Annotated in this window: 47 protein-coding genes and 1 tRNA gene; 46 read left to right on the forward strand and 2 right to left on the reverse strand. The window is 38.4% G+C overall.

From position 1 onward, the window contains the following. Positions 1-360: 360 nt before the first annotated feature. From Q7U95_RS06945 to Q7U95_RS07135, 39 genes are all read left to right on the forward strand, one after another. A complete protein-coding gene (locus Q7U95_RS06945) occupies positions 361-1,710 on the forward strand; it encodes an amidohydrolase family protein (RefSeq protein ID WP_308753082.1) in 1,350 nt (449 codons plus the stop codon). Positions 1,711-1,740: 30 nt separating this feature from the next. Beyond that, complete coding sequence (locus Q7U95_RS06950) at positions 1,741-2,154, forward strand: SoxR reducing system RseC family protein (RefSeq protein WP_308753084.1); 414 nt, start codon at positions 1,741-1,743, stop codon at positions 2,152-2,154. Positions 2,155-2,177: 23 nt separating this feature from the next. Then, the gene (locus Q7U95_RS06955; RefSeq protein ID WP_308753086.1) at positions 2,178-2,573 is read left to right on the forward strand and encodes a hypothetical protein; all 396 of its coding nucleotides are present in this window, start codon (positions 2,178-2,180) and stop codon (positions 2,571-2,573) included. A 20-nt stretch (positions 2,574-2,593) separates the two neighbouring features. After that, positions 2,594-3,223 (forward strand): tetratricopeptide repeat protein, encoded by a 630-nt coding sequence (locus Q7U95_RS06960; RefSeq protein ID WP_308753088.1) that lies wholly within the window; start codon positions 2,594-2,596, stop codon positions 3,221-3,223. A gap of 328 nt (positions 3,224-3,551) precedes the next feature. Next, positions 3,552-4,055, forward strand: coding sequence for a 3-isopropylmalate dehydratase small subunit (gene leuD / locus Q7U95_RS06965; protein ID WP_308753090.1), 504 nt, complete (start codon positions 3,552-3,554; stop codon positions 4,053-4,055). A gap of 23 nt (positions 4,056-4,078) precedes the next feature. Beyond that, on the forward strand, positions 4,079-5,143 hold the full coding sequence (locus Q7U95_RS06970; protein ID WP_308753092.1) for a 3-isopropylmalate dehydrogenase: 1,065 nt from the start codon (positions 4,079-4,081) through the stop codon (positions 5,141-5,143). Between the two features lie 106 nt (positions 5,144-5,249). Continuing rightward, complete coding sequence (locus tag Q7U95_RS06975; RefSeq protein ID WP_308753093.1) at positions 5,250-6,164, forward strand: branched-chain amino acid transaminase; 915 nt, start codon at positions 5,250-5,252, stop codon at positions 6,162-6,164. Between the two features lie 99 nt (positions 6,165-6,263). Beyond that, positions 6,264-7,847, forward strand: coding sequence for a citramalate synthase (gene cimA / locus Q7U95_RS06980; RefSeq protein WP_308753094.1), 1,584 nt, complete (start codon positions 6,264-6,266; stop codon positions 7,845-7,847). 252 nt (positions 7,848-8,099) lie between these two features. Beyond that, positions 8,100-8,861: a fumarylacetoacetate hydrolase family protein gene (locus tag Q7U95_RS06985; RefSeq protein ID WP_308753095.1), complete on the forward strand. Its 762-nt coding sequence runs from the start codon at positions 8,100-8,102 to the stop codon at positions 8,859-8,861. Positions 8,862-9,365: 504 nt separating this feature from the next. Next, complete coding sequence (locus Q7U95_RS06990; protein ID WP_308753096.1) at positions 9,366-9,635, forward strand: TIGR04076 family protein; 270 nt, start codon at positions 9,366-9,368, stop codon at positions 9,633-9,635. Positions 9,636-9,723: 88 nt separating this feature from the next. Next, positions 9,724-10,017, forward strand: a complete 294-nt coding sequence (locus tag Q7U95_RS06995) for a YerC/YecD family TrpR-related protein (RefSeq protein WP_308753098.1) — start codon at positions 9,724-9,726, stop codon at positions 10,015-10,017. Between the two features lie 208 nt (positions 10,018-10,225). Continuing rightward, entirely contained in the window at positions 10,226-13,672 is a 3,447-nt protein-coding gene (locus Q7U95_RS07000) for a DNA polymerase III subunit alpha (protein ID WP_308753100.1), read from the forward strand. Positions 13,673-13,766: 94 nt separating this feature from the next. After that, a complete protein-coding gene (hisZ, locus tag Q7U95_RS07005; RefSeq protein WP_308753102.1) occupies positions 13,767-15,029 on the forward strand; it encodes an ATP phosphoribosyltransferase regulatory subunit in 1,263 nt (420 codons plus the stop codon). After that, entirely contained in the window at positions 15,026-15,679 is a 654-nt protein-coding gene (hisG, locus tag Q7U95_RS07010) for an ATP phosphoribosyltransferase (protein ID WP_308753104.1), read from the forward strand. The genes hisZ and hisG overlap by 4 nt, the downstream gene beginning before the upstream one ends. Then, positions 15,676-16,974 carry a histidinol dehydrogenase gene (gene hisD / locus Q7U95_RS07015; protein WP_308753106.1) on the forward strand — a complete coding sequence of 433 codons (1,299 nt, stop codon included), beginning with the start codon at positions 15,676-15,678 and terminating at the stop codon, positions 16,972-16,974. The genes hisG and hisD overlap by 4 nt, the downstream gene beginning before the upstream one ends. Next, positions 16,967-18,034, forward strand: a complete 1,068-nt coding sequence (hisC, locus tag Q7U95_RS07020) for a histidinol-phosphate transaminase (protein ID WP_308753107.1) — start codon at positions 16,967-16,969, stop codon at positions 18,032-18,034. The genes hisD and hisC overlap by 8 nt, the downstream gene beginning before the upstream one ends. Further along, entirely contained in the window at positions 18,024-19,013 is a 990-nt protein-coding gene (locus tag Q7U95_RS07025) for an HAD-IA family hydrolase (protein ID WP_308753109.1), read from the forward strand. The genes hisC and Q7U95_RS07025 overlap by 11 nt, the downstream gene beginning before the upstream one ends. Before the next feature lie 15 nt (positions 19,014-19,028). Then, positions 19,029-19,616 carry an imidazoleglycerol-phosphate dehydratase HisB gene (gene hisB / locus Q7U95_RS07030; protein ID WP_308753111.1) on the forward strand — a complete coding sequence of 196 codons (588 nt, stop codon included), beginning with the start codon at positions 19,029-19,031 and terminating at the stop codon, positions 19,614-19,616. Positions 19,617-19,700: 84 nt separating this feature from the next. After that, entirely contained in the window at positions 19,701-20,306 is a 606-nt protein-coding gene (hisH, locus tag Q7U95_RS07035; RefSeq protein ID WP_308753113.1) for an imidazole glycerol phosphate synthase subunit HisH, read from the forward strand. Next, a complete protein-coding gene (hisA, locus tag Q7U95_RS07040) occupies positions 20,303-21,037 on the forward strand; it encodes a 1-(5-phosphoribosyl)-5-[(5-phosphoribosylamino)methylideneamino]imidazole-4-carboxamide isomerase (RefSeq protein ID WP_308753115.1) in 735 nt (244 codons plus the stop codon). The genes hisH and hisA overlap by 4 nt, the downstream gene beginning before the upstream one ends. Beyond that, positions 21,027-21,842 (forward strand): imidazole glycerol phosphate synthase subunit HisF, encoded by an 816-nt coding sequence (hisF, locus tag Q7U95_RS07045; protein ID WP_308753117.1) that lies wholly within the window; start codon positions 21,027-21,029, stop codon positions 21,840-21,842. The genes hisA and hisF overlap by 11 nt, the downstream gene beginning before the upstream one ends. 15 nt (positions 21,843-21,857) lie before the next feature. Further along, positions 21,858-21,995: a hypothetical protein gene (locus Q7U95_RS07050; protein ID WP_308753119.1), complete on the forward strand. Its 138-nt coding sequence runs from the start codon at positions 21,858-21,860 to the stop codon at positions 21,993-21,995. Beyond that, positions 21,992-22,141, forward strand: coding sequence for a hypothetical protein (locus Q7U95_RS07055; protein ID WP_308753121.1), 150 nt, complete (start codon positions 21,992-21,994; stop codon positions 22,139-22,141). Before Q7U95_RS07050 ends, Q7U95_RS07055 begins: the two co-directional genes overlap by 4 nt. Beyond that, positions 22,107-22,775, forward strand: coding sequence for a bifunctional phosphoribosyl-AMP cyclohydrolase/phosphoribosyl-ATP diphosphatase HisIE (gene hisIE, locus Q7U95_RS07060; protein WP_308753123.1), 669 nt, complete (start codon positions 22,107-22,109; stop codon positions 22,773-22,775). The genes Q7U95_RS07055 and hisIE overlap by 35 nt, the downstream gene beginning before the upstream one ends. Positions 22,776-23,624: 849 nt before the next feature. After that, positions 23,625-24,005 carry a hypothetical protein gene (locus Q7U95_RS07065; RefSeq protein ID WP_308753125.1) on the forward strand — a complete coding sequence of 127 codons (381 nt, stop codon included), beginning with the start codon at positions 23,625-23,627 and terminating at the stop codon, positions 24,003-24,005. Positions 24,006-24,082: 77 nt separating this feature from the next. Further along, a complete protein-coding gene (locus Q7U95_RS07070) occupies positions 24,083-24,991 on the forward strand; it encodes an ABC transporter ATP-binding protein (protein WP_308753127.1) in 909 nt (302 codons plus the stop codon). Then, positions 24,978-25,784, forward strand: coding sequence for an ABC transporter permease subunit (locus Q7U95_RS07075; RefSeq protein WP_308753129.1), 807 nt, complete (start codon positions 24,978-24,980; stop codon positions 25,782-25,784). The genes Q7U95_RS07070 and Q7U95_RS07075 overlap by 14 nt, the downstream gene beginning before the upstream one ends. A gap of 171 nt (positions 25,785-25,955) precedes the next feature. Beyond that, positions 25,956-26,636 carry a DUF5667 domain-containing protein gene (locus Q7U95_RS07080; protein ID WP_308753131.1) on the forward strand — a complete coding sequence of 227 codons (681 nt, stop codon included), beginning with the start codon at positions 25,956-25,958 and terminating at the stop codon, positions 26,634-26,636. A 219-nt stretch (positions 26,637-26,855) separates the two neighbouring features. Next, positions 26,856-27,185, forward strand: a complete 330-nt coding sequence (locus Q7U95_RS07085) for a YtxH domain-containing protein (RefSeq protein WP_308753133.1) — start codon at positions 26,856-26,858, stop codon at positions 27,183-27,185. 368 nt (positions 27,186-27,553) lie between these two features. Beyond that, complete coding sequence (gene trpE / locus Q7U95_RS07090; protein ID WP_308753135.1) at positions 27,554-29,026, forward strand: anthranilate synthase component I; 1,473 nt, start codon at positions 27,554-27,556, stop codon at positions 29,024-29,026. A 362-nt stretch (positions 29,027-29,388) separates the two neighbouring features. Next, positions 29,389-29,958 (forward strand): aminodeoxychorismate/anthranilate synthase component II, encoded by a 570-nt coding sequence (locus tag Q7U95_RS07095; RefSeq protein ID WP_308753137.1) that lies wholly within the window; start codon positions 29,389-29,391, stop codon positions 29,956-29,958. Between the two features lie 99 nt (positions 29,959-30,057). After that, positions 30,058-31,086 (forward strand): anthranilate phosphoribosyltransferase, encoded by a 1,029-nt coding sequence (gene trpD, locus Q7U95_RS07100; RefSeq protein WP_308753139.1) that lies wholly within the window; start codon positions 30,058-30,060, stop codon positions 31,084-31,086. Between the two features lie 27 nt (positions 31,087-31,113). Next, positions 31,114-31,896: an indole-3-glycerol phosphate synthase TrpC gene (gene trpC / locus Q7U95_RS07105; protein WP_308753141.1), complete on the forward strand. Its 783-nt coding sequence runs from the start codon at positions 31,114-31,116 to the stop codon at positions 31,894-31,896. 154 nt (positions 31,897-32,050) lie between these two features. Continuing rightward, positions 32,051-32,680, forward strand: coding sequence for a phosphoribosylanthranilate isomerase (locus Q7U95_RS07110; RefSeq protein ID WP_308753143.1), 630 nt, complete (start codon positions 32,051-32,053; stop codon positions 32,678-32,680). Between the two features lie 75 nt (positions 32,681-32,755). Beyond that, a complete protein-coding gene (gene trpB / locus Q7U95_RS07115; protein WP_308753145.1) occupies positions 32,756-33,937 on the forward strand; it encodes a tryptophan synthase subunit beta in 1,182 nt (393 codons plus the stop codon). Continuing rightward, positions 33,934-34,725, forward strand: a complete 792-nt coding sequence (trpA, locus tag Q7U95_RS07120) for a tryptophan synthase subunit alpha (RefSeq protein ID WP_308753147.1) — start codon at positions 33,934-33,936, stop codon at positions 34,723-34,725. The genes trpB and trpA overlap by 4 nt, the downstream gene beginning before the upstream one ends. 29 nt (positions 34,726-34,754) lie before the next feature. Continuing rightward, positions 34,755-35,621 (forward strand): acetyl-CoA carboxylase, carboxyltransferase subunit beta, encoded by an 867-nt coding sequence (gene accD, locus Q7U95_RS07125; protein ID WP_308753149.1) that lies wholly within the window; start codon positions 34,755-34,757, stop codon positions 35,619-35,621. Further along, entirely contained in the window at positions 35,618-36,577 is a 960-nt protein-coding gene (locus Q7U95_RS07130; RefSeq protein ID WP_308753151.1) for an acetyl-CoA carboxylase carboxyltransferase subunit alpha, read from the forward strand. The genes accD and Q7U95_RS07130 overlap by 4 nt, the downstream gene beginning before the upstream one ends. An 18-nt stretch (positions 36,578-36,595) precedes the next feature. After that, positions 36,596-37,654: an ATP-dependent 6-phosphofructokinase gene (locus Q7U95_RS07135; RefSeq protein ID WP_308753153.1), complete on the forward strand. Its 1,059-nt coding sequence runs from the start codon at positions 36,596-36,598 to the stop codon at positions 37,652-37,654. A 133-nt stretch (positions 37,655-37,787) separates the two neighbouring features. Here the strand turns inward: Q7U95_RS07135 and Q7U95_RS07140 are convergent. Beyond that, positions 37,788-37,873, reverse strand: a tRNA-Leu gene (locus Q7U95_RS07140). A gap of 289 nt (positions 37,874-38,162) precedes the next feature. Between Q7U95_RS07140 and Q7U95_RS07145 the strand changes: the two genes are divergently transcribed. Further along, the gene (locus Q7U95_RS07145; protein ID WP_308753155.1) at positions 38,163-38,756 is read left to right on the forward strand and encodes a PAS domain S-box protein; all 594 of its coding nucleotides are present in this window, start codon (positions 38,163-38,165) and stop codon (positions 38,754-38,756) included. Continuing rightward, entirely contained in the window at positions 38,753-39,316 is a 564-nt protein-coding gene (locus Q7U95_RS07150; protein WP_308753157.1) for a GGDEF domain-containing protein, read from the forward strand. Before Q7U95_RS07145 ends, Q7U95_RS07150 begins: the two co-directional genes overlap by 4 nt. A 68-nt stretch (positions 39,317-39,384) precedes the next feature. Here Q7U95_RS07150 and Q7U95_RS07155 read toward each other — a convergent pair whose 3' ends face one another. Continuing rightward, positions 39,385-40,713 carry a glutamine synthetase family protein gene (locus Q7U95_RS07155; protein ID WP_308753159.1) on the reverse strand — a complete coding sequence of 443 codons (1,329 nt, stop codon included), beginning with the start codon at positions 40,711-40,713 and terminating at the stop codon, positions 39,385-39,387. A gap of 143 nt (positions 40,714-40,856) precedes the next feature. Between Q7U95_RS07155 and Q7U95_RS07160 the strand changes: the two genes are divergently transcribed. From Q7U95_RS07160 to rpsA, 5 genes are all read left to right on the forward strand, one after another. Further along, positions 40,857-41,843 (forward strand): NrpR regulatory domain-containing protein, encoded by a 987-nt coding sequence (locus tag Q7U95_RS07160; RefSeq protein WP_308753161.1) that lies wholly within the window; start codon positions 40,857-40,859, stop codon positions 41,841-41,843. 104 nt (positions 41,844-41,947) lie between these two features. Further along, positions 41,948-43,537 (forward strand): FMN-binding glutamate synthase family protein, encoded by a 1,590-nt coding sequence (locus tag Q7U95_RS07165; protein WP_308753163.1) that lies wholly within the window; start codon positions 41,948-41,950, stop codon positions 43,535-43,537. Between the two features lie 174 nt (positions 43,538-43,711). Beyond that, positions 43,712-44,443 (forward strand): NAD(+) synthase, encoded by a 732-nt coding sequence (gene nadE / locus Q7U95_RS07170; protein WP_308753165.1) that lies wholly within the window; start codon positions 43,712-43,714, stop codon positions 44,441-44,443. Positions 44,444-44,573: 130 nt separating this feature from the next. Then, the gene (gene polA / locus Q7U95_RS07175) at positions 44,574-47,192 is read left to right on the forward strand and encodes a DNA polymerase I (RefSeq protein ID WP_308753167.1); all 2,619 of its coding nucleotides are present in this window, start codon (positions 44,574-44,576) and stop codon (positions 47,190-47,192) included. 74 nt (positions 47,193-47,266) lie between these two features. Then, a partial coding sequence (gene rpsA / locus Q7U95_RS07180; RefSeq protein ID WP_308753169.1) for a 30S ribosomal protein S1 occupies positions 47,267-48,517 on the forward strand: 1,251 nt, incomplete at its 3' end.

Raw genomic sequence — 48,517 nt, forward strand, 5'->3', positions numbered from 1 at the left:
CCTCGGCAATTAAAGAAACAAAGAGGAGGGCTAAGGGGTTTGTGGAGAAGGCCCTGGGGGCCATAGAGCTAATTGAAAATGACGATGTAAGAGGGTCACTTTGCTCTATTGGAGAGTTTGTAATTGATAGGTATCATTAAAAATGAAAAATGGAGAATGAAAAGTGAAAAACGATAATGAAGAAATAAGAACGGCAATTAAAAATTAAGAAAGTTTTTATCTGGAGGATAATCCTTTTGATTAAAAACATTTTAGAATTTTATCTTTTATTAGTTGGTTTTAAATTTTAAATTTTTATATATCATTCTACATTTTTATATTTTATTTTTTAATTTGCTGGAAGCTGAATTGGAGGTTTGCATGATATTAAAAGCTAAGTGGGTTTTGCCTGTAAATAAAAAACCAATAGAAGATGGGGCAATTGTTGTTTCCGGTGACAGGATTGAGGCTGTTGGAAAACGCAAGAAGCTTGAAAAAAACTATCCTGACGAGAAAATTAAGGATTTTGGTCAAGCTGTGCTTATGCCGGGATTTATTGACGCGCATACACATTTTGAATACAGTGCCTTTAGGGGGCTTTGTGATGATTTGCCTTTTACCCGTTGGAAGTTGCAAGTAACAGAGAAAAGCGAATGTCTTACAGCCGAGGATTGGTTTTTCTCCGCTGAGCTTGGCGCGCTTGAAGCAATTGGGTCAGGGATTACCTGCATCGCAGATATTACAGATACAGGCGCAAGTCTTCAAGCTTCAAAAGAAGCAGGTCTTCGGGGAATTATATTCAACGAAGTAATGGGCATGGATAACTCAAAAGTAAATCAGATAATTTCAGATGCTAAAAAAAGGGTATCTTCTTGGCAAGCGGAAACCAAAGGAACAAATCTGGAAATAGGAATTTCTCCCTATTCCGTTTATACCGTATCACCGTCTCTTTTTAAAGCTGTAAGCCACTGGGCAAAAGAGGATGGGCTCACGGTTTGTTTCCATCTTGCAGGCTCTTCTGATGAATATGAATTTGTTAAATATGGTGCCAGTCCTTTAGCTACTTCTTTTTTAAAACAAATGGGCTGGAATGACCTTCTTTGGCAACCAATGGGAGTTAGTCCGGTGAAATATGTTGAGCAGTGGGATGCGTTTGAGTCGGGGAAAGTAATCGTCGTTCATTGTATCCAAGTTAGCGATGCGGATATAGATATTTTAAAAAAATATGATGTTTCCATCGTTCACTGCCCGAAATGTAGCGCAAAGCTGGGGATGGGAATTGCTCCACTCGATAAACTTTTTCATCAGAATTTTAAAGTAGGTATAGGCATGGATAGTCCCGCGAGCAACAATACAATAGATATGTTTGATGAGATGAGAATGGGACTTTTACTTCAACGAGGCTTGAATAAAAAAGTAGAGGGATTATCGGCGGAGAAATTTGTCAAGATGGCCACCCTTGGCGGAGCACAGGCTCTTAGAATTGATTCTCAAGTTGGTTCTTTGGAAAAAGGTAAAAAAGCTGACTTAATAGCAGTTGATATCTCTCATGCCCACCAGAGTCCCGTACGTGACCCCTACTCAACTTTAGTATATACTGCGAATCAAGAAGATGTAGTATTCACTATGGTTGGAGGGAAAGTTCTTTATGAAGGAGGGGAACACCTTACTCTTGATAAAGAGAAAATATTGGCTATGATTGAGCCGGTAAGAATGAAGCTTAAGGGTTAAGGGTTTATAAAATTTATGCAAGAACGAGGCATGGTTGTCGAAATAAAAAAAGACAAAGCCATAATTGAGATTGAACGGTCTGCGGCATGTAAAAGTTGTGGCATGTGTTTGGGGGGAAACAACAATAAAATGCGCATTGAGGTATTAAATCAGCCGAATGCCGAAGTTGGTGACAGGGTGAGTCTTGATATTCAGCGCAGAAGTGTTCTTATTGCTTATTCAACAGTTTTTTTGCTTCCTCTGTTTTTTTTAGTAAGCGGTTTCTTTTTAGGCGAGTTTCTGGTTAACTCTTTTAGCATAGGACTCGACCCGCAAAACTTCGGTTTTTTTATGGGTCTGATTTTTCTTGGGATTTCGTACTTGTTAATTAGAAAAATAGATACAAAAGTGGCATCCAACAGCCAATTTGAACCTCATATTAGTCGTGTTTGGAAAAAAAATTAACTTTATTATAGGAGGAGATTTATTTGAAAGATGATGAATTATTTAAAGATGAATCCGTTTCAGGCAAGAAAAGTGCAAAGAAAAAAACAAAAAGTACTTCTTCCAAGCAACAAAAGCCCTCACAAGAATTCGATATAATGTCTCAAAATATAGGATTGGTTTGGGCAGTTGCTTTAGTTGTGGTTGCATTTATTGTTGGTTTTTTTGTAAGAGGATTGTTTTTACCAACACAAACTGCCGATGAGCCGTCAATGCAAGCTCCTGCTCTTACGGAAGAGCAGATACAGAGCGGTGAAATGCCAGCTGGCCATCCACAAGTTGGTGCTGAAATGCCAATAGAAGCTCCTTTAACGACCGGAACAACTCCAACTTCAATGGTTGAGGTGGAGGTTGGGGCAGAAACTACTGCAACTCCTTAATTTAATAAAGGTGTTTTATAATGATAGATAAGACTAAAGTTTCATTGATAAACAAACTTATTGCTTTAGGAATAGCTGTTTTGTTTATAGCTAGTTTTTTGGGCGGATTTGCTTATCTCGTGAATTCACCCCAGCAAACTCAAAACTCAGTCGATCCACAAGAGCTTAATTTTCAAAATGAAGCGGCCCAAATAGGAGCTTATTTGGAGGAGAACCCAAAAGATGTTCAAGCTTGGGCTGAGCTCGGAAACACTTATTACGATAGGGGAGCTCAAACTGAGGATTTAAATATGTTTGCGGCGGCTATTGATGCATATAGAAGGGCATTAGAGCTCGACCCAAACCAAAATGATGCGCGTACTGATATGGCTTTGGCCTATCTTTTTATGGGTAGCACCGAAAAAGCCATTGCTGAATTAAAAAAAGTTCTGGAAAATGATCCCAATCATGTAAATGCGATTCTTGATTTAGGTTACGCCAATAAAGTTGCGGGCAATCTTTCTGAGGCCGTCAAATTTTGGGAGAAATTTTTAGAAATTGCTCCTCAAGATCATCCCAAGAGAGCGGATGTAGAAAAAGGCCTGGAAGAAATTAAAAAAGAGATTTCAAAAACAGAGAAAGATACGACTGAGTTAGAAAGTGGCAGATAGCAGATGCCTGCCCGCCGTTGGCGGGGCTAATGGCAAATAGCAGATAGTTAAAACGGAGAGCAGGGAGCATAGAGATTAGAGCGGAGAGCAGAAAATTAGAATTAAGGATTAAAAGATTAAAGATCAATTCTTCTCCGTCATTGCGAGTGACCGAAGGGGGAAGTGTCTGCTAAGTGTGTAACCTTTACAAGAGTAATGGGTAAAAAAGAGAAAGGTCATTACCTGGTACAGGGCTATGCCAGGTCTAATGACGAGGGGCCGAAAGCGACAAAGCAATCTCGATATATAATATAGATTTCTAACCAATAAAAATTAACTGGGTGATTTTATGAAATTTCAAGGTAAAGCACATAAATATGGAAGAGATGTAGATACTGACGTTATAATTCCAGCGAGGTATTTAAATACTTCTGACCCTAAAGAACTTGGGAAGCATGCTCTTGAAGATTTGGATGCGGAGTTTGTCAATAAAGTTTCTCCTGGAGACATATTGGTTGCGGAGGAAAATTTTGGTTGCGGTTCTTCAAGAGAGCATGCTCCGATTGCAATAAAGGTTGCAGGAATATCTTGTGTGATAGCAAAATCATTTGCCAGGATATTTTACCGTAATTCAATCAATATGGGTCTTCCGATTTTGGAATGTCCGGAAGCCGTAGATGGAATAAATGCCGGCGATGAAATTAAAGTTAATATTAATTCAGGGGAGATAACAAACTTAAGCACTGGAAAAGTTTTTAAAGCTATGCCTTTTCCTGATTTTATCCAGGCGATAATAGAAAAAGGCGGTTTAATAAATTATCTTAAAAGTAAGGTAAAAACCCGCGTTTGTTAACGGGTAAGGGGGCGGATTGATTCGTGGGTAGAAATTATAAAATAGGGGTAATACCGGGAGATGGTACTGGTCCAGAAGTTGTAAGAGAAGGTTTAAAGGTATTGGAGTCGGTAAGCAAGAGATGCGATTTTACTTGTGATTTAATTAAATATGATTTTGGTGGAGAAAGATATTTGCGAACAGGAGAGGTTCTTTCCGACTCAGCCATAGAAGAATTTAAAAAACTTGATGTCATTTATTTGGGGGCAATTGGTCATCCTGATGTAAAACCCGGAATTTTAGAGAAGGGTATTCTTTTAAAAATTCGTTTCGAATTAGATCAATACATAAATCTTCGTCCTATTAAATTATATCCGGGCGTAGATACGCCTTTAAAAGATAAAGGGGTTGAGGATATTGATTTTGTTGTTGTTAGGGAGAACACAGAAGGTCTTTACGTGGGCGCGGGGGGATTTTTAAAGAAGGGGACTCCCGATGAAGTTGCTGTGCAGGAAAGTATAAATACCCGCAAAGGTGTGGAAAGATGTATAAGATATGCTTTTGAGCTCTGCAAGAAACGAAACAAAAGAAATAAGCTTACTCTTTGCGGAAAGACAAATGTTTTAACTTATGCTTTCGATTTGTGGGAAAGAGCTTTTAACGAAGTTGCAAGAGAATATCCTGGAATAAGTACAGATTATGCTCATGTTGATGCGGCTTGTATGTGGTTTGTTAAAAATCCGCGATATTTTGATGTGATAGTAACTGATAATTTGTTTGGAGATATTATCACTGACCTTGGCGCAATGATTCAGGGTGGAATGGGAATAGCGGCTGGGGGTAACATTAATCCCGAAGGTGTTTCTATGTTTGAGCCAATTGGCGGCTCTGCTCCAAAATATACCGGTAAAAATGTGATAAATCCTCTGGCAGCAATATGTGCAGTTCAAATGATGATGGATTGTTTGGGGGAAAAAGAAGCAGCTAACTTGATAGAAAAAGGAGTTATTAAGGTAACTAGCGAAAAATTAAAAAGTTTATCTGCGGGAAAAATGGGATATACTACTGCTGAAGTCGGAGACATGGTTGCTAACTACGTTAAGGAATAAAGGGTAACGGGGATATAGGGTAAAGGAAAGTAATAGAAAACTAAACCCCTCAACCCAAACTTAATAATATATTGGCGGTTAAACTAGATAAGGAGGGTTCTAAAGAATGGCAATAACCGAAGTTGAAAAGATATGGATGAACGGAAAGTTGGTTAAATGGGCCGATGCAAAAGTCCATGTATTAACTCATGCTTTGCATTACGGCACGGGGGTGTTTGAAGGAATTCGAGCATACGAAACAGATAAAGGTACGGCCGTATTTCGCTTAACTGATCATATTAAGCGGCTTTTCAACTCTGCAAAAATTTATAAAATGGATATTCCTTATTCAATGGATGAAATTGTTGAGGCAGTCAAGGAAACAATTAAGGCAAACAATATTAAAAGTTGTTACATAAGACCAATTATTTACAGGGGATATGGCGAAATGGGTCTTTATCCCATGAATGTTCCTGTTGACGTATCAATTGCGGTTTGGCCTTGGGGAGCTTATTTGGGCGACGAAGGCATAAAGCATGGTGTTAAAACCTGCATATCTTCTTTTCAAAGAATTTCTCCCAACGCTCTTCCGCCAGCAGCCAAAGCAACAGGACAGTATATAAACTCAATTTTAGCAAAACTGGAAGCGGAAGATTCAGGATACGACGAAGCGATATTGCTTGATCATCAAGGTTTTGTTTCAGAAGGCCCCGGGGAAAATATATTTTTAGTAAAGGATGGGATTATTTATACGCCCCCAACTTCTGCCAGTGTTCTTGGAGGAATAACTCGGGATTCAGTTATGGATATAGCGTGTGATATGGATTATCCGGTTATTGAGGAAAATATTGTTCGCTCGGATTTATACGTTGCAGATGAAGCTTTCTTTACCGGCACCGCGGCTGAAGTTGTGCCCATTCGTGAGGTTGATGGTCGGGTTATCGGTGATCCCGGTGAAGTTACCAGGGCAATTCAAAATAAGTTTTTCTCGATTATAAATGGAGAAGAAGAAGAATATATAGATTGGTTGGAGTTTGTTTAGAAATTAAGGATGCAGGAGAAAGAGTTAAAAGAGTAAAATAAAACTTGAAACTCATAAGGTTTTTAACTTCTTTTTTGTACGAATTTGAAGGTGATTAGGATGGCTAAGCAGGAAGTAAAGTTATACGATACTACACTTCGCGATGGGGCCCAAAGGGAAGGGCTCTCACTTTCGGTTGAGGACAAACTGAAGATTACCACTAAACTTGACGAGCTTGGAATTCACTACATTGAGGGTGGTTGGCCCGGTTCTAATCCCAAAGATGTTGAATATTTTAAGCAGGTAAAAAAGCTCAAATTAAATAATTCAAAAGTGGTTGCATTTGGAAGTACACGGAGAAAAGGTGTTTCAATAAAGGATGATAAAAATATTCAACATCTCATAAAAGCCGGAACAGAAGTAGTATGTCTTGTCGGAAAAAGCTGGGATGTTCACGTTACTTATGTTTTAATCACTACTTTAGAAGATAATCTTCAGATGATTGCCGATTCAATTAAATATCTGAAAAAGCGAGGGATTCAAGTTTTTTTCGATGCCGAGCATTTCTTTGATGGATACAGAGGCAATCCCGACTACGCGCTTAAAACAATAAAAACCGCTGAAGAAGCCGGTGCTGATTGTATTATTTTATGTGATAGTAATGGTGGTTCAATTCCAACGCAGATAAAAGAGATATTTAAGGAAGTAAAAAAATACATAGATACACCTCTTGGTATTCACGCTCATAATGATTCGGGTTGTGCTGTGGCAAATAGCTTAGCTGCTGTTGAGGCGGGAGCTGTCCAGGTTCAAGGTACCGTAAACGGTTATGGAGAGCGTTGCGGTAATGCCGACCTTGTGTCGATTATTCCCAACCTTGTTGTTAAAATGGGAGTTTCTTGTATTCCTAAAGATAAACTGCAGATGTTATCCGAGGTATCTTACTATGTAAGTGAAGTGGCCAACATTGTTGCAGACCCCCATCAACCCTATGTTGGAGAGAGTGCTTTTGCTCATAAAGGTGGCATTCATATAAGTGCCACGATGAAACAGAAGGGAGCTTATGAGCACGTAGATCCAAGTTTAGTGGGGAATCTTCAGAGAGTGTTAATTTCTGATCAATCAGGGGCTGCTGCAATTGTTCATAAAGCAAAAGAGGTTGGCATAGACCTCTCGGATCGGCCTGAGCAAGTTATGACTATCTTAAGGAAACTGAAAAAGCTTGAGCACCAGGGCTATCATTTTGAAACAGCTGATGGTTCTTTCGAAATATTTTTAAGGAAAAATACGGGTTCATATAGGCCTCTCTTTAGACTCGAGAGTTACAAGATAATTGTTACTCGTTTAGATAAGGGTCATCCAAAAACAGAGGCGGTTGTTAAAATATGGGTTGAGGACAAGAGGATAGTTGAGCTTGCTGAAGGTAATGGCCCGGTTAACGCTTTAGACAAAGCATTAAGAAAAGCAATTGCTCGGATATATCCTGCTTTAGAAAAGATAAGTTTAACCGATTATAAGGTGCGAATTATAAATGCAAAAAAGGGTACAGCCGCGGTGGTTCGTGTGCTTATCGAATCCACTGATGGTGAAAATACTTGGGGTACTGTTGGGGTGCATGAAAATATAATAGAGGCCAGCTGGGAAGCTTTGGCAGATAGCATAGAACATGGATTCAAATATAAGAAAAGCAAGAGTAAGAATTAGTAGATGGAATATAGAGTATGGTCTAAGTCAAAAGAAGAGTATAGGATATTCAGCTCTCGGCCGTCAGCTGCCAGGATGAGCATAATGAGAGTGAAGAGTAAAAAATAAAAAGAAGGTCATTGCGAGCGACCGAAGGGAGCGCGGCAATCTCAGAAAAGGGCAGTCAGGAGTCAACCGCTTCGCTGGTCAAAAGTCAAGAAAAAAAGCTGGGGTCTGGTAGCTGGCAACTGATAGCTGATTGTGGGTGATTTTTTGAAAATAATTCGGTTCTCCTTTGGCTCCAAAGTGCAATACGGGACGTTAAACGGCGAGCTTGTTAGAGGAATTCATGGAGACCCGTTTGAAAACTTTAATATAACGGGTGATGAATTTTTACTTGGCGAAGTTGATTTATTGCCTCCCGTACAGCCATCTAAAATTATTGCTGTAGGATTAAACTATAAAAATCACGCTCGTGAATTAAAAATGGATATTCCCGACGAACCAATAATTTTTATAAAACCCTCAACCTCTCTAATTGGACCGAATGAAAAAATAATCTACCCTGTAATGTCAAAACAAGTGGACTATGAAGCTGAATTAGGAATAGTTATTAAAGATAAAATAAGAAATGTATCTAAAGAAGAAGCTGCAAAGCATATTCTGGGATTTACGTGTGCAAATGATGTAACGGCAAGGGATTTGCAAAAGAAGGATGTTCAGTGGACTCGCGCCAAGAGTTTTGATACTTTTTGTCCGATTGGGCCCTGCGTGGAAACCGAAATTGATCCCAAAAATCTTTCGATTGAACTTTTGCTTAATGGGGAAGTTAAGCAGTCCTCAAATACTTCCAATATGATTTTTGATATTTATTTTCTCGTGAGTTTTATCTCTAAAATTATGACGCTTTTCCCGGGTGATGTAATCATAACAGGAACTCCACCTGGAGTCGGTTCCATGCAAGTTGGAAATGTAGTTGAGGTAAAAATTGAAGGAATTGGGACTTTGAAGAATACCGTTGCTAGTAAAGTTTGATGTGAGATTTTAAGATAAACAATTGTAAAAGAGCTGCTCTTATTATATCCAACTCGTTTTTATGGATCTAAATCTACAATCAAGAACTGAAGCGGTTGCCTATTTCTTCAAAGAAAATAACCCTTCAGAATAGTCACCCCTTTTACCTGCATCAATTGTAGGGGGTACTAGGAATCGTAAGACCCGTATCGGGAAATCATACCCCCTTTTTTTCAAATTCATACTTTTGACCGATACCCTTTTTGAGTAACCTTCATTAAAATATAACTAAATTTTTCTTTGCTTTGAAAAATTTTTATAAAAAAGAAGGAATTCAGAGAGAAAATAATTAATATCATTAAAAGTTTAGCAGGGGGGGTTGAACTCTTCTTTTAATTTCACCAGATATAGTTTTTATGGGGACGTAATCATGAGAAAGGGTTTCAGATTAGGTGTGATTTTTGGTATCATTCATTTTAAAGTTAAAAATATCTTAGATTTAAAATTTATTTTCTGGAGAAACTATTGGAAAAAGGTAAACCTGTCACAATAACTGTTAAAGAAATTCAAGGAAAAGGCGTGTGCTCATACGGGCTCAAGCCCGGTGATTCCTGGGTGGTTTCCAGTGAAGAGATTCCGCCGAAAATGTGCGCCTGGGCTTTTCAGGCAATGTTTCCTTTTCTTACTGTTTTAAGATTTGGCGGAAAATTTCCCTGGGAGGAAGATAAAAACAAAGCCATTGTTTGCTGTCCAGACCCCCACAACCCTGTCGTTTTCGAGCTTGAGGTAAAATAATTTATTTAATTTTTTCTACTTCGGTATCATCAATCAAATCCTATGTTAAAATTGTTTTTGTTATCGTAAACATTGGAGGTGTATCTAATTGTCCATAGATAAGCGCTTAAAAAACAAATTTGTTGATGATTTATTTGATGCTATTTCTCTCCTTAAAAATCGTAAAGAATGTTATCAGTTTTTTGAAGATATCTGCACGGTGGGTGAGATTAGGGCAATGGCCCAGAGATTTGCCGTTGCTAAAAAATTGGATGGCGGGGAAATTTATAGCGATATTGTACAAGAAACCGGAGCAAGCACAGCAACTATTAGCCGGGTAAAGAGATGCCTAAATTACGGAGCAGATGGATACAAGCTTATTATTGAGAGACTAAAAAAGTAGGGTAAAGAAAAATTGGAAATTGAAGATTGAAGATTGGAAACTTTAAATTGAAAAACGAACAAACTTTTCCAATTTGGTAATTGAGTTAAGGGTCCAAGCAACAGATTTAGCGGGATGAAAAGAAAGTAAATTTATAATTTAATATTTGCATTTTTCATTTTACAATTAGTCGTCTGGTGACTGGCAGCTACGGGTTGGAGGCTAAAACATGCCTGATTTTGTTCACTTACATACACACTCAGAATATTCACTTTTAGATGGGGCGGCAAGAATTAAAGATTTGATTAACCGTGCCAAAGAACTTGGTATGCCCGCATTAGCGTTAACTGATCACGGCGTTATGTATGGCGCCATAGATTTTTACGAAGCCGCCAAAAAAGCAGGAATAAAACCTATTATAGGTTGTGAAGTCTATGTAGCCCCCCGTAGTAGATTTGATAAATCGTCTAGAAAAGAAGATCATCCCCACCACCTGGTTCTTTTAGCTGAAAACAATGAAGGATATAAAAATTTAATGCGTCTTGTTTCTCTTGGTTTCTTAGAAGGATTTTATTATAAGCCCCGGGTTGACAAAGAGCTTTTAAAAAAGTATCACCATGGCTTAATAGCATTAAGTGGTTGTATAGGTGGGGAAATTGCCAAATTAACATTGAAAAAAAACGCAGACAAAGCAAAAGAGGTAGCGCTCAATTTTAAGGAAATTTTTGGTGATAAAAACTTTTTTCTTGAAGTTCAAGACAACAATCTGGAAGAGCAAAAAGTGGTCAATGAGACCCTGATAGAAATTTCAAAGGAATTAGATATTCCCCTTGTTGCTACGAATGATATCCATTATGTAAAAAAATCGGACAGTATGGCCCAAGATGTTTTGCTTTGTATTCAAACCGGTTCTTTTTTTGAAGATGAGGACAGACTCAAATTTAGCGGCAATCAGTATTATCTTAAATCATCAAGTGAGATGAAAAAACTTTTCTCAGATATTCCGGGAGCCATTGAAAATACGGTAAAGATAGCTGAAAGATGCAACGTTTCAATTGATTTTAATCAAACATTGCTTCCTCATTATGAGGTGCCGGACGGATATACGTTGGAGTCCTATCTTGATAAATTAGCGAGAGATGGTGTTAAAAAAAGATATCCGGAAATTACATCAGATATTGAGGAGCGGCTAAATAATGAGTTAGATGTAATTAAAAAGATGGGATTTGCAGGTTATTTTCTCATTGTTTGGGACTTTGTTAAATTTGCTAAAGACCAGGGAATCAAAGTGGGCCCTGGTAGAGGAAGTGCTGCTGGAAGTATTGTTTCTTACGCATTAGGGATAACTAACATAGACCCATTAAAACATGGCCTTCTTTTCGAACGTTTTTTAAATCCAGAAAGAGTGAGTATGCCTGATATTGATATTGATTTTTGTATTGAGAGGCGTAGTGAGGTTATAGATTATGTTAGTCAGAAATATGGCAACGAAAATGTGGCTCAAATTATTACTTTTGGAACGATGGCGGCTCGTGCTGCAATAAGAGATGCGGGACGAGTTTTTGGTGTTCCTTATGGGAAGGTAGATAAGATGGCCAAGCTTATTCCGGAAACTCCTGGAATTACCATCGAGGAAGCTTTGAAATTATCTCCGGAACTGGCACAGGAATGCAAAAATGATGAACAAGTTGCAAAAATCATTGAAATAGCAAAAGCATTAGAAGGTTTGGCAAGACAAGACTCAATTCATGCTGCCGGGGTGGTGATTTCACGTGGTCCTTTGACTGATTACACACCAATTCAAAGAAAAGGAGACGCGGAAACTGTAACTCAATATCATATGGACGCCATCAGAAAGATTGGTCTACTTAAGATGGATTTCCTGGGTCTTCGCACACTGACTGTAATTGACAATGTTTTAAAAATTATTAAGCGTACCAAAGGTGTAAATATTGATATTGGCAACATCCCGCTTGATGATGAAAAAACATATAAAATACTCCGAAAAGCTGAAAGTGTTGGGGTGTTTCAGCTTGAGAGTTCGGGGATGAGAGGTCTCCTTAAAGATCTTAAACCCACAAATTTTGAGGATATAGTCGGTCTGTTGGCCTTGTATCGTCCGGGTCCGCTTGGCAGTGGAATGGTTAAGGATTTTGTGGATAGAAAACATAATCGGGCCAAAGTTGAGTATCCTCATCCATCTTTAGAAGGATTACTGAAGGAAACGCATGGAATTATTGTTTACCAAGAACAGGTAATGCGTATAGCGAACGTTATGGCAGGTTTTAGTATGGCGGAGGCCGATATTTTACGATCGGCAATGAGCAAGAAAAAACCTAAGGTTTTGGCTGAACAAAGGGAAAAATTTATAGGAGGAGCTATCTCAAAAGGGATTGACACAAAGGTAGCAGGCGACGTTTTTGATTTAGTGCTTCATTTTGCAGGTTATGGTTTCAACAAATCGCACAGTACTGCTTATGCCGTGGTTGCTTATCAAACTGCTTACCTAAAAGCAAATTACCCTGTTGAGTTTATGGCGGCTCTTCTTACGAGTGTTATGCACACAAAGGATAAAGTCCCTCGGTATATCAGTGAGTGTAGGCAGCTTGGAATAAAAGTCTTGCCTCCGGATGTAAACGAAAGCTTCTCAGGGTTTACGGTAGTTGGTGATTCTATAAGATTTGGTCTTGCTGCAGTAAGAAATGTTGGGGAAGGACCCATTAAAGCAATTGTTGAAGCTAGAAAAGAAGGTGGATTTTTTAAATCTTTTCGAGATTTTTGCGAGAAGGTTAACCTTGGTGTAATTAACAAGAAGTGTTTAGAGGGTTTAATTAAAGGTGGCGCTTTCGATTTTTGCAAAGTTTCCCGAAGAGGACTTATGGAAACAATGGAACAGGTAGTTGAGGCCGGGCATAGGAAACAAAGAGATAAAAAAAATGGTCAAATTACGCTTTTTGAAATGAATGACAAAGAAAAAGATGTATCTGTAGATATTTCGAAAGATATTGAAGAGTATCCCAAAGACGAGCTGCTCTCTTATGAAAAAGAAATGTTGGGCCTATATGTTAGCGACCATCCTCTCTTAAGGGTAAAAGATGTTCTTAAAAATCAGGTCGATTTTTCTCTGAACGATCTTAAAGAGAAGAAAGATGGAAGTATAGCTTGGATAGGAGGGTTAATTACCAGGATTAGCCGTGTTACAACGCGAAAAGGGGAAATGATGGTCTTTATGACTTTAGAAGACTTAGAAGGCGAAGTAGAAGTTATAGTATTTCCCTCTATGTATCAAAATAACAGCGATTTAATTAAAGAAGATAAAGTAGTTCGCGTAAAAGGAAAAATTGATATAAAGGAAAACGAGGTTAAGGTTATAGCTTTAGCGATAGAGCCGCTAAATATGGATTTTGATAAAACAGAGACGATTTCTTCTGTTTATATAAAAATAAACTCCGATAAGTTTACAAAAAAATTGTTTGAGTGTCTTAAAAGTATTTTAAAAGCGCATGGAGATGGTCCGTCGCCTGTTTTCTTACAGATTGTGAGCGGTAAAAAGATTACCACGATGAGACTGGGCAAAAATAATGGGGTTAAAATTGGAGGAAAGTTATTTTCGGAAATAAAAGAACTTTTGGGCAAAGATGCTGTTTTTGTAAAACAATTAAATAAAGCCCAGTAGATTCATTAATAAGTTTTTGGTATTGACAACTAAGAAACGGTCTGATACCATTTTACTGTATTAACATATTAACATATTAAAGGATTTGATTGAAATGGATGGTAGAAACTCTTTTGTCTCTATTCCCAGGGGCCTTCGAGATATTATGCCTACTGAGGCAGAAGGAAGAAGATTAATTGAAAATAAGTTAAGAAAAGTTTTTGAAAGTTGGGGATATCGGGAGATTATTACCCCGACATTTGAATTTTTCGATAACTTATCAAGCGAAGCAGGAAGAATCATTGAAGAAGAAATGTTTAAGTTTTTCGACAGAGACGGAAGCCTCCTTGCTCTTCGTCCTGAAATGACGATTCCCATTGCCAGAGTCGTTTCTCAACGTATGCAAAATTCCCGTTTTTCGCGTTTATATTATTCGGCAAATGTTTTTCGTGAGGAACCAGCTCAGCGAGGGCAACAGCGAGAGTTTTATCAGGTTGGTTTGGAGTTTATTGGAGGCAAAGGGGCCTATGCTGACGCAGAAGTTATCGGGGTATTAATTGAGTCATTACAAGCAGTTGGTCTCAAAGATTTTCAGGTTGGAATAGGACAGGTTGATTTTTTCAAAGGAGTTCTTGAAGGAACGGGCATGTCTTCTAAATCAATAAAAGATATCCAATCTCTTCTTGTTGAAAAAGATATGGTAGAACTCGAGCAAATAATTAGCCAGAGCTCTATTTCTTCTAAGGATAAATCCAAAATTATTGAGATACTATCTCTTTGTGGTGGTGAGGATATTATCGAGAAAGTGAAACCTTATGCTAATAACGCTCGTTCGAAAGGAGCACTTGAAAATCTTTCCAATTTATATGAATTTTTAAAATCTTATAGTCTTGAAGAGTTCATCACATTTGATTTTGGAATTGTGAGAAACTTTGAATATTATACAGGTGTTGTCTTTGAGGTCTATGTTCCTAATCTTGGATTTCCATTAGGAGCAGGAGGTCGATATGATAAGCTCATTTCAGAGTTTGGAATAGATAAGCCGGCATGTGGTTTTGCCTTGGGGCTTGAGCGGTTGCACATATGTCTTAACGAGCAAGGAGTGCTTAAGAAACAAGAAGGGCGCAGGGTACTTGTATTTTCTACCCAAGATCTCAATAAGATGTTTTTAGCGGCCAAGACATTAAGAGATAAAGGGTTTCAAGTTGAAAGCGTCCTTGAACTGTCTTCTTTTGAAGATTGTTGTTCTTTGGCGCAAGAAGCCGTTCGCTGGGTGATAAACGCGGATAATGCTCCAAAGTCGGTTGAGATCTTTGATTTTCAAACTAATCTTAAAAAGGTATCTTCTTTATCGGCAATTGAAGGTGAGATGGTATGAGTTATTTAAAGATTGCCCTTTCTAAGGGAGCAATTTATGAAGAAACTTTGAGTTTATTTAAAAACGCCGGTTTTGATATCTCTGAATTGAGAAAAGAATCGAGAAAATTAAGGCTGGTTAATGATAATGAGAAAATAGAATATATATTAACACGTCCTTTTGATGTTCCAACTTTTGTTGAGTATGGTGCTGCCGATCTTGGTATAGTTGGAAAAGATGTTTTAATGGAGACAAAAAAGAAGGTTTTTGAGTTGCTTGACTTGGGCTACGGAAAGTGCAAATTTGTTTTAGCTGCTTTATCTAAAGAAAAAGATGATATAGAGGAAAATTACAAACATCTTGGACAAGTTAGAGTAGCTACAAAGTTTACTAAAGTAGCTGAAGATTATTTTACAAAACAAGGGGTGCAAGCCGAAATAATTAAACTACATGGTTCGGTTGAACTTGCGCCCATAGTAGGTTTAGCCGATGAAATAGTCGACCTTTCCTCAACCGGAAAAACACTTGCTGATAACAACCTGATTATTGTGGATGAAATTGCGGAATGTTCAGCTCGTTTAATTGCTAATCATGTGAGTTACAAGATAAAATCTAAGGAAATTAACGAGTTTTTAGATAAGGTAAAACAGGTTAAAAGGAGCAGTAAATGATTATCATAAAGGAAATATCATCAACCATAAAAGATGAAGAGCTGAAAAAGCTTTTTCCGTCTCGAATTTTAGATGAGTCGAAATTGGAGATTGTTCAAGAAATAGTAAATAACGTTAGAAGAAAAGGCGACTCTGCGTTGCTGGAATATACAAGAAAGTTTGATGGGATTAATTTAAAATCTAACCAGCTTAAGGTAGGCAAAAAGGAATTTGAAGAGGCATATGGTTTAGTCGATAAAGAGTTTAATTCCGCTTTGAAGTTAGCGAAAAAGCGTATTGTCGCATATCATGAAAATCAAAAAATCGAATCATGGTTCACAACCGAAGAAGATGGTGTTTTATTGGGGCAGCAGATAAGACCAATTGAGCGTGTTGGTATATATGTGCCCGGCGGCATGGCTTCGTATCCTTCCTCAGTTTTAATGAATGCAATTCCCGCTAAAGTCGCAGGGGTGAGCGAAATAGCCATGTGCGTGCCTCCCGATAAAAATGGCCGTGTCAACCCATATACTTTAGTTGCCGCGTGTGAGGTTGGTGTAGACGAGGTCTATCGAGTGGGTGGAGCGCAGGCTATAGCGGCCATGGCTTATGGCACCGAGACTATAAAAAAAGTTTATAAAATTACGGGTCCCGGGAATATTTATGTAACGCTTGCCAAGAAGTTGGTGATCGGAGAGGTCGGTATTGATATGCTTGCTGGTCCAAGTGAAGTGGTTATTTTGGCTGACGGTAAAGCCAATCCGGCTTATATCGCTGCGGATATGCTTGCGCAAGCAGAGCATGCTCCCGATGCTACATCTGTTTTAATTACCACTTCTTCTCAGTTAGCGGAGAATGTCAATGCTCAATTGGATGAACAATTGGAGTACATCGGAAGAAAAGGCATAGCCGAGAAATCTATAAGAAATTTTGGAAGAATATTATTGGCGGATTCGTTGGGAACAATGATAAGACTTGCTAATTTTATTGCTCCCGAGCACCTTGAGATAATGATTGAGAAACCGATGAGCATACTTGGTGAAATTAAAAACGCGGGGGCTATATTTCTCGGTGCCTATACTCCTGAATCGGTTGGAGATTATGTTGCGGGTCCAAATCATATCTTACCAACTTCAGGCACAGCTCGTTTCTATTCGCCGCTCGGAGTGTATGACTTTATTAAAAGGTCTAGTGTTCTTTCATTTACAAAAGAAGGGCTCAGGGAAGTTGTCAGCGCTCTTGAACTTATAACTAAAGCGGAGGGGCTCGATGCTCACGCGAGGTCTGCAAAGATAAGGGTTGAGGAAAGTGATTGATTTAGTTGAGTCTCGACCAGAACTTGATAACCTTAAGTCCTACGCTCCTTTAGAAGAAAACGCTCGGATAGTTCTTTCCGCTAACGAAAGCCCCTTTAATTTATCTGAGTCGTTAGTTAAAAAGATAAAAAAGGAATTAAACAGCTTTGCGTTTAATCGTTATCCAGACGCATTGGCAAGTGGACTGAGAAAAAAGCTCGCTGTTGCATATGGGGTATCAGATGAAAACATTGTTTTAGGAAATGGCTCTGATGAATTAATTCAGTGTTTACTTCTCGCCTATGGCGGAAGTGGCAGATCTATTTTAACTTTTGAGCCAACTTTTTCTATGTATAGTATTGTCTCACAAGTAACGGGAACTCAAGTTTATGAACTTGATAGAACCGAATTGTTTGGTATTGATGTTCCACGGGCACTTGAGGTTGTCAGGGAATTTTGCCCTACACTTATTTTTCTGTGCAATCCCAATAATCCCACCGGAAATATTCTTTCCAGCGATGAGATAGAGTTATTTTTAAAAGAAACAAATGCGCTGGTGGTAGTAGATGAGGCTTATGCGGAATTTAGCGGTCAAACGGTTATTCCCCTTCTCTCTAAATTTCCAAATCTTATTGTGTTGAGAACTTTTTCAAAAGCCTTCTCTTTGGCGGGAATAAGAATTGGTTATATGGTGGCTTCTTCTGGGATTACTGAAAATGCGCTTAAAGCAAAACTCCCTTATAACTGTGACGCGTTTTCGCAAATGGTTGCAGGTTTGGCTTTTAACGAAAGAGAAACTTTTAAACTTCAGATTAAGAAAATAGTAAGTGAGCGAGAAAGAATCATTAAAGAGCTCAGTAAAATAAATGGGGTTACTCCGCATTCATCTGCGGCCAATTTTGTCTTAATTGAGATAGAAAAAGAGGCGATTTGGGTTTGGAAAAAACTTTTGGAAGCAGGTATTTTAGTTAGAAATTTTAACGAGTCACGCTTAAAAAAATATTTGAGGGTTACTGTTGGAACCGAAGAAGAAAATAACTTATTTTTGAAGATGCTTAAGGAGATAGTAGATGCTAGATAAGTTACAAGAAGATTATGTTGAGGTTGTATCCAATTTATTGGTTAAGAAAAGTGCATTAAGATGGTTTAAAAATATTGACAGTTTAGTTCTTGATATTGATGGGGTAATTCTAGATGTAACATCCTCTTTTAGACTGGCAATAAGCAAGACGACTCAGTTTTATTTTGAAAAAATTCTTAAATGGCCCGGCAAAGCCCTTCTTATAACTCCGGAAGAGACTCAACTTTTTAAATTGGTCGGTGGTTTTAATAATGATTGGGAACTAACTTATGCTGTTGTTATTTTTTACTTAAGTAAATCGGATTTTTTGTCGAGTTACAATTTAAACGTTTTGCGTAAAAAAGGACGAAGTTTGCAAGAGTTTACTGATGAAATTAAAAGGTGTGGTGGCGGACTTAAGTCTGCCGAAAAAATTGCTTTATCTGGTTTAAAAGATAAAGAAAGGATAAAATCACTTTGGAATAGAAATCTTATTAAACAGATTTTTCAAGAATTTTATGCTGGCGTTGATTGGTGTAAAAAGTTGTATGGGTTTGAACCTGTTTATATAAAGAAGAAAGGTTTGCTCAATAAAGAGGAAGTTATTATTGATAAAAAGCTGGTCAAACAGTTTTATCCTAAGGTTTCAATTATTACCGGGCGAACAAAAAAGGAAGCTGAAATTGCTTTGGAAAGAGCGGGTTTTTTAGATATTGTGTCTTTCGATAAGATATTGAGTGATGACGGAGGTATTCGTAAACCTAACCCGAAATTATTGCAAGAATTGTCAAATAAAATGAAAACTAAAGTTGGGATTTACATAGGAGACACTCCTGATGATCTTGAGATTGTAAATAATTTTAAAAAATTGAATCAAAAAGAGATGTTTTTATCTTGTATAATATTACAAAACATTGAAGAAGCTAAGAGATTTATTAAAGAGGGAGTCGATATTCTTGCTAGAAAGGGAAACGATGTTCTTGCTGAAATAAAAAGTTAAAAAAGGAGGAAAGAGATGGTTCGTAACAGCACTATTACGAGGAAGACGAAAGAGACCGATATTCAAATTGAGCTTAATGTTGATGGTCAAGGAAAAGCTGATATCTCGACGGATATCCCATTTTTTGACCATATGTTGGACTTATTAGCCAGACACGGTCTGTTTGATTTGGAGATTAAAGCTAAAGGTGATTTGGAAGTTGATGCTCATCATACTGTTGAAGATGTAGGTATCTGTCTCGGTCAGGCTTTTCGCGCCAGTCTTGAAGATAAAAAAGGGATAAGAAGGTTCGGTTATTCGTTAGTTCCAATGGATGAGGCACTTGTAATGACATCGGTAGATATAAGTGGTCGTCCCCATCTTTTTTTTGACGTTGATATTCCTGCTGAGTACATCGGTAATTTTGATACATCATTGGTGATAGAGTTTTTACATGCCTTTGTAAATCATTTTGCCATAACTTTGCACGTGAAACTTTTATCAGGGAAAAACGTTCATCATTGCATAGAGGCGGTTTTTAAAGGATTGGCAAGAGCAATTGATATGGCTACTCAAATTGATTCTCGAATCAAAGGTGTGCCTTCTACTAAGGGAGAGATTTAACAGTAACTTAGTAGTTTAGAGATATGGGGACATAGAAATCAAAAAACAATGTATTTGTGTTGCTAAGGAGCTAAGAAACTAAAAATGATTGTAGTAGTAGATTATGGTGTTGGAAATTTAAGAAGTGTTCAAAAAGGTTTTGAAAAAGTTGGTTATAAGGCAATTATTACCGCAGACAGGGATATATTGGATAAAGCGGACGGGATTGTATTGCCCGGAGTAGGAGCATTTAAAGATGCAGCAAATGCTTTATCTAAATCAAATCTTGGTGAGGCGATAAAAGAAGGCATTGCTAAAGGGAAACCTTTTCTTGGGATATGTTTAGGGTTGCATCTTTTATTTACACAAAGCGAAGAACACGGGATAACGCAAGGACTTGATATAATTCCGGGTAGAGTTGTGAGTTTGCCTTTAAGCGTAAAAATTCCTCATATGGGGTGGAATCAAATTAAAAAGATTGTGGATGCTCCGGTTTTAAATGATATCAATGATGGTTCATATCTCTACTTCGTCCACTCTTATCACGTTGTTCCTGACGATAAAAATATTGTGGCAACCACCACTAATTATGGAATTGAGTTTGTTTCGAGCATATGGAAAAAGAATATTTTTGCATCACAATTTCACCCGGAAAAAAGCAGTAAACTTGGCCTGAAAATATTGAAAAAATTTGGGGAGGCGACGGGATGATAATTTATCCGGCAATTGATATCAAAGCAGGAAGATGTGTGCGGCTTTACCAGGGGCAAATGGATAAGGTTACGCTCTTTCCTGAGTATCCAACAGAAGCAGCAAAAAGATGGGAAGCTGCAGGAGCAAAATTTATTCACGTTGTGGATTTAGACGGTGCCGGATCGGGTGAACCAAAGAATATTTTAACGCTTGAACAAATAATTAAAAGCGTGAATATTCCAATACAGTTCGGCGGTGGTATAAGAGGGATGTATACAGTGAAGCAGCTTTTTAATCTTGGGGTTAGCCGTATAATTTTAGGGACAGCTTTAGTAAATAATCCCGATTTGCTTGCGGAAGCTTGTGCGGTGTATCAAGGTAAAATTGCCGTTGGGCTTGATGTAAAAGATGAGTGTTTAGCCATTCATGGATGGGAAGAAAAAACTGACATAAATGTAGTTGATGTGATAAATGAGCTTGAGAAAGTTGGTGTTTCAAGAATTATATATACTGATATTTCAGTTGATGGGACGATGCAGGGTCCGAATATAAAGGGAATTAGGTCAATTGCTAAAAAAACAAATATTCCTCTCATTGCTTCGGGTGGAGTGTCAAGCATTAAAGATATTAAAGCTATAAAGAAATTAGAGAGTTTAGGGGTTGAAGGTATAATTATTGGAAAAGCTCTTTACTCGGAGGCATTTACTTTAGAAGAAGCGATAAAGGTTGCTGAGAAAAATGTTGGCTAAGCGGATAATTCCGTGCCTTGATATGAAAGAAGGCAGGGTAGTTAAGGGTGTAAAGTTTGTAAATTTACGGGATGCCGGAGACCCTGTTGAGCTTGCTATTGCCTATGATGAAGCAGGAGCGGATGAACTTACTTTTCTTGACATAACGGCTTCTCACGAAAAGCGTGATATTATGTTTGATGTTGTTCGGCGCACATCGGAGAAAGTTTTTATGCCTTTTACCATAGGCGGAGGAGTAAGAACCGTTGAGGACATAAGGATGGTTTTGGAAAATGGGGCCGATAAGGTTTCCATAAACACAGCGGCAATTGAAAATCCTAATCTTATTCATGAAGCTTCAAGAAAGTTTGGAAATCAGTGCATTGTAGTCGCGATAGACGCAAAATCAGTCCCCGGCTCACAGCCACCAGCTTCCAAGAAAGCACTCCCCACTCCCGACTCCCCACTCCCGACTGGTAGGTGGGAAGTTTATACACACGGAGGGCGAAATACAACTGGTTTGAATGCGGTTGAATGGGCTAAGAAGGTTGAAGGCCTTGGTGCCGGAGAAATTTTGCTTACCAGCATGGATAGAGATGGTACTAAAGCCGGTTATGATATCGAGTTAACAAAAGCAATTACAAGCGCAGTAAATATCCCCGTAATTGCTTCAGGTGGAGCAGGAAAACTTGAACACTTTTTGGAGGTAATAGTTGAAGCGGATGCCGACGCTGTACTTGCGGCATCGCTCTTTCATTTCGGGGAGTTGAGCATAAGACAGGTTAAAGAATATCTTCGGGATAACAATATCCCTGTAAGATTTTAAATAAAGGAGGTAAGAATGTCGCAAACAATAGCTGGTCTCGTCTTAATATTTATAATTGGTATTGTTGTGATGTTTGGAGCACGTTACTTGTTTATGAGGTCAATGGAGAAATCCTCTAAAGAAAGACAAGAGAAAGAGAGAGATAAGACATGAGTGAAAGAGATATAATTGTTTCTGTGGCTACCTTTGTTCTCGTCGTTGCATTTGTAATTGGAGCGGGATTGATTTTTAAGATGATGAGGCAACATAAAGTAGAAGCACATTATGAAACTAAAGAAAAAAAAGGGAAGAAAGAATAAGACTATGAAAATTGAAGAATTTAAATTTGACGAGAAAGGTTTAATTCCGGCGATAGTTCAGGATTATCGCACAGGCGAGGTTTTAATGCTTGCCTATATGAACAAAGAATCAATAAAAAAGACGCTTGAGACGGGGCGAACCTGGTTTTGGAGCAGGAGCCGTCAGCAGTATTGGTGCAAGGGTGAAACTTCAGGGAATGTTCAATATGTAAAGGAAGTAAAATACGATTGCGATGCCGATACTCTTTTAATCTTGATTGAACAGGTTGGAGTGGCTTGTCATACTGGCGAACGCTCCTGTTTCTATCGAAACATAACCACCAGCCACCAGCCACCAGCTACCAGGGGAAAATTACCGATTGTTTTTCAGGAGCTTTATCAAGTTATCCTCGATCGTAAAAAGAAAATGCCTGAGGGTTCATATACCGCAAAACTCTTTGAAGAAGGACAAGATAAAATACTTGCCAAAATCGAGGAAGAATCAGATGAAGTAATCGACGCCGCAAAGAATAAAGAGAATTCTGAAGTGGTTTGGGAAATTGCCGATTTACTCTATCATCTTTTGGTTTTACTGGTTGATAAGGGAATTTCTTTGGAAGAAGTTGCAGGAGAGTTGGAGAAGAGAAGGAAGTAGAAAATCAATTTTCGTCATTGCGAGACGAAGTCGAAGCAATCTCGTTTTTAACTATAACGGCTGAATTCCTTTTTTTTATTTATTCAATTATTTCTTTTTTGTAGGTTGTTTTCGGCTCTTGATTCAAGCGTTTTTCCTCCTCGCTTTACTCCTCAGTGGCGACCTGCAGAACTCATCCGCTGTTGGCGGATTCAAACAGCTTCGGTCGAAACCCCGCCTCGTCAATTGCTTGTCGGCGCTTTCATATGTTGCCTACAAACAACCCACCCGGATTTTAAAAATCAAAATCAATAAAAAGTTCTTTTGATTTTACTAAAGGCTAGAGGCTAATGGCTGCTTCTAATAGTTTTCCTGGAGGCTGACGACTGGTAGCTGGTAGCTGTTTTTAAATGATATGGTAACTAAACAAAACACCGTGCTCATATGTTTACCCGTCGCAGGAGGGTCTGCCCGCCTCTGGAGGGTTGCTGTCTACCCAACCCACGAGGGGTTTAAAAAAACCAATAAAAAGCTTTTGTTTTTGATTTTCCTGGTAGCTGACGGCCGGAGGATAGAGTCTGGTTTTGCTCCTGACTCCCCGTTTGCCTGCGCCTATGATGCCGCTAGGCATTGGCGGGCAGCTTAACTAAGAGACTCCCGACTGATGGGCTTATGGCTGGGAGCTGATAGCTGATTGCTAATGGTATTTTGTTTTAAAAATTTTTAATTTTTAATTCTAGTTCTACATTTTTCGTTTTTAGCTTTTAATTTGAATTTACTTCCCACTCCTCACTAACAGATTGCAGGACTTTCGGTTAATCAGCACGAATCATAATATAAGTTTTGGCCAACTATCGTGTGAGGTCCTTTTTGAACCCTAAAACTCCATTTAAAATATTTCTTAAAGTATTTATGTCACTTTTCTTTGGGGGTATATTTTATGCTGACTGGCTGGTTGCTTTTCTTTTGTTTCTCAAGGCAGATAGTTCCTTTTTAGAAATTATTGGCTGGTTGTTAGCGCCCGTTGTTACCGCGTTGGGTTTTACGGTGGGAATCAAACTTTTTGATTTTTTGGCCAAAGAGAAAAAAGAGAAGTTTTTTCATATTTACAAATGGCCTTTAGTTGGGTGTGTAGTTGGCGCGGGAATTGTTTACTGGTTTGGGCCAATGCTTATCGTCTTTTCCATGCTCGTGTTTGGAGCAATAAGTATTTTTATAAGAGAAGTGCTTTTGGTTAGGAAGGCGAATTGAAACTTACAAGTCTATAATTTTTGAATGGAAATCCTTGTTTTATTGGAGCGCTGGGAACAAAAACGCGAAAGGAGGCAATGAGTTTGGATGTAGTAATTCGCACAGAGGGCTTAACCAAGTGCTATGGTAAAACTCTTGGCATAATCGACCTCAATTTTGAAGTCAAAAAGGGCGAGGTTTTTGGCTATCTTGGGCCAAATGGCGCAGGCAAAACAACAACTATAAGAATGCTACTCGATTTTATTCACCCGACGCGTGGCAAAGCCACGATTTTCGGTCTGGATACGCATAAGGATAACGTTAAGATTAAAAGGCGTGTTGGCTATCTTCCCGGAGAACTTGAGCTATATAAAAACCTTAAAGGTGGGGAGTTTTTGCGTCATTTTGCTTACCTGCGGAGTGGTGTCGATTGGAAATATGTTCAAGAGCTTGCCGAACGGCTTGATTTCGATATGTCAAAGCCGATTCGCTCTTTGTCATCGGGAAATAAGCACAAAGTTGGCCTCATTCAAGCGCTTATGCACAAGCCGGAGCTTTTGATTTTAGATGAGCCAACCGTGGGTCTTGACCCTTTGATGCAGCAGGAGTTTTATCGCATGATGCACGAGGCCAAAGAGCAAGGCCAAACCTTATTTATCTCATCGCATATTTTACCTGAGGTTGAGAGGATATGTGACCGAGTTGGATTTATCAGGCGCGGCAAGCTAATCAAGGTTGAAGATGTTTCAGATTTAAAGAAACACGCATTCCGTCAAATTGAGATTCATTTTGCAGGCCCTGTTCCGAAAGAGGAATTTGAAAACCTTTCTGTTGTTAAAGATGTAATGGTAGAAGATAGTATATTGCGATTTACGGTTGCGGGCCCTTTAGATGCTGTCGTCAAGACGGCCGCGAAGTTTGAGGTAGTAAACGTGATAAGTCACGAACCCAATCTCGAGGATATCTTTCTAACCTACTATGGGGGTGACGAAAATGCTGCTTCGTAATATCTTTTTAAAAAATCTACGTGATAGGCGCAAAGCTTTATTTTGGTGGAGCTTCGGCATGATTTTATTTGCCCTTTTTATTTGCGCATTTTATCCGACCGTCCAAGAAAGTGCCGCGGAATTGGAAACCTACATGGCAAATATGCCTGAGGCGCTTATAGCGGCATTTGGAGGGACCGGTAGCAATATTGCGTCACCCGAAGGGTATTTAAATGTGGAGTTTTTCTCCATGATGCTTCCGATGATGTTCATAATATATGCCATTGGGTTTGGTGGCGGTGTGATTGCGGGGGAAGAGGAGGCCGGAACACTCGACTTATTGCTTGCAAATCCCATTTCTCGTTGGCGGGTTTTACTGGAAAAGTTTTTGGCTATGGTTGCGGGGATGACCATTTTAAGTTTTATGTCATGGCTGGGACTTGTAGCCGGCGCATATGTCTATGATATGAATATTGGTCTCGGACAGTTGGCAGCGGCAACGTTTAGCAGTGTTCTTTTAAGTTTCAGTTTTGGAGTTATTGCTTTGGCCGTAAGTTGTTTAACCGGCAGGCGCGGGATAAGCATGGGCATTGCAACCGCTCTGGCTGTTGGAACATATTTGCTTTATGTTTTGGCGCAGGTTGCTGAACCATTGGAAAAGTACCAGAAACTATCGCCATTTTATTGGCATCTGGCTCCCAACCCTTTGGCCAATGGCCTGAAACTTGGCAATATGGCGGTTTTCATCGGAACAATAGCCGTATTTCTAATAATTGCTCTCATTGCTTTCCAGCGTCGCGACTTGGCGGTTTAGAAATTAGTTAGTGAAATTAGCATAAAAAATGAGTTAAATTTCTTAACTCACCTATTTTTTTTTAAGGCTCGGTTTAATTGTCGAATGGAGAAATATAAATAAATAATCGTAACTTTTTCCTTATAATTGCGTTTTAAATAGCGAAAATAAAAAAGAGAGGAGGGTTAGGTTATGAGAAAGATATTAACGGTGTTTTTGGTAGTTTCATTGTTTGTTATGGTTTTTGCTCCAGCTGTTATGGCTCAAGATGAATCGGTGGAGCCGGGTCTTACCCCGGATAGTTCTTTTTATTTCTTGAAGGTGTGGGTTGAAGAATTTCAGCTTATGTTTACTTTTAGAGCTGAAAATAAGGTTGAGCTTTTAAATAAGTTTGCTGAAAAAAGAATAGCTGAAGCTCAGAAAATGATTGAGAAGGGTAAAATAGATCTTGCTGAGAAGTGTCTTAGTCGGTATGAAAAACACCTCAATAAAACTCAAAGTATCATTGAGAAATTAGGTAATGAGGAAGTTTATATGAAAGTTGCTGAGGCAACTTCAAAGCATGAAAGAGTTTTAAATGAACTTCTCGAAAAAGTTCCTGAGAGGGCCAGAGATTCAATCGAGCAAGCGATAGAAGTTTCTCAAACTGGACACAATAGAGCAGGAGAGGCTCTACAAAAAGTTCTACAAAAGAAAATTCAAATTCAAGAGCAAAACGAAGGCGAAGAAACCATGATTAAAACAGAACAACAGACAAAAACGCAGACAAAAGAGTGTATCGAGGATTGCGAAGAAGAGTGCGAGCAAATACAGGAACGTACCGAAGAGCAAATTAAGGAACAGCTAATGAAAGATAAAGAAACAAAGCAGTAAATAATATAACATAGTGTTATGTAGGTTAATACCTACATTGGTTAATGTAAAGCAGTAAAAACCGCCACCAAATTTGGTGGCGGTTTTTATCTGAACAAAACGACATTTTGTGGTGCTGTTATTTTTTACCGTTATTCCGACGATAGAGAAAATTGCTAAATTATTAAGGTTGGTTATAATTAGAAAGGCAAGAAGGTGTTTTGAGGGGAGGTTTTTTTAATGATAGAGGAACGATTGGAAAAAATGGTTCATTCTACGAAAATTTTTCTCTCTGGGGTTGGTATTGGTTTTGGCTGGGGTGCAGTGACGGGAGCTTTAACCGGAATTTTAATTGGAGTTTTAGCAGCCCCTAAAACTGGCAAAGAAATGCGAAAAGACCTTAAAGAAAAAGCTGAGGATTTTATGGAATCGGGCAAAGAAGTTTTTGAATCTAAGAAAGCGAGTATTTTGGAGAGCGTTGGAAAGAAAACAACGATAGGTTACGAAAAGATTGATGAAGCGTTAAAAGAAAAGATTAAAAAGGACGAAGAAGTAAATAAAGAAATTTAACTGCAGAGAAACTTGTTTTTATTGACTTGAAATTCTATTTTTGCTAAAATTTTTAACAGTTTAAAAAGAAGAGCCTGTGAGGAAAACTAGTAACCAAAGCTGACTGGCTTCAGAGAACCGGGGTAGCTGGGAACCGGTGCTAAAAGTTTTGGTGAATGGATTTCTGAGGTGCGAGGCAAAATTCTATTTATATGGAGAGTAGCTAAGCCGGAGATTCCACCGTTAAAAGGAACGGGGGTATATTTTTTATTTAAAAAAGTCGTACCCTGTCAGAGATTCCCACCAACTGGCGGGAAAGAAGAGTGGTACCGTGGAAGTTAATCTTTCGCCTCTTAAGAGGTGGAAGATTTTTTATTTTTGGAGGAAAAATGTATTATCCGAATTTTGATGAGTTTAAAAAAATAGCTGTAAATCACAATTTAATCCCAGTTTACCGGGAGATAAATGCAGATATTGAGACCCCTGTTTCAGCGTTTCAGAAACTTGGGGCGAGCGAGTGTTCTTTTCTGCTTGAGAGCGCTGAAAAAGGGGAACGGTTTGGCCGTTACTCATTTCTTGGGTGTGACCCGTATCTTACAATTCAATGTGAGAATGGTTCAGTTTTTATAAAGAATGGGGAAAAAGAAGAAGTTGTCAAGCTTAAGAATCCTTTGGATGCTATCAGAGATGTTATTTCAAAATTTCGTCCGGCTGTAACTCGAAATTTACCGCCTTTTTTTGGCGGAGCAGTTGGTTATCTTGGCTATGACATGGTCAAATATTTTGAGGATATTCTCCCGCAAACTGCTCATAATGACCTTTATTTTCCGGAAATGTCATTCTTTTTTACTGACACAATTTTAATTTTTGATCACTTAAAACACACAATTAAAGTGGTGGCAAATGCTCATTTAAGTAAGGACGCGATGTTTTCATATAATAAAGTAATTTGCAAAATTGATGCCCTTATCGAGAAACTTCAAAGTTCTTTACCGAATCGCTCCAAATTTACAGGGAAAAAGAGTTGTCAGATAACTTCAAATACCAGTAAAGAAGATTTTATTATCTCTGTTAAAAAAGCAAAAGAATATATTAAAGCGGGGGATGTTCTTCAGGTAGTGCTTTCGCAGAGATTTTCTACTGAGATTTCATCAGACCCATTTGATATCTATCGTGCTCTCAGGAGAATAAATCCTTCTCCTTATATGTACTATCTAAAGCAAGGAGATGTAAAAATTATCGGTTCCTCCCCTGAATCTCTTGTTAAAGTGTGTGGGAATAAAGTTTTTACATGTCCAATAGCCGGTACTCGTCCACGTGGTCAGGATGATAAAGAGGATGATGAATTTACAAAGAGCTTATTAGAGGACCCGAAAGAGCGAGCAGAGCACATTATGCTCGTTGATTTGGGAAGAAATGATGTTGGTCGAGTAAGTGTGCCGGGAACAGTTAAGGTTGATGATTTGATGTGTGTAGAGAAATATTCTCATGTTATGCATATTGTTTCTACTGTCACAGGTCAACTTGAAAGTGAAAAAAACTCATTCGATGCACTGCAAGCAATTTTTCCTGCCGGGACGGTTTCTGGTGCACCAAAGATAAGGGCAATGGAAATTATCGATGAGTTGGAACCAACGCGAAGGGGTCCTTACGCTGGTGCTGTAGGTTATTTTAGTTATTCTGGAGATTTGGATTCATGTATAACCATTCGTACAATTATGGTGCATAAAAACAAAGCCTATGTTCAGGCAGGAGCCGGTATTGTATATGATTCGGTTCCTGAAAATGAATACCAAGAGACAATTGACAAAGCAAAAGGGATGATAAAAGCTATAGAAATGGCGGAAGAGGGACTCGTTTAATGAATAGTCGGGAGCGGGAAGTCGGTAGTGAGTAGTTTGGGAATAGGGAGCAAAAAAACAGGCAGGTCTCGCTTCGCTAGTCAAGAGTCAAAAAGGATGCTCTGGAGCGTCATTACGAGGAGCGTAAGCGACGAAGTAATCTCAAGGGATTGGGCCCATACTTCGTTCGCAATGATAAACAAGCCAACAAGCTTTTGGCTGATTGTTGAAAGTGGAAGGTTGGAAGTTAAAAGGGTATAGGACAAAGGGTAACGGGTATAGGAAAATTTTTAAAACCAAAAAAACAAATTTACAATTTAATATTTACAACTTGCATTTTACAATTAGTTGCCAGATAGCTGGCAACTAACGGAGGTTTAAGAATGATTTTAATGATAGATAACTATGACTCGTTTACATACAATCTTGTTCAGTATTTTGGCGAGCTTGGGGCGGATTTAAAGGTTTTTCGTAATGATAAAATTACGCTTGCCGAAATAGAGAACATAAATCCCGACCATATTGTTATTTCTCCAGGGCCCTGCACGCCAAACGAAGCTGGCATTTCTATGGATTTAGTTAAAAATTTTATGGGGAAGATACCAATTTTAGGAGTATGTTTGGGTCATCAGTCAATTGTTCAAGCTTTAGGCGGAAAGATTATAAGAGGGCTTTATCCGGTGCATGGAAAGACCTCAGCAATCTATCATGACGGAAAAACAATCTTTAAAGATGTTGAAAACCCGTTCATTGCTACTCGTTACCATTCGTTGATTGCCGAGGCGAAATCTTTACCGAACTGTTTTGATATTTCTGCCAGGACAGATGATGGAGTAATTATGGGAGTAAGACATAAAGAATATTCCTTGGAAGGAATTCAGTTTCATCCTGAATCCATATTGACGACAGAAGGGAAGAAGATACTGGCCAATTTTTTAAAATTGTCAATTTAATAATGGGAAGCGGGTAGGAAATAGGTAGTAAGAAGTAATTAATTAAATTATCAACTTCTAATTCCTAACCATCAACTTCCAACTTAAAGGAGGTAAAAAATGATAGTCGAAGCAATTAAAAAGTTAATAGAAAAAAGGGATTTAACCAGAGAAGAATCGAGAGCGGTAATGGACGAAATAATGAGTGGTCAGTCCCACGATGCTCAAATTGGTTCATTTTTGACGGCGCTCAGGATGAAAGGCGAAACTATAAATGAGTTTACAGGTCTTGCTGAGGGTATGATTGCGAAGGTAGCTCAGGTAAGTCCCAAACATAAATTTGTTGTGGATACGTGCGGTACGGGTGGCGATTTTTCCGGGACCTTCAATATTTCGACAATTTCTGCTTTTGTAGCCGCTGGAGCTGACGTTTGTATTGCTAAACACGGGAACCGTTCTATTTCAAGTCGCTGTGGCAGCGCTGATCTTTTAGAAGCTTTAGGGGTTTGTGTCACGCTTACCCCGGAGCAGGTGGCTAAGTGTATTGACGAAGTCGGAATAGGTTTCATGTTTGCACCAATGTTTCATCCTGCAATGAAGCATGTGATGCCCAGTCGCAAAGCAATGGGGATTAGAACGGCTTTCAACGCTCTTGGCCCCTTAACTAATCCGGCAAAAGCTCCGGCTCAGATAATTGGCGTATATAATGAAAAGTTAACGGATATTTTTGTTCAAGTTTTAAGTAATTTGGGAACCAAACATGCTCTTGTTGTTCATGGTGCTGATGGGCTTGATGAACTTTCAACCACAGGGCCAAGCAAAATTTCCGAGTTAAAAAACGGAGAAGTCAAAAGCTATAAAGTAGAACCCGAGGAGTTTGGTTTAAAAAGAGCCAAGCCAAGCGATATATTGGGCGGGGACGTTTCTGAGAACGTTTGCATAGCCAAGGCGATTCTTAATGGAGAAAAGGGTTCAAAACGGGACATTGTCTTATTTAATTCCGCGGGTGCTATTTTTGTTGGTGGTAAGGCGAGCAATTTGAAAAAGGCTGTAGAACTTGCTCAAAAGTCTATCGACTCGGGAGCTGCCCTTAAGAAACTTAATGAGTTGGTGGAATATAGCCAAAAGTTAAGTCGGGAGAAACATTAAAAAGCGTAGAATTTGGAATGGATTTATATGAAAACAATTTTAGAAAAGATAGTTGAAGACAAAAAAGAAGAACTTAAAAAACAGAAGAAAAACTTGCCACAGGAGTTTCTAATTGAAAAAATTTCCGGCTTGCCGCACTCAAGAGATTTTAAAAGGGCATTAAAAAAGCAGGGCCTGAGTCTTATTGCGGAAATAAAGAAGTCATCTCCTTCACTCGGGGTTATACAGGAAAATTTTGATCCTGTTAAATTGGCAAAAACGTATGAACTAAATGGGGCATCAGCGATATCGGTTCTTACCGAAAAAAAATATTTTGATGGAAATTTAAGTTATTTAAAAGTTGTTAAGGAAGCTACTACCATTCCTATTTTGCGTAAAGATTTTATATTTGATGAGTATCAAATATATGAATCTCGCGTAGCCGGGGCAGATGCAGTTCTTTTAATAGTTTCCATTCTTGATGACAAAACTTTGACAAAACTTTTAAATTTAACTAAAAAATTGGGTTTGGATGCATTAGTTGAGACTCGCACAAAAGAAGAGATTGAGAAAGCTCTAAAGAGCGGTGCTGAGATTATCGGAATAAATAACCGGGATTTAGATACTTTTAAAGTAGATATAACTCGTTCAATTAGCTTATGTCATCTTATTCCTCCCAATAGAGTCATAGTGAGCGAGAGTGGAATACATGACTATAAAGATATGGTAAAATTAGAAAATTCTGGCGTAGATGCTGTTCTGGTTGGCGAAGCGCTGATGAAAAGTAAAAATGTTGGAAAAAAAATAAAGGAACTATTAGGTAAAAGTTAGTTAAAAGTTAAGGGTTGAAAGTATGGAGTATGGTGGAAATAAAAATTACCCATCTGTCTGCCCTGCCTGCCGGTAGGCACGGCGGCAGGCACGGCATTTTTATATTTTACTTTTTAATTAGAATCGCTAGAAGCTGAGAGCTGGTAGCTGAAATATGGTAAGAATAAAAATTTGCGGGATAACAAATATTGAAGATGCTTTGCTTGTAAGCAAACTGGGAGCAGATGCTCTTGGATTTGTCTTTGCTGAAAGTCCGAGAAGAATTGATGTGGAGACAGGGGAAGAGATAAATTCGGCTCTCCCGCCTTTCATCAGCAGGGTAGGAGTCTTTGTTAATGAAAAGACAGAAACGGTAAAAGCAATTGCCTCCCGTTGCCGACTCGATATTTTGCAGTTTCACGGAAGTGAATCTTCAAATTATTGCAATAGTTTTTCTCAAAAAATTATAAAGGCTTTTCGTGTAAAGGATATAAACGATCTTGACAGATTATCCGATTATGATGTTAATGGGTATCTTTTGGATACTTTTATTGATGGAAAACCTGGTGGAACGGGAGAGGTTTTTAACTGGGAAATTGGAAAGAAGGCAAAGGGCTTTGGCAAACCGGTAATTCTTTCGGGTGGCCTCAATCCGGGGAACGTTATTGATGCTATAAATTTTGTTCAACCTTATGCTGTTGATGTGAGCAGTGGCGTTGAGGAGAGACCGGGGAAGAAAGACCCAAACAAAATCCAGGCTTTCATAAAGGCTTGCCAAGCAGCATCAACGGATTTTGAATTATAAATTGATTTAAATTTAGACTTAAAAAGAAGTATTTTTGCACTTTACAATTTGCATTTTACAAGGGAGCGTAGCGACATGATGTTACCTAATTCTAAAGGACATTTTGGAAAATTTGGCGGAAAGTATGTGCCGGAGACGTTAATGACGGTTTTGGAACAACTTGAATCTGCCTATAAAAAGTATCGAAAAGATAAAGATTTTAAGCAGGAACTAGACTATTACTTGAGAGATTATGCCGGTCGACCCACTCCTTTATATTTTGCTGAAAGGTTGTCAAAATATTACGGCGCAAAAATTTATTTAAAACGTGAAGACCTTTGTCATACGGGAGCTCACAAGATAAATAATACTATTGGTCAGGCACTTTTGGCTAAACGTATGGGCAAGACGCGAATTATTGCTGAAACAGGAGCTGGTCAACACGGAGTGGCAACGGCTACCGTGGCTGCTTTGTTTGGCATGGATTGTCATGTTTACATGGGCGAAGAAGATACTAAACGTCAGGCGCCAAATGTTTTACGTATGAAACTTTTGGGAGCGGAAGTCATTCCGGTTACCTCAGGCAGCAAGACGCTCAAGGATGCCATGAATGAAGCAATACGTGATTGGGTCACAAATGTAAGAAACACTTTCTACATCATTGGTTCGGTTGCCGGGCCGCATCCGTATCCGATGATGGTGCGAGATTTTCAGAAAGTAATTGGCAAAGAAGTAAAAAAACAAATTCAAAAAAAAGAAGGAAGAGACCCCGATTATGTTGTGGCTTGTGTTGGCGGGGGGAGCAATGCAATTGGTATATTTTCTCCCTTTTTAAACACGGAAACTAAACTGATAGGAATTGAAGCAGCTGGTTTAGGACTTGAAACGGGAAAGCATGGAGCTCCACTTGCTAGAGGAGACGTGGGGGTGCTTCACGGTTCTAAGAGTTATGTGCTTCAAGATGAGTTTGGGCAAATAAAGGAGGCCTATTCTATTTCTGCCGGCTTGGATTATCCCGGGGTGGGTCCTGAGCACAGTTATTTTAAAGAACACGGTATAGTAGCGTACGATTTTATAAATGACAAAGAGGCCCTAAAAGCTTTTCAATTTTTGAGCAAGATGGAGGGAATTATTCCTGCTTTAGAGAGTGCGCACGCTGTTGCTTATCTTGAAAAACTTGCTCCTAAAGCAAGAGGAAAGTTGATTATAATAAATTTATCAGGCCGAGGGGATAAAGATCTTGAAACTGTCGTTAAAGCTATGGAGAAAAAATTATGAGTCGAATTAAACAAAAATTTAAACAATTGAAGAAAAATAACAAAAAAGCATTTATTCCTTATGTAACAGGAGGTTATCCAAGTTTAGATGCCTGTGAAAGACTCATTGAAGTTTTAGCTGAAAATGGTGCTGATATTATAGAGATAGGTATTCCTTACTCTGACCCATTGGCTGATGGGCCCACGATTCAAAAGGCGTCTCAAATTGCCATCTCTCGCGGGGCAAACACAAAAAATATCTTTGGAATGATTAAAAATTTGAAAAAGAAAATAGATGTTCCGCTGGTAATTATGACTTACTACAATACAATTTATCGCTATGGTGAAAAGAAATTTGCTGAAGAGGCAGCTTATGCCGGTGTAGATGGATTAATTGTACCGGACTTGCCTCCTGAAGAGGCGCGTTCGTGGCGCGCGCTGGCTAAGAAAAATGCTTTGGATACGATTTTTTTAATATCTCCGACAAGTAGTGATGACAGAATTAAAGAAATAGTTTCCGCATCGAGCGGGTTTATATATTGCGTTTCTCTTACCGGAGTAACAGGAGCGAGAAACAGTATGCCTTTAGAACTTTCCGGTTTTTTGTCGAAAGTTCGATCTTTAACCGATAAACCCCTGGCGGTGGGGTTTGGCATCTCGTCGGCCAATTTAGCTAAAGAGGTTTCACGGTTAGCGGATGGGATAATAATAGGGAGTGCTTTAATAGATTTAATTAATGATTCTGACATAAAATATGATAAAATTATTAAATTTGTTAAAAATATCAAGTTGGCAATGGAAACGAGTTAATTTAATTATCTTCTATTTGTGGTGAAATTATGCCTATATCGGAATGGTTTCAAAAAAAGGGAAAATATCTTGAGGTAACTCCCAAAACAGAAAAGAGACCGGTACCCGATGGTATCTGGTCAAAGTGCGCTGAATGCGGAGAAATTATTTACCAAAAAGAGCTTGTAAAGAATCTCTGGGTTTGTCCGAAGTGTAACTTTCATTATAAATTGTCGGCATACGATAGATTAGGTATTCTTCTAGACGGTGGAGAGTTTAATGAATTTGACGCGTCCATTTCTTCTGATGACCCGCTGAAATTTAAAGCTGAAAAAACATATCTTGAAAGTTTAAATCAATCTAAAGAAAAGACAAATCTTAATGATGCTGTGGTTACAGTAAAAGGGAAGATAGATGGCCGGCCGGTAATTATTGCGGTTATGGACTTTAGATTTATCGGCGGGAGCATGGGTTCTGTTGTAGGCGAGAAAATTACAAGGGCTGCGGAAAGAGCAATTGAAGGTAACAGCCCTCTTATTATTGTCTCTTCTTCTGGAGGAGCACGTATGCAGGAAGGAATGTTTTCCTTGATGCAAATGGCTAAGACGAGTGCCGCAATTGCTCATTTTAAAGAAACCGGTCTCCCTTATATTTCAGTTCTTACGAACCCAACTATGGGAGGAGTAATGGCCAGTTTTGCTTCTTTGGGTGATGTTATAATTGCTGAACCTCAGGCTTTGATAGGATTTGCGGGACCGCGTGTTATTGAAAAAACAATAAGACAAAGACTCCCAAAAGATTTTCAGAAGGCCGAGTTTATGCTCGATTATGGTCAAGTTGATTTAGTGGTTGATAGGAACAACCTTAAAGCCACCATTTCAAAACTGCTTGATTCTTTTATGGGTGGATTAAAATGATAAGATTTATGATGGATTTCGAGAAACCTTTAATTGAACTTGAAGTAAAGCTCGAAGAGCTCAAAAGGTTGCCCACAAAAAACAAACCGGAGATTGTTCGAGAAATTCGATTTTTAGAGGAGCAGATAGATAGGATTCGTAAGAGCATTTACACGGACCTTTCTGTTTCAGAAAAAATCCAAATAGCCAGGCATCCCAACAGGCCCCGTACTTTAGATTACGTAAACTCGATATTTTCTGATTTTATTGAGTTACATGGTGACAGACTTTACGGTGAAGACCTTGCCTTGGTGGGTGGCCCAGCTTTTTTTGGTAATGAAAGGGTTATGGTTTTAGGCCATCAAAAAGGCAAGAATACCAAGGAAAATGTGGCTAGAAATTTTGGTATGCCTCACCCCAAAGGTTTTCGAAAAGCGTTAAGACTCATGAACCTGGCCGAAAAATTTCATCTACCTCTTTTCTGTTTTATTGATACGCCGGGTGCTTATCCTGGCATTGAGGCCGAAGAACATGGGCAAGCTGTGGCTATTGCTAATAATTTAATGAGGATGAGTAATCTTAAAGTGCCGATAATTGCAGTAAACATTGGTGAAGGAGGAAGTGGTGGTGCTTTAGCCATTGGGGTAGGAGATAGAATTTTCATGTTTGAAAATTCATATTATTCAGTTATAACACCCGAGGGTTGTGCAAGCATTCTTTGGCATGATGAGACAAGGGCACCGGAGGCTGCTGAAGCGCTTAAACTGACTGCGCAGGATCTTTTAGAATTTAAAATTATTGATGGTGTAGTTGAAGAACCTTTGGGCGGGGCTCATAGAGATTTTAAATTAGTTGCCTCTAATTTAGTAAAAGTTCTAACTGAAAATTTGACGGAACTTAAAAAGATTCCTATCAAAAAACTTTTAGATGATAGGTATAAAAAACTAAGAAAAATTGGAGTATACACTGAAAAATAGATATGGGTGGTGATTTTTATGAAGGGTAATAAAATGAATGTAGCAATTCTTAATGGTGGGGGAGATTGTCCGGGTTTAAATGCCGTTACGCGTGCTATAACTAGAACTTGTATTTGTGAGTACGGTTATCAGGTGACAGGCATCCGAAATGGATGGCGCGGTTTGCTTGAAGCTGATATTTTCCCTCTTGATTTAGAGGCGGTTAGCGATATTCTTCAACGCGGGGGGACAATTTTGGGAACCAGCAGGACCAATCCATTTAAGAGCGAAGGTGGGCCTGAACGCGTTCTCGAAAACATTCGCAAATTAGGTTTCGATGCTCTAATTGCCGTGGGAGGCGATGATACCTTGGGTGTCGCAAGTCGTCTTTACAAAGAATACGGAATTCACACGGTCGGAGTTCCTAAAACTATCGATAACGATTTATCGGGGACCGATTACACCTTTGGTTTTGACACGGCTGTTCAAACTGCCACTGATGCGATAGATCGTCTTCGTACCACTGCTGAATCTCATAGTCGGGTGATGGTGGTGGAAGTGATGGGTCGAACTGCCGGATGGATTGCAATAATGTCCGGAATTGCCGGTGGCGCAGATGTAATTCTTACCCCCGAGGTTCCGATAACTGTGGAAGAGGTTTGTGATTTTATCAATCAGCAAGCTGATAGGGGCAAAAATTTTTCCATCGTTGTGGCAAGCGAGGGAGCCAAGCTCATCCGGAAAACAGGGGAGGAGAAAGTAGTTGTTGCCTCCGAGGAAATTGATGAATTTGGTCATGTTCGACTTGGTGGTGTTGGAAATGCTCTCGGTAAGGCAATTGAGAAGATTACCGGTCATGAAACTAGGGTGACCGTTCTTGGTCATATTCAAAGAGGAGGGACACCAACTTCCAGAGATCGCGTTCTTGCTACTCGTTTTGGAGTAAAAGCTGCGGAGATGGTTAAAACATCTCAATGGGGAATGATGGCGGCGCTTAAAGGGGATGACATTAAGGTAGTTTCGCTGGATGAAGCTGTAAAAAAGACCAAATTGGTTCCGCGGGAATTATATGATATGGCCCACATATTTTTTGGATAAAGAAGAAAATATGTTTGTTGCAATTTAAAGAATATCTTAAATTAGCTAAAAACGGAAAATATGCAGCTGGTGTGTTTAGTTTTTGGTGCCGAAGGTGGGCCTGCCCGCCGGAGATCTTAATGTTTTAAGATATTGGTGCCGAAGGTGGGAGTCGAACCCACACGAGCAAAGCCCACACGATTTTGAGTCGTGCGCGTCTGCCAGTTCCGCCACTTCGGCATATTTTTGACACTTAAACATTATAGTTTACCCTTGTTAAGTGGTCAACCATTGGAGAAATCTATTAGCTTTTTTTTCAATCAGCGATTTCAAAAAAATTAATGTGTGTTTGTTTACAGGACAATAAATTTATAAGACATAATTATAATTTGTTTAATAAAGAAAACCAATTGTTTTCCACAAGAATTTGGCTGAGATGTTTTTAAAGAATAATTAAATAAATGTCGATAAAAATATATGAGCTTTTAAATTTTCAAACTTTTGAGAAAGCGAAAAAATGGCCAATAAAATGAAAGAAAAAAATAATCAAAAAGAGATTATTTCTCCTTTCGGCCTTATTTGGCAGTTAGCCCTCGTTATATTTATAGTTGAACTTCTAATTATGGTGATATTGTGGAAAGTACCGACTTTGTCTAAGTGCGTAGTTCCTTTATTGGATGCGGCTATGTTGATTGTTTTGGTAATTCCTGCATTTTACTATCTGGTTTATCGTCCCTTAACTCAAGAAATTATTGAGCGTAGGCGGACAGAGAAAGAATTATTTAATGCTAAAACTAAATTGGAAGCTACTTTCCAATGCGCCGGCGGAGGAATAAGAGCCATTAATACGGATTATAAAATCATCGACCAAAACAAGGAAATGGATGCTCTCTGTGGTGTTAAAGAGGCAGAAGCGGTAGGGAAAAAGTGCAGCGAAATATTTCAAGGTCCTTATTGTGGCACTGATAAATGCACTTTTCGTCAAATTTTGGCCGGCGCAAAGCGGGTAGATGCTGAGGGGAAGAGAGTCACAAAGGGGGGAAAACCATATCGGTTAATCTCATCGCTACACCACTTAAAGACGAAGAAGGAAAAATTGTTGGTGTCGTTGAGAGTTTCTTGAATATTACCGAGCGTAAGAAAATCGAGAAAAAGGAAGAAGCGCTGACAAAAAAACTAAAGCACCAGGCTCAAATAGATGGGCTAACAGGAGTTTATAATCGACAACACTTGGATAATGAACTTAAAATTGAGATTAAGAGGGCGAAAAGATATAATCGGCCTCTTTCACTAATAATGCTTGATATCGACCATTTTAAAGAAGTCAATGACAGATGTGGTCACCAAGTTGGGGATTGGACTTTAAAAAAAATAGCTAAAAGCATGAAGGATGTTGCTCGAGCAACTGACTTTGTTGGACGTTATGGTGGAGAAGAATTTATCGTGGTATGTACAGAAACAGCTATAGATAAAGCATTAAATCTTGCAAAACGTATGAGAAAAGAAATCAAAAAGTTGCGTGTGCTGGACAAAGATGGTTTGCTGTTGAAAATCACTGCAAGTTTTGGAGTTGCCCAGTATTCTGAGTCAGAAGATTTTGATAAATTGTTGGCAAATGTAGACGGTGCTCTTTACGAAGCAAAAAAAGAAGGAAGGGATAGAGTATATTGCGCAAAAGATTAAGCCGCTCTTTTAGTTAGCGCTGAGAACCTGTCTCTTATACGATTTTATCTTCTTGTTAATGTTTTACATTACAAAATTGGCAGATATTTTTCTTTCTCGTAAGGAGTTACCTTGGTTTTGTATTCGTTCCATTCAATTTTTTTGTTTTTTATGAACCACTCAAACACTTGATTTCCAAGTGTTTTTTTCACTAAATCACTGTTTTCCATTATTTTTATTGCTGCATAAAGGTCTTCAGGCAATGATTCAATTCCAATTTTCTTTCTTTCTTTATCGGTCATTTCATAAATGTTATTTGTTACTTGCTCGGACAACTCATATCCTTTTTCAATTCCTTCAAGGCCGGCAGCAAGCATTACTGAGAAGGCGAGGTAGGGGTTGCAGGCAGGGTCCGGGGAGCGTAATTCAATTCTTGTTGCCTTTTCTTTCCCTGGTTTATACATGGGGACCCTGACAAGCGCCGAGCGGTTTTGATGTGCCCAGCATATATGAACCGGTGCCTCAAAACCGGACACTAATCGTTTATATGAGTTTACCCACTGATTGGTTACCGCGCATATCTCTTTTGAATGTTTAAGTAATCCTGCAATATAAGCTTTTGCAATCTCTGAAAGATGGTATTCGTCTTTGGGGTCAAAAAAAGCATTTATATCATTTTTGAAAAGGGACTGGTGAACGTGCATTCCGTTTCCGGCCTCTGTATGCATTGGTTTAGGCATGAAGGTTGCGTAAACATTGTGCAGCTGAGCTACTTCTTTTACAACTAGTCTATAAATCATGACATTGTCGGCCATCTTTAAAGCTTCATCATATCTTAGGTCAATTTCATGCTGGCTGGGGCCTACCTCATGGTGACTATACTCTACTTGAACTCCAAACTTTTCAAGGGTAAGAACAGTATCTCTTCTTAAGTCAATTGCAATATCAAGGGGGGTCATGTCGAAATAAGTTCCTCTATCTAAAACCTCTGTTTCTGTTGAGTTTTTAAAATAGTAATATTCAAGCTCGGGTCCAACCTGAAAAGTATAGCCCTTATCCGCGGCTCTTTTAAGATTTCTTTTTAAAACATATCGAGGATCGCACTCATAATATGAGCCGTCCGGGTTTTTAATGTCGCAAAACATGGTCGCAACAAGCTGGCCGTTTGAACGCCAAGGAAGAATTTGAAGTGTAGACGGGTCAGGCATAGCTATCATGTCGCTTTCTTGAATTCTGGCAAATCCTTGAATCGAAGAACCATCAAAGCCCATTCCTTCAACCATTGCTTTGTCCAGTTCCTCAACGGTGATGGAAAAACTTTTCAAAAAGCCCAAAACATCTGTGAACCAAAGATATATAAATTTTATTTTTTTATCTTTAATTTTTTTTGTCACATCTTCTTTTAATCTATTTGGCATATTCCCTCCATTTTTGGCACATTAATTATATTAATTCTAAACTACCTTAATTTTATGAGCAAGTTAAAAATATTCAGAAATTTTGTTGACAATTTTAATGAGTTTTGATAGGTTATCGGTAACCGATTACCGTAGGGGATGAAATGGACAAAGATGTTGAAAGAAAAATTATTAATATCTTGAAGATTTTAAGTAAAGAAACGAATCCTCTTGGTGCAAGTATTATCTCCAGGCACCTTAAAGATTTTGGTATCGACCTTTCTGAACGGGCGGTTAGATATCATCTTAAATTGATGGATGAGAAGGGTCTCACTAAAGGGATTGGTAAAGAGGGGCGACTGATTACAGAAAAAGGAATAGAAGAACTAAACAATGCTTTGGTCTCAGACAAAATTGGTTTGGTGAGTACTAAAATTGACACTCTTTCCTATCTTACATCTCTTGATTTTAAAAATAAGAAAGGGAAAGTTGTAATGAACGTTTCTATATTAGATAAAAGTGATTACAAAAAAGCTCTTAGAGTAATGAAAGATATTTTTAAAACTAAACTTTGTACAAGTGATTTTGTAATTGTAGCATATAAAAACGAAAAATTAGGTGAGATTGAGATTCCTTCCGGTAAAGTTGGTTTTGGAACAATCTGTAGCATTACCTTAAACGGAGTTTTAATCAAAGCAGGCATCCCCGTTGATTCGAAATTTGGAGCTATTGTTCAAATGAAAGATTTTTGTCCTTATCGATTTACCGAGCTTATTACCTATGAAGGTTCTTCCCTGGACCCACTGGAGATTTTTATAAAGAGTCGAATGACTAGTGTGAGAGAAACGGCTTTGACGGGCAGCGGAAAAATATTAGCTGGTTTTCGAGAAGTTTCAGCTATTGCGCTTACGGGTGTTAATAAAGTTGTGGAGGAGTTAAAAAAGATTGGGATTTATGGTGTTCTGGCGGTAGGCAGGCCAAGCCAGCCGGTTCTAGAAATGCCGGTTGGAAATAATAAAGTGGGAATAGTTGTCGCTGGAGGGTTAAACCCTATCGCTGCACTTGAGGAAGTTGGGATAGAAACCGGGAGCAGAGCAATGAGCACAATGGTTGACTTCAGTGAACTTAGAAGTTTTTGGGACTTGTTTTAACTAATTTACTATGTAGCAGGAAGTAGGGGGTGAGGTTTTAGACAGTATATTTATAAAAATTATGTAAAATGATTTATTTAACTTTAATTAAAGGAGGATTTTAAATGAATTTACGAAGACCGAATTCTAATGATGTAACTGAAACATCAAACCGTTCTAAAAACGTTGCGCCTAATTCGGGTTTATGTACCCGTTGTATTGATGGATGTAAAGGTAATTGTGAGGTTTTTAAATCATCTTTTCGCGGAAGAGAGGTTATTTATCCGGGGCCTTTTGGTGAAATTACTGCTGGTGGTGATAAAGAGTACCCGATAGATTATTCCCATTTAAACATACAGGGTTATGCTTTGGGAGCTAAAGGCCTCCCTAAAGGGAAAGAAGGAAATCCCGACAATACACTTTTCACTTTAGTTAATACGGAAACTGAGTTTGGTTACAAGAATAAAGTAAAGATGCGCATACCTGTGTTTACCGGTGCCCTAGGTTCTACTGAGATTGCTCGAAAAAACTGGGGACATTTTGCCGTGGGGGCTGCCATAAGTGGCATTACTCTTGTTTGCGGTGAAAATGTATGTGGAATTGATCCTCAACTGGAAAGGGATAAAAACGGCAAGGTTACCAAATCGCCTGATATGATACGACGCGTTGAACAATATCGTCGTTATCATGAGGGTTATGGAGATGTTCTTGTTCAAATGAATGTGGAGGATACTCGACTTGGAGTGGCTGAATACGTAATCAATAAACTTGGGGTTGAAACTGTTGAGCTTAAGTGGGGACAAGGCGCAAAGTGTATCGGTGGTGAAATTAAAGTGAACAGTCTTGAACGAGCCCTTGAGCTGCAAAAAAGAGGATACTTAATTACTCCAGATCCTTTGCTTTCTGAAAATCAAGCTGCGTTTAAAAATGGAGCGTTGCGTCAATTTGAAAGGCATTCTCGTCTTGGTTTTATTGATAAAAAAGGATTTATGAAAGAAGTTGAGAGGTTGCGTTCTCTTGGAGCAAAGCGGGTTACCTTAAAGACAGGTGCTTATACTATGCGTGAACTTGCTATGGCCATTAAGTGGGCTTCTCAAGCAAAAATTGATCTTTTAACTATTGATGGTGCTGGAGGTGGAACAGGAATGAGTCCTTGGGGAATGATGGAAGAGTGGGGTATTCCAACATTCTATCTGCAGTCTATGGCTCATGAACTTTGCACCAAACTTGCTGAAAATGGAGAGTATGTACCGGATATCGCTATAGCCGGCGGGTTTAGCACCGAAGATCATATCTTTAAAGCGCTTGCTATGGGATCACCTCATGTTAAGGCCGTTTGTATGGGTCGGGCGTTGATGATTCCCGGTTTTGTTGGGAAGAATATAGACGCATGGCTCAAAGAAGAAGCCCTTCCGAAAACCATATCTAAATTTGGTACAACTAAAGAAGAAATCTTTGTTTGTTATGAAACATTAAAGAAGAAATATGGTAAAGAAGTTGACGAGATGCCTCTTGGAGCGATAGCGCTCTACACCTTCACAGATAAGTTAAAAGTTGGCTTGCAGCAATTGATGGCCGGAAGCCGCAACTTTAACATACCAAGTATTTCAAGAAGTGATCTTATGACTTTAACAGAAGACGCAGCCAAGGTTTCCGGTATTCCTTATGTGATGGACGCGTATCGGGAAGAAGCAATAAGAATCATTGAAGAATAAGAGAGTATAGGTTTTTTTATCCAACCTAAAGGGCTGTTAGCCGTTGGCTAACAGCCCTTTTTTGTTTGAATTAAATTTCTCTTTTAGTTTTCTTTAAAGTATGGTGTTGGGATAGAACTGGCGAAAGAGGTAAAGTGGCATTATAATTAAATAAATCAACAAAGAGGTGGCTCAATGGAGGCCGGGAAAGTTTCAAAAAAAATAGATGAGTGGATAAAAGATAAAGTTGCATTAGCGGAGGCCAAAGGAGTCGTTTTTGGATTAAGTGGCGGGCTTGATTCAGCCACAATTGCCCTACTTTGTAAAAATGCTTTTTCTGATAATACTCTGGCTTTGATAATGCCCTGTGGTAGCAGGAAAGAGGATACTGAAGAAGCAGTTAGTTTTGCGAAAAAGTTTGACATAAACTATCGGTTGATTGAATTAGATGAATCTTATAATAAGCTTGTGGGTGAATTTAAAAAAACTCAATTAAAAGAAAGTTTGGACCATAATCGTAAGCGGCTTGCTCTTGCCAACATAAAGCCCCGGCTTCGTATGACTACTCTTTATTATTTTGCGAACTTGTTTGACTATTTAGTGGTTGGAACGAGCAATAAAAGTGAGTGGATGATTGGTTATTTTACAAAATATGGTGACGGAGGAGCGGATATTGTCCCCCTTGGTAATTTATTAAAAACCGAGGTAAGAGAACTTGCTGTTTACTTAGGGGTTTCGCAAGAAATCATTGATAAACCACCATCGGCTGGTCTTTGGGAAGAGCAAACTGATGAAGAAGAGATAGGGATAACTTACAATGAATTAGACGCTTGTCTATCCGGGCAAAAGTCGATAGAGAAAGTTGATTTGATGATTAAAAGAAGTGAACACAAAAGGGCATTACCCGATATGCCTGATTTTAAGTGAGTTTATTTAAAGGGTTATAATTAAATTTTGCGAGGTTTTTTGCGAAGTATTTAATTTAGGAAGATATTGTTTTACACTTATCTTTAAAACGAGGTAAAAGTTTAAAATTTTAACGAGGGGTTGAAAGTTTTTGCAAAAAGGAAAAATCATATTGATTGACGGAAACAGCCTCGTTTACCGCGCGTTTTTTGCTTTACCTACTTCTTTAGCTATTTCTTCAGGACAAATCACAAATGCTGTATATGGTTTTACCAGCATGTTGATTAAACTTATCGGTCAAGAAAAACCTGATGTTATTTTAGTTGCTTTTGATAAAGGCAGATCTACGCGTGTTAAGCAATATGCTGATTACAAAGCTCATCGCCCCAAAGCTCCTGATGAACTTAGAAGTCAATTTCCTTTAGTAAAAGAGGTTCTTAAAGTACTTAAAATTCCATTTTTTGAAATTGAGGGATACGAAGCTGACGATATTTTGGCTACTTTAGCAAAAGAAGCGGAAAATGAAGGAGATGAGGTAATTATTGTTACGAGTGACAAGGATGCCTTGCAGCTTGTTTCTCCTAAAACAAAAATTATGACCACAAAAAAAGGAATTAGTGACATTGTTTTGTATGACAAGCAGGCAGTTATTGAACGCTATGGTGTTCCGCCTGAGAAGGTAGTGGATTTTCTTGGCTTAAAAGGCGACCCTTCTGATAATATTCCCGGTATTCCGGGTATTGGAGAAAAAACTGCGACAAAGTTGCTTCAGGAATTCGGAAGTCTTGAAAACACTCTAAGCAACGCGGATAAAGTCTCAGGAAAAAAATTAAAAAATTCTTTGATTGAATTTAAAGAACAAGCAATACTCAGCAAACAGCTGGCGATACTTGATTTAAATTCACCTATAGAAATTAACTTTGAAGACTATAAATTGGGCAATTGGAATGAAAAAGAAGTGAGGGAATTGTTCTCGACCCTTGAGTTCAACACCCTTTTAAAAAGGCTCCTTTCCATTAAATTCAGTAATTTGATTGACGAGCAAAACATTGAACTTCTCAATCCAAAATTTTCAGAACCCGAGGAGGAAAAAGACTGGATAAATCTTTTTAAAAAAATTAAGGTAAACCGTATGTTTGGGCTTCAGCTTATGACAACTGAAAGCCGGGATTCTGTGAGTAGAAAAGTATTAAAACTCGCCTTATCTTTTGATGATAGAACAGTTTATCTTATTCGAGAGAAATCTCTAAAAAAAATTGAACCTTACTTGAAGTCCGATGAGTTTCAAAAAGTGGTTTACGACGGAAAATTGATAATTAATTCTTTAAAAAATGAAAATATTAATTTGAGGGGCATAGTTTTTGATGTTATGGTTGCTGCTTATTTAATAAATCCTCTGAGGAATGCCTATCCTTTAAAAAAACTTTCGGAGGAATACTTAAAAGCCAGTTTTTCTAAAGAAGAAGGGACAATTTCTGCTGGAGAGACATTGGCTATTTTGCGGTTGAAGAATATTTTGCGAAAAGAGCTTGAAAAAATTAATCTGATTGATTTATTTGAACACATAGAAATGCCGCTTATTTATGTTCTTGCGGAGATGGAATGGGAAGGTGTGGGAGTTGATGTTGATTTCCTAAGGAAAATTCGCTTAGACAACGACGGTCTCCTTAAAGAGTTAGAGCAGGATATTTATAATTTAGCAGGAGAGAAATTTAATTTAAATTCACCCCAGCAGCTTGGGAAAATATTGTTTGAAAAATTGGGGTTAGGGGGCGCTAAAAAGACAAAAACGGGTTATTCCACCGATGTTTCTGTTTTAAATAAACTGGCAGATGCTCATCCCATAGTTAAAAAAATTATGCATTATCGTGAACTAAATAAACTTTTTTCAACTTATATTTTAACTTTGCCAAAGATGGTTAATCCAAAAACACGACGGCTTCACACTTCTTTTAATCAAGCGGTAACTACTACAGGAAGATTGTCTAGCAGTAATCCCAATCTTCAAAATATTCCTGTAAAAGGTGAATTGGGCAAGGATATAAGAAGGGCCTTTATTCCATCAAGAACAGGAGATGAGTTAATTGTTGCCGATTATTCTCAGATAGAGCTGAGGATTTTAGCGCATTTTTCTGAAGATGATAATCTTGTTAAAGCTTTTAAAGAAGGGGAGGATGTTCATACCAAGACCGCTAGCGAAGTGTTTAGTGTTAGTATTGAGGATATTGTGCCTGAGATGCGGAGGGTTGCTAAAGCGGTAAATTTTGGAATTATTTATGGAATGAGTCCATTTGGTTTATCGGAACAGCTGGGAATATCAAAAGAAGAGGCCGCGTCTTATATCGAGTCTTATTTTGAGCGTTATCCAAAAGTAAAGAGTTATATTGATAATTCTATCACGCAAGCTTACAAGAACGGTTATGTTGAAACTCTTTTAGGAAGACGCAGGAATTTACCTGAACTTGAGAGCGACAATTATCGGATTCGCAGTTTTGGTGAAAGATTGGCAGTTAATTTTCCCATTCAAGGGAGCGCTGCTGATATAATAAAAATTGCCATGATTCGTTTGTCTAACGAAATAAAGAAGCAGGGGTTGCAGACACAAATGATATTACAGGTTCATGATGAACTTGTGTTTGAAGTTCCGCCTTTAGAGAGGGGAGTATTTAATTTAATAAAAAACACAATGGAAAATGCTTATCCTTTAAAGGTTAAGATGAAGGTTGAAATAAAGATAGGCGATAATTGGGTGGATGCTAAAAGTATTTAATAAAAAAAGAAGGAAATCACAAACTATTTGTGGAATTATTAAGTTTGAATAAAAATAGGAGGTAAACAAGCATAATGGGGGTTCAGGATACGGAAAAAACTGAAGAAGAACTTAAAGAAAGCTACATGAAAAAAGATGAGGAAGGAAGAATTGTTCCCGATTACGACAGAACGATTAAATTTTTCGAAGAAGGAGATTTTATTTCTGGAACAGTAATTAAAATTGACAACGACGAGGTTCTTGTTGATATTGGTTACAAGTCTGAGGGAGTTATACCTCTCCATGAACTTTCAATAAAAAAAGATATTAATCCAGCTGATATTGTTTCTATTGGAGAAAAAATTGAAGCCTTGGTGCTTCAAAAAGAAGATAAAGAAGGAAGGCTAATACTTTCTAAAAAGAGAGCGCAATATAGAAGAGCTTGGGATAAAATTGTTGAAATTTCAAAGAATGATGAAAAACTTTCAGGCAAGGTAATTGAAGCTGTAAAAGGCGGTTTAATTTTAGATATCGGAGTGAGAGGATTTTTACCTGCTTCGCTTATTGAAAAAAGAAGAGTTAAGGACTTAAACGTATATTTGGGTCAAGAACTTGAATGTAAAATTATTGAAATTGACCGAAGAAGGAATAATGTGGTTCTTTCGCGGAGAGCCGTTTTACAAGGTTCGCATGATCAAGATCGAAAGGAAGTTTTATCGAAACTTAAGAAAGGCGAAATAGTTACAGGAAAAATTTCCAGCATTGTAGATTTTGGTGCTTTTGTTGATATTGGGGGCATCGATGGATTAATCCATATTTCAGAACTTTCTTGGGAGCATGTGAATCATCCATCCGAGGTGGTTAGTATCGGGGATGAAGTTAAGGTTGAGATTCTTAATATTGATATGGAAAAAGAAAGAATATCACTTGGGTTAAAACAGACGCAAAAAGATCCTTGGCAAGAAAAAATTAAGAAATTTTCAGAAGGTGAGCTCATAAAAGGCAAAATAAAAAGAATTGCTCCATTTGGAGCTTTTATTGAGTTACCTGGCGGCCCTGAGGGCTTGATTCATATTTCCGAAATGGCTGAAACCCATATTGAATCGCCAGAGCAAATTGTTAAAGTTGGCGATGTGGTTGAGGCGGTAATTTTGGCGATAGATATTAAAAACAGAAAAATTAGTTTGAGCTTAAAACAAGCAAAAAAGGAAGTTAAAGAGGAAAAGATAGAAGAACCTAAAGAAGTTAAAGAGGAAGTTAAAAAGGAAGTTAAAGAGGAAGAGGAAGAAGAAGAGGAAGAAGAAGAGGAAATAGTGCCTGAACCAGGCTCACTTGAAGAAGCTTTG

The organism is Candidatus Oleimmundimicrobium sp. (genome assembly GCF_030651595.1).
Lineage (GTDB): Bacteria > Actinomycetota > Aquicultoria > UBA3085 > Oleimmundimicrobiaceae > JAUSCH01.

What these genes read in the sequence shown, in the direction of transcription:
- Q7U95_RS06975 (WP_308753093.1), top strand. Translation starts at nt 5,250, where the DNA reads ATGGCAATAACCGAAGTTGAAAAGATATGGATGAACGGAAAGTTGGTT.
- leuD (WP_308753090.1), top strand. Translation starts at nt 3,552, where the DNA reads ATGAAATTTCAAGGTAAAGCACATAAATATGGAAGAGATGTAGATACT.
- trpC (WP_308753141.1), top strand. Translation starts at nt 31,114, where the DNA reads ATGAAAACAATTTTAGAAAAGATAGTTGAAGACAAAAAAGAAGAACTT.
- Q7U95_RS06945 (WP_308753082.1), top strand. Translation starts at nt 361, where the DNA reads ATGATATTAAAAGCTAAGTGGGTTTTGCCTGTAAATAAAAAACCAATA.
- Q7U95_RS06950 (WP_308753084.1), top strand. Translation starts at nt 1,741, where the DNA reads ATGGTTGTCGAAATAAAAAAAGACAAAGCCATAATTGAGATTGAACGG.
- nadE (WP_308753165.1), top strand. Translation starts at nt 43,712, where the DNA reads ATGGAGGCCGGGAAAGTTTCAAAAAAAATAGATGAGTGGATAAAAGAT.
- Q7U95_RS07165 (WP_308753163.1), top strand. Translation starts at nt 41,948, where the DNA reads ATGAATTTACGAAGACCGAATTCTAATGATGTAACTGAAACATCAAAC.
- Q7U95_RS07160 (WP_308753161.1), top strand. Translation starts at nt 40,857, where the DNA reads ATGGACAAAGATGTTGAAAGAAAAATTATTAATATCTTGAAGATTTTA.
- accD (WP_308753149.1), top strand. Translation starts at nt 34,755, where the DNA reads ATGCCTATATCGGAATGGTTTCAAAAAAAGGGAAAATATCTTGAGGTA.
- hisG (WP_308753104.1), top strand. Translation starts at nt 15,026, where the DNA reads ATGAGTTATTTAAAGATTGCCCTTTCTAAGGGAGCAATTTATGAAGAA.
- hisA (WP_308753115.1), top strand. Translation starts at nt 20,303, where the DNA reads ATGATAATTTATCCGGCAATTGATATCAAAGCAGGAAGATGTGTGCGG.
- Q7U95_RS07155 (WP_308753159.1), bottom strand. Translation starts at nt 40,713, where the DNA reads ATGCCAAATAGATTAAAAGAAGATGTGACAAAAAAAATTAAAGATAAA.
- hisD (WP_308753106.1), top strand. Translation starts at nt 15,676, where the DNA reads ATGATTATCATAAAGGAAATATCATCAACCATAAAAGATGAAGAGCTG.
- trpB (WP_308753145.1), top strand. Translation starts at nt 32,756, where the DNA reads ATGATGTTACCTAATTCTAAAGGACATTTTGGAAAATTTGGCGGAAAG.
- Q7U95_RS07080 (WP_308753131.1), top strand. Translation starts at nt 25,956, where the DNA reads ATGAGAAAGATATTAACGGTGTTTTTGGTAGTTTCATTGTTTGTTATG.
- Q7U95_RS06960 (WP_308753088.1), top strand. Translation starts at nt 2,594, where the DNA reads ATGATAGATAAGACTAAAGTTTCATTGATAAACAAACTTATTGCTTTA.
- Q7U95_RS07085 (WP_308753133.1), top strand. Translation starts at nt 26,856, where the DNA reads ATGATAGAGGAACGATTGGAAAAAATGGTTCATTCTACGAAAATTTTT.
- trpA (WP_308753147.1), top strand. Translation starts at nt 33,934, where the DNA reads ATGAGTCGAATTAAACAAAAATTTAAACAATTGAAGAAAAATAACAAA.
- Q7U95_RS07095 (WP_308753137.1), top strand. Translation starts at nt 29,389, where the DNA reads ATGATTTTAATGATAGATAACTATGACTCGTTTACATACAATCTTGTT.
- cimA (WP_308753094.1), top strand. Translation starts at nt 6,264, where the DNA reads ATGGCTAAGCAGGAAGTAAAGTTATACGATACTACACTTCGCGATGGG.
- Q7U95_RS07130 (WP_308753151.1), top strand. Translation starts at nt 35,618, where the DNA reads ATGATAAGATTTATGATGGATTTCGAGAAACCTTTAATTGAACTTGAA.
- Q7U95_RS07000 (WP_308753100.1), top strand. Translation starts at nt 10,226, where the DNA reads ATGCCTGATTTTGTTCACTTACATACACACTCAGAATATTCACTTTTA.
- Q7U95_RS07050 (WP_308753119.1), top strand. Translation starts at nt 21,858, where the DNA reads ATGTCGCAAACAATAGCTGGTCTCGTCTTAATATTTATAATTGGTATT.
- Q7U95_RS07055 (WP_308753121.1), top strand. Translation starts at nt 21,992, where the DNA reads ATGAGTGAAAGAGATATAATTGTTTCTGTGGCTACCTTTGTTCTCGTC.
- hisIE (WP_308753123.1), top strand. Translation starts at nt 22,107, where the DNA reads ATGAAACTAAAGAAAAAAAAGGGAAGAAAGAATAAGACTATGAAAATT.
- Q7U95_RS07025 (WP_308753109.1), top strand. Translation starts at nt 18,024, where the DNA reads ATGCTAGATAAGTTACAAGAAGATTATGTTGAGGTTGTATCCAATTTA.
- hisZ (WP_308753102.1), top strand. Translation starts at nt 13,767, where the DNA reads ATGGATGGTAGAAACTCTTTTGTCTCTATTCCCAGGGGCCTTCGAGAT.
- trpE (WP_308753135.1), top strand. Translation starts at nt 27,554, where the DNA reads ATGTATTATCCGAATTTTGATGAGTTTAAAAAAATAGCTGTAAATCAC.
- hisB (WP_308753111.1), top strand. Translation starts at nt 19,029, where the DNA reads ATGGTTCGTAACAGCACTATTACGAGGAAGACGAAAGAGACCGATATT.
- Q7U95_RS07075 (WP_308753129.1), top strand. Translation starts at nt 24,978, where the DNA reads ATGCTGCTTCGTAATATCTTTTTAAAAAATCTACGTGATAGGCGCAAA.
- hisF (WP_308753117.1), top strand. Translation starts at nt 21,027, where the DNA reads ATGTTGGCTAAGCGGATAATTCCGTGCCTTGATATGAAAGAAGGCAGG.
- hisH (WP_308753113.1), top strand. Translation starts at nt 19,701, where the DNA reads ATGATTGTAGTAGTAGATTATGGTGTTGGAAATTTAAGAAGTGTTCAA.
- Q7U95_RS07145 (WP_308753155.1), top strand. Translation starts at nt 38,163, where the DNA reads ATGAAAGAAAAAAATAATCAAAAAGAGATTATTTCTCCTTTCGGCCTT.
- trpD (WP_308753139.1), top strand. Translation starts at nt 30,058, where the DNA reads ATGATAGTCGAAGCAATTAAAAAGTTAATAGAAAAAAGGGATTTAACC.
- Q7U95_RS07135 (WP_308753153.1), top strand. Translation starts at nt 36,596, where the DNA reads ATGAAGGGTAATAAAATGAATGTAGCAATTCTTAATGGTGGGGGAGAT.
- Q7U95_RS07070 (WP_308753127.1), top strand. Translation starts at nt 24,083, where the DNA reads ATGAGTTTGGATGTAGTAATTCGCACAGAGGGCTTAACCAAGTGCTAT.
- Q7U95_RS07110 (WP_308753143.1), top strand. Translation starts at nt 32,051, where the DNA reads ATGGTAAGAATAAAAATTTGCGGGATAACAAATATTGAAGATGCTTTG.